This is a genomic window from Lysinibacillus sp. RU7, assembly GCF_057837305.1.
Window position 1 is genome coordinate 57,672 of record NZ_JBYQFK010000014.1, and the last position, 57,671, is coordinate 115,342.

At 37.5% G+C, this 57,671-nt stretch carries 49 protein-coding genes and 1 riboswitch (2 of these 50 cut by a window edge); of the genes, 14 read left to right on the forward strand and 35 right to left on the reverse strand.

The window, feature by feature from the left end; all coding sequences use genetic code 11:
• A protein-coding gene (locus AC3II9_RS11795) for an LAGLIDADG family homing endonuclease (protein ID WP_489155650.1) crosses the window boundary here: on the forward strand, nt 1-671 show its 3' portion. 442 nt of this gene lie to the left of the window's left edge; the window shows 671 of its 1,113 coding nt (coding positions 443-1,113); its start codon lies beyond the left edge, outside the window; its stop codon occupies nt 669-671.
• 368 nt (nt 672-1,039) lie between these two features.
• Here the strand turns inward: AC3II9_RS11795 and AC3II9_RS11800 are convergent, their stop codons facing one another.
• From AC3II9_RS11800 to kdpA, 4 genes are all read right to left on the reverse strand, one after another.
• On the reverse strand, nt 1,040-1,408 hold the full coding sequence (locus tag AC3II9_RS11800; protein WP_489155652.1) for a hypothetical protein: 369 nt from the start codon (nt 1,406-1,408) through the stop codon (nt 1,040-1,042).
• Between the two features lie 569 nt (nt 1,409-1,977).
• On the reverse strand, nt 1,978-2,625 hold the full coding sequence (kdpC, locus tag AC3II9_RS11805) for a potassium-transporting ATPase subunit KdpC (RefSeq protein WP_489155654.1): 648 nt from the start codon (nt 2,623-2,625) through the stop codon (nt 1,978-1,980).
• Nucleotides 2,626-2,642: 17 nt separating this feature from the next.
• Entirely contained in the window at nt 2,643-4,706 is a 2,064-nt protein-coding gene (kdpB, locus tag AC3II9_RS11810) for a potassium-transporting ATPase subunit KdpB (protein WP_489155656.1), read from the reverse strand.
• Between the two features lie 15 nt (nt 4,707-4,721).
• On the reverse strand, nt 4,722-6,416 hold the full coding sequence (gene kdpA, locus AC3II9_RS11815; protein WP_489155658.1) for a potassium-transporting ATPase subunit KdpA: 1,695 nt from the start codon (nt 6,414-6,416) through the stop codon (nt 4,722-4,724).
• Between the two features lie 371 nt (nt 6,417-6,787).
• Here kdpA and AC3II9_RS11820 point away from each other — a divergent pair, with 371 nt between their 5' ends.
• On the forward strand, nt 6,788-9,490 hold the full coding sequence (locus tag AC3II9_RS11820) for an ATP-binding protein (RefSeq protein WP_489155660.1): 2,703 nt from the start codon (nt 6,788-6,790) through the stop codon (nt 9,488-9,490).
• Nucleotides 9,483-10,187: a response regulator transcription factor gene (locus tag AC3II9_RS11825; protein ID WP_489155662.1), complete on the forward strand. Its 705-nt coding sequence runs from the start codon at nt 9,483-9,485 to the stop codon at nt 10,185-10,187. Before AC3II9_RS11820 ends, AC3II9_RS11825 begins: the two co-directional genes overlap by 8 nt.
• A gap of 396 nt (nt 10,188-10,583) precedes the next feature.
• On the opposite strand, the gene AC3II9_RS11830 is transcribed toward AC3II9_RS11825, so the two are convergent.
• From AC3II9_RS11830 to AC3II9_RS11900, 15 genes are all read right to left on the reverse strand, one after another.
• A complete protein-coding gene (locus AC3II9_RS11830) occupies nt 10,584-11,879 on the reverse strand; it encodes an NAD(P)-binding domain-containing protein (protein WP_489155664.1) in 1,296 nt (431 codons plus the stop codon).
• A 72-nt stretch (nt 11,880-11,951) separates the two neighbouring features.
• A complete protein-coding gene (gene arsC, locus AC3II9_RS11835; protein ID WP_489155666.1) occupies nt 11,952-12,371 on the reverse strand; it encodes an arsenate reductase (thioredoxin) in 420 nt (139 codons plus the stop codon).
• Between the two features lie 16 nt (nt 12,372-12,387).
• Nucleotides 12,388-13,677, reverse strand: coding sequence for an arsenic transporter (locus AC3II9_RS11840; RefSeq protein WP_489155667.1), 1,290 nt, complete (start codon nt 13,675-13,677; stop codon nt 12,388-12,390).
• The gene (locus AC3II9_RS11845; protein WP_489155669.1) at nt 13,665-13,982 is read right to left on the reverse strand and encodes an ArsR/SmtB family transcription factor; all 318 of its coding nucleotides are present in this window, start codon (nt 13,980-13,982) and stop codon (nt 13,665-13,667) included. Before AC3II9_RS11845 ends, AC3II9_RS11840 begins: the two co-directional genes overlap by 13 nt.
• A 95-nt stretch (nt 13,983-14,077) precedes the next feature.
• Nucleotides 14,078-14,224 carry a hypothetical protein gene (locus AC3II9_RS11850; protein ID WP_489155671.1) on the reverse strand — a complete coding sequence of 49 codons (147 nt, stop codon included), beginning with the start codon at nt 14,222-14,224 and terminating at the stop codon, nt 14,078-14,080.
• Nucleotides 14,225-14,238: 14 nt separating this feature from the next.
• On the reverse strand, nt 14,239-15,417 hold the full coding sequence (locus tag AC3II9_RS11855; RefSeq protein ID WP_489155673.1) for a Ger(x)C family spore germination protein: 1,179 nt from the start codon (nt 15,415-15,417) through the stop codon (nt 14,239-14,241).
• Entirely contained in the window at nt 15,407-16,513 is a 1,107-nt protein-coding gene (locus AC3II9_RS11860) for a GerAB/ArcD/ProY family transporter (RefSeq protein WP_489155675.1), read from the reverse strand. The genes AC3II9_RS11855 and AC3II9_RS11860 overlap by 11 nt, the downstream gene beginning before the upstream one ends.
• A complete protein-coding gene (locus AC3II9_RS11865; RefSeq protein ID WP_489155677.1) occupies nt 16,510-18,069 on the reverse strand; it encodes a spore germination protein in 1,560 nt (519 codons plus the stop codon). Before AC3II9_RS11865 ends, AC3II9_RS11860 begins: the two co-directional genes overlap by 4 nt.
• Nucleotides 18,070-18,264: 195 nt before the next feature.
• Nucleotides 18,265-19,533, reverse strand: coding sequence for an MFS transporter (locus tag AC3II9_RS11870; RefSeq protein WP_489155678.1), 1,269 nt, complete (start codon nt 19,531-19,533; stop codon nt 18,265-18,267).
• A 279-nt stretch (nt 19,534-19,812) separates the two neighbouring features.
• A complete protein-coding gene (locus AC3II9_RS11875; protein ID WP_489155680.1) occupies nt 19,813-21,846 on the reverse strand; it encodes a methyl-accepting chemotaxis protein in 2,034 nt (677 codons plus the stop codon).
• A gap of 176 nt (nt 21,847-22,022) precedes the next feature.
• Nucleotides 22,023-22,643, reverse strand: coding sequence for an HAD hydrolase-like protein (locus tag AC3II9_RS11880; RefSeq protein WP_489155682.1), 621 nt, complete (start codon nt 22,641-22,643; stop codon nt 22,023-22,025).
• Between the two features lie 237 nt (nt 22,644-22,880).
• Nucleotides 22,881-24,992: a choice-of-anchor I family protein gene (locus AC3II9_RS11885; protein ID WP_489155684.1), complete on the reverse strand. Its 2,112-nt coding sequence runs from the start codon at nt 24,990-24,992 to the stop codon at nt 22,881-22,883.
• Nucleotides 24,993-25,136: 144 nt separating this feature from the next.
• On the reverse strand, nt 25,137-25,418 hold the full coding sequence (locus AC3II9_RS11890) for a hypothetical protein (protein ID WP_489155685.1): 282 nt from the start codon (nt 25,416-25,418) through the stop codon (nt 25,137-25,139).
• Nucleotides 25,415-26,083, reverse strand: a complete 669-nt coding sequence (locus AC3II9_RS11895) for a hypothetical protein (RefSeq protein WP_489155686.1) — start codon at nt 26,081-26,083, stop codon at nt 25,415-25,417. Before AC3II9_RS11895 ends, AC3II9_RS11890 begins: the two co-directional genes overlap by 4 nt.
• 145 nt (nt 26,084-26,228) lie before the next feature.
• The gene (locus AC3II9_RS11900; protein ID WP_489155688.1) at nt 26,229-26,642 is read right to left on the reverse strand and encodes a MarR family winged helix-turn-helix transcriptional regulator; all 414 of its coding nucleotides are present in this window, start codon (nt 26,640-26,642) and stop codon (nt 26,229-26,231) included.
• 949 nt (nt 26,643-27,591) lie between these two features.
• Here AC3II9_RS11900 and AC3II9_RS11905 point away from each other — a divergent pair.
• The 5 genes from AC3II9_RS11905 to AC3II9_RS11925 all read left to right on the forward strand — a co-directional run bounded on the left by AC3II9_RS11905 (nt 27,592) and on the right by AC3II9_RS11925 (nt 32,102).
• Nucleotides 27,592-27,921 carry a DUF485 domain-containing protein gene (locus AC3II9_RS11905; protein ID WP_489155690.1) on the forward strand — a complete coding sequence of 110 codons (330 nt, stop codon included), beginning with the start codon at nt 27,592-27,594 and terminating at the stop codon, nt 27,919-27,921.
• A 3-nt stretch (nt 27,922-27,924) separates the two neighbouring features.
• Complete coding sequence (locus tag AC3II9_RS11910; RefSeq protein ID WP_489155692.1) at nt 27,925-29,481, forward strand: solute symporter family protein; 1,557 nt, start codon at nt 27,925-27,927, stop codon at nt 29,479-29,481.
• Between the two features lie 417 nt (nt 29,482-29,898).
• Nucleotides 29,899-30,222, forward strand: a complete 324-nt coding sequence (locus AC3II9_RS11915; RefSeq protein WP_489155694.1) for a DUF485 domain-containing protein — start codon at nt 29,899-29,901, stop codon at nt 30,220-30,222.
• A complete protein-coding gene (locus AC3II9_RS11920) occupies nt 30,222-31,766 on the forward strand; it encodes a solute symporter family protein (RefSeq protein WP_489155695.1) in 1,545 nt (514 codons plus the stop codon). Before AC3II9_RS11915 ends, AC3II9_RS11920 begins: the two co-directional genes overlap by 1 nt.
• Nucleotides 31,767-31,925: 159 nt before the next feature.
• Nucleotides 31,926-32,102, forward strand: a complete 177-nt coding sequence (locus AC3II9_RS11925) for a hypothetical protein (RefSeq protein WP_489155697.1) — start codon at nt 31,926-31,928, stop codon at nt 32,100-32,102.
• A 325-nt stretch (nt 32,103-32,427) separates the two neighbouring features.
• Here AC3II9_RS11925 and AC3II9_RS11930 read toward each other — a convergent pair whose 3' ends face one another.
• From AC3II9_RS11930 to parE, 6 genes are all read right to left on the reverse strand, one after another.
• Entirely contained in the window at nt 32,428-33,288 is an 861-nt protein-coding gene (locus AC3II9_RS11930; RefSeq protein ID WP_489155699.1) for a hypothetical protein, read from the reverse strand.
• Nucleotides 33,289-33,503: 215 nt separating this feature from the next.
• Nucleotides 33,504-35,915 (reverse strand): heavy metal translocating P-type ATPase, encoded by a 2,412-nt coding sequence (locus AC3II9_RS11935; protein WP_489155700.1) that lies wholly within the window; start codon nt 35,913-35,915, stop codon nt 33,504-33,506.
• A gap of 87 nt (nt 35,916-36,002) precedes the next feature.
• Nucleotides 36,003-36,212: a copper chaperone CopZ gene (gene copZ / locus AC3II9_RS11940; RefSeq protein WP_489155702.1), complete on the reverse strand. Its 210-nt coding sequence runs from the start codon at nt 36,210-36,212 to the stop codon at nt 36,003-36,005.
• An 18-nt stretch (nt 36,213-36,230) separates the two neighbouring features.
• Nucleotides 36,231-36,533 (reverse strand): metal-sensitive transcriptional regulator, encoded by a 303-nt coding sequence (locus AC3II9_RS11945; protein WP_489155704.1) that lies wholly within the window; start codon nt 36,531-36,533, stop codon nt 36,231-36,233.
• Between the two features lie 196 nt (nt 36,534-36,729).
• A complete protein-coding gene (parC, locus tag AC3II9_RS11950; RefSeq protein ID WP_489155746.1) occupies nt 36,730-39,153 on the reverse strand; it encodes a DNA topoisomerase IV subunit A in 2,424 nt (807 codons plus the stop codon).
• On the reverse strand, nt 39,150-41,120 hold the full coding sequence (gene parE, locus AC3II9_RS11955; protein WP_489155706.1) for a DNA topoisomerase IV subunit B: 1,971 nt from the start codon (nt 41,118-41,120) through the stop codon (nt 39,150-39,152). The genes parC and parE overlap by 4 nt, the downstream gene beginning before the upstream one ends.
• A gap of 379 nt (nt 41,121-41,499) precedes the next feature.
• Here parE and plsY point away from each other — a divergent pair, with 379 nt between their 5' ends.
• From plsY to AC3II9_RS11970, 3 genes are all read left to right on the forward strand, one after another.
• Nucleotides 41,500-42,102, forward strand: a complete 603-nt coding sequence (gene plsY, locus AC3II9_RS11960) for a glycerol-3-phosphate 1-O-acyltransferase PlsY (protein WP_391370827.1) — start codon at nt 41,500-41,502, stop codon at nt 42,100-42,102.
• Between the two features lie 72 nt (nt 42,103-42,174).
• Nucleotides 42,175-42,477 (forward strand): HesB/YadR/YfhF family protein, encoded by a 303-nt coding sequence (locus AC3II9_RS11965; protein WP_489155708.1) that lies wholly within the window; start codon nt 42,175-42,177, stop codon nt 42,475-42,477.
• 101 nt (nt 42,478-42,578) lie between these two features.
• Nucleotides 42,579-44,549 (forward strand): methyl-accepting chemotaxis protein, encoded by a 1,971-nt coding sequence (locus AC3II9_RS11970; RefSeq protein ID WP_489155710.1) that lies wholly within the window; start codon nt 42,579-42,581, stop codon nt 44,547-44,549.
• 87 nt (nt 44,550-44,636) lie between these two features.
• On the opposite strand, the gene AC3II9_RS11975 is transcribed toward AC3II9_RS11970, so the two are convergent.
• Both AC3II9_RS11975 and AC3II9_RS11980 read right to left on the reverse strand, forming a co-directional pair.
• Complete coding sequence (locus AC3II9_RS11975; protein WP_489155712.1) at nt 44,637-46,364, reverse strand: methyl-accepting chemotaxis protein; 1,728 nt, start codon at nt 46,362-46,364, stop codon at nt 44,637-44,639.
• Between the two features lie 706 nt (nt 46,365-47,070).
• Complete coding sequence (locus tag AC3II9_RS11980) at nt 47,071-47,310, reverse strand: hypothetical protein (protein ID WP_489155714.1); 240 nt, start codon at nt 47,308-47,310, stop codon at nt 47,071-47,073.
• Between the two features lie 985 nt (nt 47,311-48,295).
• On the opposite strand from AC3II9_RS11980, the gene AC3II9_RS11985 reads away from it, so the two are divergent.
• From AC3II9_RS11985 to AC3II9_RS11995, 3 genes are all read left to right on the forward strand, one after another.
• Nucleotides 48,296-48,925 carry a YczE/YyaS/YitT family protein gene (locus tag AC3II9_RS11985; RefSeq protein WP_489155716.1) on the forward strand — a complete coding sequence of 210 codons (630 nt, stop codon included), beginning with the start codon at nt 48,296-48,298 and terminating at the stop codon, nt 48,923-48,925.
• A gap of 61 nt (nt 48,926-48,986) precedes the next feature.
• Complete coding sequence (locus AC3II9_RS11990; RefSeq protein WP_489155718.1) at nt 48,987-49,337, forward strand: hypothetical protein; 351 nt, start codon at nt 48,987-48,989, stop codon at nt 49,335-49,337.
• A gap of 569 nt (nt 49,338-49,906) precedes the next feature.
• On the forward strand, nt 49,907-50,650 hold the full coding sequence (locus AC3II9_RS11995) for an amidohydrolase family protein (RefSeq protein WP_489155720.1): 744 nt from the start codon (nt 49,907-49,909) through the stop codon (nt 50,648-50,650).
• 67 nt (nt 50,651-50,717) lie between these two features.
• On the opposite strand, the gene metA is transcribed toward AC3II9_RS11995, so the two are convergent.
• From metA to chrA, 8 genes are all read right to left on the reverse strand, one after another.
• Nucleotides 50,718-51,656, reverse strand: coding sequence for a homoserine O-acetyltransferase MetA (gene metA / locus AC3II9_RS12000; protein WP_489155722.1), 939 nt, complete (start codon nt 51,654-51,656; stop codon nt 50,718-50,720).
• A gap of 144 nt (nt 51,657-51,800) precedes the next feature.
• Nucleotides 51,801-51,907, reverse strand: a riboswitch (SAM riboswitch).
• 48 nt (nt 51,908-51,955) lie between these two features.
• The gene (locus AC3II9_RS12005; RefSeq protein ID WP_489155724.1) at nt 51,956-52,945 is read right to left on the reverse strand and encodes an LLM class flavin-dependent oxidoreductase; all 990 of its coding nucleotides are present in this window, start codon (nt 52,943-52,945) and stop codon (nt 51,956-51,958) included.
• Between the two features lie 4 nt (nt 52,946-52,949).
• A complete protein-coding gene (locus tag AC3II9_RS12010) occupies nt 52,950-53,096 on the reverse strand; it encodes a hypothetical protein (protein ID WP_489155726.1) in 147 nt (48 codons plus the stop codon).
• A gap of 248 nt (nt 53,097-53,344) precedes the next feature.
• Nucleotides 53,345-53,902, reverse strand: a complete 558-nt coding sequence (locus AC3II9_RS12015) for a 3D domain-containing protein (RefSeq protein WP_489155728.1) — start codon at nt 53,900-53,902, stop codon at nt 53,345-53,347.
• Nucleotides 53,903-54,061: 159 nt separating this feature from the next.
• Nucleotides 54,062-54,916 carry a patatin-like phospholipase family protein gene (locus AC3II9_RS12020; RefSeq protein WP_489155730.1) on the reverse strand — a complete coding sequence of 285 codons (855 nt, stop codon included), beginning with the start codon at nt 54,914-54,916 and terminating at the stop codon, nt 54,062-54,064.
• 12 nt (nt 54,917-54,928) lie between these two features.
• Nucleotides 54,929-56,458 carry an aminotransferase class V-fold PLP-dependent enzyme gene (locus AC3II9_RS12025; protein WP_489155732.1) on the reverse strand — a complete coding sequence of 510 codons (1,530 nt, stop codon included), beginning with the start codon at nt 56,456-56,458 and terminating at the stop codon, nt 54,929-54,931.
• Nucleotide 56,459: 1 nt separating this feature from the next.
• Complete coding sequence (locus tag AC3II9_RS12030) at nt 56,460-57,011, reverse strand: glycerol-3-phosphate acyltransferase (protein ID WP_489155734.1); 552 nt, start codon at nt 57,009-57,011, stop codon at nt 56,460-56,462.
• Nucleotides 57,012-57,200: 189 nt separating this feature from the next.
• Nucleotides 57,201-57,671 carry the end of a chromate efflux transporter gene (gene chrA, locus AC3II9_RS12035; protein ID WP_489155736.1) on the reverse strand. 681 nt of this gene lie beyond the right edge of the window, so the window shows 471 of its 1,152 coding nt (coding positions 682-1,152); its start codon lies off the right edge, out of view; its stop codon occupies nt 57,201-57,203.

Genomic DNA, 57,671 nt, shown 5'->3' on the forward strand with positions numbered 1-57,671 from the left:
CGCTAAAATTTCCACATGTGCCAGAACAGTATTTACCATCATTTATTAGAGGTGTCATTGATGGAGATGGAACAGTAGACAAAAAAGGGTATAGGATGAATATTACAACTGCGAGTAAATGGTTTGCAGAAGGTCTACATGAAGTTTTTCAAACGTGGGAGCTAAAAAGTGAAGTCAGTAGTATCATAACAAAGAATAATACCGAAATATTCCGAGTTTGGGTAAAAAGTAAACCAAGTATAATCAAATTAGCTGAACTAATTTATAAAGACTGTATGGATGATTGCGTTTTTACTAAAAGAGACAGGTTAACACAATGGACGGAAGGAAATAGTATACATGTGGTTGAAAAAGCACTAAGAACTGAATATAAAATACGTATTAGTAAAGCGATTTTAGATGATTTAAAACAACTGGCTGCTGAAAATAAGATACACGTTGGTCATTTATTAGAAAATGGTTTCAAGAACTTATTAATCGAAAACAGTATGCAATTAAATAAGTATAATCGACCAAAAGATCGGATAGAATTTCGAACAACATGTGAAACTAACACTTTACAACAATTACGTAAATTTGCCCACGAACATGAATTGAAATTGAATGAAGTAATCGAACAAAGCATTACGTACATTAAGTTAACAAATGAACAAAAGTATGCTGGTGGATAAAAAAATCATACAAAAAATGCAATAGGGTGTAAATTGAGACTGAAAAAACAGTCTTATTTTTATTTAAAATTTCTAGTTAACATAATATAAATTAGAGGAAGTAAATTTCGTCTCAAAAGTATACTTTAAATAGTGAGACGAAATAGTGAATTTTACAAAGAGACCATGCGTTTTAGACACTAACCAGTACGGTATGGAATTTTATGCTGCTAAAAATGATGTATTTTCCTTGCTATTATAAATCATAAAAAAACCAATCGTTTTTAACTGATTACGACTGGTTGTTAACAAATCATAAAAATATCTATCTATTTATCTTTTAAACATCGTCAATCACATTATCGCATTATATCTCAGCTTCCGATAAGTTATTTGTTAGCAACCTGATCATCAATGGCGTGCACAGCTAGTTCCAACGCTTTCATTCGCCTTGTTAACAACGTTCTTTGGGCACTACCAGCCTTTAACTTAGCATAAACCTTCTCAATGGATGGAAATAAACCCGTAAGCACAGTGCGAGCTTCTGCTAAATCTTCTAAGGTGTAGTGATGTGGCTTTTGATTCCACACGTTTTCTAGCACGTCTAGCCCGATGCAAACAGCTTTGAGTCGTTTCTTTACTAAAGTAATATTTGCACCTTTCTGAGTCATCTGGGACAAGGCATTTTGGAGCTTACTGATTGTCGATTGTAAAGATTTTAATGATTCTAATTTCACTATATCTGATACGTTTTCCATGTTGTTACTGTCCCTTTTTCTTTTTTGCTTACTACTTGATCAAATCAGTCAAAAACTATTTCACTCGCAATATTGTAACATAAATCACTAACTCTCTTTAAGTGGAATAATCCATTATCAGGTCATTGTGTTGAGCAATAATAAAGTTGTTTAATTCTTATTGAATCACAGCCATATTACTTGAATAAAGAAATTGCTTAAATTATTTAAGTAATACCGTTCTCTGAAGAATGAACCATCTTAGGAATACATTTGGTAATCCAAAACGATTTGTCTTTTTGCAAATTTCCACTAAAGTCCGCGCTAGCTTACTAAGGAACAAAACTTACACACAGGCCTGGTTTAATGTATTCTCGTGTTGAAGCATTAAAGCCCGTTGTGAACGAGCAATTGGTTTAAATACCTTTTTTCACAAAGTTCTATATTACTAAAAAAGATTTAGCACATCGGTATGTAGATTCCATAGAAAATAAACACTAATGCGCTAAATCCTAAATAGCATATTTTATTGAAAAATCATTTTTTCAGTCACTTGTGGTTTTTATCCCCGTTTTTCTTAATGGGCTCCTTCAGCTATCTTTATTTTCCTTCATTTTTCTCATTATATCCAGATTTGCCAGCAGAAAGTTTACTTTATCTTGCCCAAATACTCCGAACGCGCGTCTTTCTATGTTAGTCTCTACAATCTCTTGGACCTGGCTTAATGATAGTCCGCTAGCTCGAGCAATGCGCTCTATTTGAATTTCTGCCGCCTTCACACTGATATGTGGATCTAGTCCAGAGCCTGAAGCTGTCAGTAAATCAGCAGGAATTTCTTCTCGTTTCACTGTCGGATTCGCCTGTAGAAATACTGCTATATCTGCTTCTATTCGCTTCTTTAGTTCAGGATTGGATGGCGCATAGTTAAACGTCCCTGAACTAACACCACCATAGTTTAATTCTCCGTTTTCATTTAGTATCGTGTCTTCTTTCGTATATACATTATAGTTAACGGATGAAACACGTCCCCAGAAATATTCCGGTGCTGTAAAGGCTTGACCTAACAGTTCTGATCCAACAACTTTATCATCCACTTCTATTAAACTGCCATTCGCTTGATGATGAAATAACCCTTGTGCAATTCCAGTTACTGCAAATGGATAAATAAAACCACATAAAACGAACATAGTAATAGTCATTAACAGCGCTTGTTTTGAGCTTTCAAAAAATTTATGCATATGTCTTCCCTCCCCTCCTATAGCCCTAATGTGTGGAATAGTGGCCCAACCAGTAAATCAATCAATTTTATACCAATAAAAGGAGCAATTATGCCGCCTAATCCATAAATAAGCAAGTTTTTATTTAATAATTTTGAGGCACTCATCGGCGTATACTTTACTCCCTTCATAGCAATAGGGATTAATAAAGGTATTATTACCGCATTAAAAATCAATGCAGAGATAATGGCGCTTGCTGGTGAAGAGAGTTTCATAATATTCAAAGTGCTCATCTCTGGTACAGCAACCATTAACATTGCTGGAATAATAGCGAAATATTTAGCTATATCATTTGCAATACTAAAGGTAGTTAATGCACCGCGCGTCATGAGTAGTTGTTTCCCTATTTCTACAACTTCAATGATTTTAGTTGGATTTGAATCTAAATCGACCATATTAGCAGCTTCTTTGGCTGCATTTGTTCCTGAATTCATAGCAAGACCAACATTTGCCTGGGCTAGTGCAGGTGCATCATTTGTACCGTCACCGGTCATTGCTACGACTTTCCCAAGTGCCTGCTCATCTTTAATAACCTGAATTTTGTCTTCGGGTTTACTTTCTGCAATAAAGCTATCCACACCAGCCTCTTTGGCAATAGCTGCTGCCGTAAGAGGATTATCTCCCGTACACATAATCGTTTTAATCCCCATTGCGCGAAGCTGCTCAAAGCGTTCTTTTAAACCAGCTTTTACGACATCCTTTAAGTAAATAACACCTAAAATTTTATTGTTCACTGATACAACAAGAGGTGTACCGCCTACAGAAGATACTCGATGGACTAGCTGTTCTAAGTTGGATGGTATAGCATTCCCTGCTTCGAGACTTTCTTTTTTTATAGTATCGTAAGCGCCTTTTCGAATTTTTGTACCGTCCTTCAGATTCAAACCACTCATTCGTGTTTGTGCAGTAAACGGGATATGTTTACTTGATTTGCTAATGCTCTCTTCATTTTCTGTCTTTACACCTAATTCCTTAGCTAATGATAGAATCGACTTTCCTTCAGGTGTATCATCTGTAAGAGAGCTAAGCCATGCAGCTCGTATTAATTCTTCCCTTTTTACTCCGTTTGTCGGTAAAAACTCAGATGCCATACGATTTCCATAAGTGATAGTCCCTGTCTTATCCAAGATTAACGTATCTACATCTCCACAAGCTTCTACAGCTCTTCCAGACATCGCAATGACATTAAATTGTGTTACCCTATCCATTCCTGCAATACCAATGGCAGACAATAATCCGCCAATTGTTGTCGGAATTAAACAAACTGTAAGAGCTATTAACGTTGCTATAGATATCGGTACATTCAAATAAGCAGTCATCGGATAGAGTGTAACAACGACTAATAAAAAAATAATGGTTAAACTTACTAAAAGCGTATTTAGCGCTATTTCATTTGGCGTTTTTTTGCGACTTGCTCCTTCAATGAGCGTTATCATTTTATCTAAAAACGACTCACCAGGCATTGAAGTAATTTCAATCATTAGCCAATCACTAGTAACCGTAGTACCACCAGTTACAGAAGCGAAGTCACCACCACGTTCTTTTACAACAGGTGCTGATTCCCCTGTTATGGCAGATTCATCTACCGTTGCTATACCATCAATGACTTCTCCATCATTTGGGATGACCTCTCCTGCCTGAACTAAGACAATCTCGCCCTTCTTTAATTCATGTGCCTGCTTCATAATTTCAGAACCATCTGCAAGAAGGACACGTGCCTGAGTAATTGTTTTTGTCTTTTTCAAGGATTGTACCTGTGCTTTCCCTCGTCCTTCCGCAATTGACTCAGCAAAATTAGCAAATAAAATTGTAACAAAAAGAATCATAGCGACAATGGCATTATAGATTCTCTCATTCTCTCCTTCTCCGTTTCCAAAAATAGTTGGAAAAAAAGCTAATAACAGTACAAAGATGAATCCTATCTCCACGACAAACATGACAGGGTTTTTAATCATATAGACAGGATTGAATTTCTTTAAAGCATCGATCATTGAACTCTTTAGCAAATTGCCCGTAATAAAACTTTTTTTTGCAGTTTCCATAAATGTCCCCCCTCATTACGAATATAGTTGTAAATGCTCTGTAATTGGCCCAAGTGCTAATGCAGGTAAAAATGTTAAAGCCCCAATCATCAAGACAATGGCCACAAGTAAGAATGTAAACATCGTATTGTCAGTTTTCAATGTCCCTACTGAATCACTGTGCCACATCTTTTTAGCAAGATGTGAAGCGATTGCTAACTGTATAATAATAGTTAAATAGCGACCAAAGAACATAGCCAGACCTGTCGTCACATTCCAAAATGTCGAGTTGTCGGATAATCCTTCAAAGCCTGAACCATTATTCGCTGAAGCAGATGCAAATTCATACAAAACCTGTGATAAACCGTGCGCACCAGGATTCGTAATACCAGCCACTCCAGCAGTTGTTGCAACAGCAAGTGCTGAAAATAGTAAGATAATTGCTGGATGGATCAGGATACAAAGAGCGATTAGCTTCATTTCCTTTTCTTCAATTTTCTTTCCTAAAAACTGTGGTGTTCGGCCAATCATTAGGCAGGCAATAAAAATTGTCAGTAGCACATACATCATCATGTTCATGAGACCGACACCTTTTCCTCCAAATACAACATTCAACATCATATTAAACATCGGTACAAGACCGCCGAGTGGTGTTAATGTATCGTGCATATTATTGATAGATCCTGTTGTGAAAGCAGTTGTAACTGTTGTAAATAATGCGGATTGAGCGATTCCAAAGCGCATCTCTTTACCTTCCATACTACCAAGTTCCTGGTTGATACCGAGTTCACTAATCATTGGGTTTCCAGCCCGCTCAGCCATATACACAGTCACTAGCCCAATTAAAAACAGTAGACTCATTGCAACAAAAATAGAGAGCCCTTGCTTTCCAAACAGCGTTTTCTTTTTTCTGTAAGCAACCATTAAACTAAAGGCTACAACACAAGCCCCAGGTAATAGCATCATAGATAATATTTCCACTATATTAGAAATAACTGTAGGGTTTTCAAATGGCGTTGTTGAATTCGCTCCAAAGAAACCACCACCATTTGTCCCGATATGCTTGATCGATTCGAGAGACGCTACAGGTCCAAGTGCAATATCTTGTAGCTTCCCTTCTATTGTTTGTACAATGTGATTTCCATTAAAGGTTTGCGGTGAGCCTTGAGATACTAAAATAATGGCAACGATAATTGATAAAGGCATTAATACACGTGTAATAATACGTACAAAATCGACATAAAAATTGCCGAGTGTATCTGTTTTAGCTACAAGACGACGACAAAATGCCATACAAGCTACATAACCTGTCGCTGAAGATGTAAACATCATAAATATGATGACTAACATCTGTGATAAATAACTAAGCCCTGATTCACCACTATAGTGTTGAAGATTTGTATTGGTCATAAATGAAATAATAGTATTAAAGGAAAGAGATGCTTCCATATTTTCAATATCATTTGGGTTTAAAAACAACGTAAATTGGATGCGTAATAAAATATATCCTATGAATACCATAAAGCCATTTGATAGAATTAAGGAAAGGACGTATTGTTTCCCTGTCATCTCGGCTTGCTTAATACCGGATAGCTTAAAAATAATAGCATCTACCCTATCCATTATTGGATCCAGCCATGTTTTTTGTTGCATGGCCACTTTAAATAAATAGTGACCCATAATAATGACAATCGGTAAATAAATGATTAATACAATGGCTATTTGCCACATACTTCATACCTCCTCCATACCTATTAATAGTTTTCTGGATATAATAATGCATGCCCCAGATAACCAAAAAGTAATACTAGTACAATTCCCATGAAAATCCACATAATGATTCCCCCTACTCTTTGTTAACTAGCTTGAAGCACCAAGCTGTTAATGCATAAAGACTTGCAAAACATATGATTAGCAAGCCAATCATATAAATGTCCATCAATTGAAACACCCTTTCTTTATTTTGATTGCTTTCATCATACTGATTTTCAAATTAATGAAGTGTTAGGAATTAGCGTTTTGTATTAAGGAACCATAAAGGTGACAATCTTAACACTTTCTTAATGAAAGATAGCGCTATAATATAAATGAGGTGAAGGGTAATGGAAGATATACGTCCAACTCCAGAGACGTTTTTAGCAAGGCTTCAAAATGAAAACCCATCGGTAGGACAGCTGAAGATCTTTCTTGGTTATGCCGCTGGTGTAGGAAAAACTTATGCCATGTTAGATGCAGCACACCAGGCAAAAAAAATCGGTAAAGACGTAGTAGTTGGCTATGTAGAGCAGCACCCTCGTCCAGATACGTTAGCTTTACTTGAAGGACTTGAGCAAATACCCACAAAAAAAATAATTTATAAGGGAAAGAAATTTCAAGAATTAGATATCGATGCTGTGGTAAAACGTAAACCTGAAATTGTCTTAATTGATGAGCTAGCACACTCCAATGTACCAACTATGCGGCATAAAAAGCGTTTTGGAGATGTAGAGGAATTACTTGCAAAAGGTATCCATGTGTATACAACTGTAAATATTCAACATATTGAAAGTCTCCACGATTTAGTTGAAGAAATTACAGGCGTACAGGTACGAGAACGTATTCCAGACTATTTAATTGATCAAGCAGCACAAATAAAGATTGTTGACATTGAACCAGATGAGTTAACCCAACGTTTACAAGAAGGTAAAATTTATCGAAAACATCAAGCCGAAAAAGCAATGGAATCTTTTTTTCGTAAACAAAATTTAGTGGCACTTCGAGAAATCGCTCTTCGAAGAGCTGCTGATACGATTAATTATAAGCAGGTAAACAGCAGTGACTGTTTTAAACAAAGTGTACAAATAGAAGAGCATTTACTAGTGGGTATTAGTAGTTCCCCTACAAACGCTAAAGTTATTCGAACTACTGCACGGCTTGCACAAGCTTTACATGGGAAATTTACTGCTCTTTATGTACAAAATATAGATAATAATAAAAATCAAGCTAATACTGAAAGGTTACAACAGCATATCAAGCTTGTAGAACAACTTGGTGGGCATGTGGTCATTGTTCAGGAAGATGATGTAGCTGTAGCCCTAGCAAACTATGCACAAATTAGTGGCGTAACTAAATTAGTTATTGGAAGAACTGCTATGAAAAAAAAATGGTGGCAACCAAATACTAAAATTAGTGATCGGCTCAATGAATATGTACCGAATTTAGCAATACATATTGTGCCCGATCAAGAAAATGAACAATTTTATTTTCCTAGAGTAAGAAATCACCTTTTATTTGAATGGCAAGATTTATTCAAAATGCTAGTTGTATTCGGTATTATTTCCCTGATTGGTTTATACTTTTTTAGTGTTGGTGTAAGTGAATGGAATATTATCACCATCTATATTTTAGGTGTATTAATACTTGCTATTTGGTCATCGGGATGGATAAGTAGCATCATTAGTTCAATTACTGCGGTTCTCCTATTCAATTTTCTTTTTACTGAACCGAGGTTTTCATTCGAAGCTTATGATCGTGGTTATCCTATAACGTTTTTCATCATGTTCCTGTCAGGCGTTATCACCAGTAGTTTAACGAAGAAATTAAAGGAAAAGAAAACCAGTGCGGTTCTCAAATCTTATCGAATGGAAGTATTACTTGAAACAAATCGCAGATTACAATATGCCAAATCAATAGAAGAAATTATTACTGAAGGCATGTCACAAATAGTTAAACTAGTAGATAAACCAGTACAATTTTTTGAAATAGAACATAACGTTATCGTAAATTCAAATTTTTTTCATTCACAGAGCATTTCAAGCATTGAAAATAAAAAAATAGCAGCGCTTTTTGAAAATACGAACGAGCTTGGTGCAGTAAGTTGGGTAATAATCAATAAACAAGTAGCAGGCGTTTCAACAGATACATTTCCAGAAGTGAATGCATATTATTTACCCGTGATTTCCAGTGGGCATGTTAAGGGAGTAATTGGTGTTGCACTGTCAAAACATTCCCCGTTACCTGCTTTTGAACGAAATATTTTACACGCCATCGTTAATGATTTTTCATTTGCCCTAGATAAATGGTATTTGCAGAAACTAAATGAAGAAGTAGCTAGAGAAGCTGAACTTGAACAAATGAGGGCAAATCTATTACGTGCAATCTCCCATGATTTACGAACGCCACTTACCGCTATTTCTGGAAATGCCGATATATTATTGAGCAATGCAAATCAAATACCAGATATTGAAAAAGACAGATTGTACCAAGATATTTATAAAAATTCAAAATGGCTTGTTCAAATGGTTGAGAACTTACTGGCTGTTTCTAAGCTAGAAGATGGTCAATTTGCTTTAGAGATGCAATTAGAGCTTGTGGAGGATATTATTCGAGAGGCACTATTACATGTAGTTCATATAAATAATACGCATAACATATCTTACCATGTGGAACCAGAACTTTCGTTTGCTTTAATGGATGCACGCCTCATTATACAAGTATTGATTAATATTATTGATAATGCATTGACATATACACCGGCAGGTAGTGAAATTAATGTAATTGTAAAAGAAGATGAAGAACTTGTACATTTTAGTATTATTGATGATGGACCAGGCATCGATAATTCTTTAAAAGAGAAACTTTTTATACCATTTACAAGCGGCCAAATACAACGTAGTGATAGCCGAAGAGGTCTAGGGTTAGGATTAGCATTGTGTCAAACGATATTAAAACTACATGGCAGTGAATTAACTGTTTTAGATAATAAACCAAAAGGGACGATTTTCAATTTTTCACTGAAAAAAGGAGTAATGAATATCGATGGATAAACGAATTCTGGTAGTAGAAGATGATGTAGCTATTGGTAATTTGATAAAAATGACTCTAACTACTCAGCATTATGAATTCGATATTGCTAGAGATGGGAATAGCGCGCTACAAAAGGTTCTTTCAATAAAGCCAGATGTTATTATTTTAGATTTAGGGTTACCAGATATGGATGGTATAGATATTATTATCAAAATTAGAAGTTGGACACAAACACCTATCATTGTAGTCAGTGCCCGAGGGGAAGAGCGTGATAAAATTAATGCACTTGATGCTGGTGCAGATGATTATGTGACAAAGCCGTTCAGTGTTGATGAACTATTGGCTCGGATTCGAGTGGCATTAAGAAGAACGACATACGAACATCATTTAGAAAGTGAGCCATCTGTTTTTGTGAACGGTAATTTACAAATTAACTATTTGGCAAATACGGTGATGGTGAATGAAAAAGAAGTACACTTGACGCCGATTGAATATAAGCTACTGGTTGTTTTATCAAAGCATGTGGGTAAAGTGCTAACACATAATTTTTTATTAAAGGAAATTTGGCATAATGTGCTTCAATCAGATGTCCCTAGCCTACGAGTTTTTATGGCCACACTTCGAAAGAAAATAGAAGACAACCCATCTGATCCAAAAATTATTCAGACCCATGTGCGAGTTGGATATAGAATGCTTCGTTGTTATGATAACGAATAATTCTGTATAAGTTTCCGAATTTTAATTAAACTAATGTATCTAGTAATTTCAAAGAAAATGAATCCATTTCACTTGATTTCCTGCAGTGCAATTTCTCATTCCTTGTAGCATTCTACAAAGAGGTATGTGTGTAAACACCCTAGATGTAGTGACTCTTTTAAAAAAGGTATTTATTATTTTTACAGGTAATCACATCATAAAGAAGCATGTCAAACACTTTGGATTACGATATATTTTTCGAAAAAAAGCGCATTTAAGGTGCTTGTTCGCGAAGATTTTCAACCTCCACGCAAGCACCTTTTTTAGTAAATTTCTTTCTTTTTTATTACAACAGCTATTCGTAAAGCGTCCTTTTTAAATAAAAACATTCATTTTCCAGCTAAATTGTTAGCTTTTTTAACAACACCCACCTGCTCCACTATGACAAACGCCTGTCTCGGGTAAATAGAGTTGCACATTTCTTGCAGCCTCTACATCCCCTGCCAAATAAGCTACGACTGAGCGGACTTGCTCGTAACCTGTTGCCATTAAAAATGTTGGCGCTCGCCCATATGATTTGGAACCGACAATATAAAAGTTCTTCTCAGATTGGCGTAATTCCTTTTCACCGTGTGCAGGTACACTACCACAGCTATGTTCATTTGGATCAATCAGTGGTGCAAGTGCAGGTACAGCTTCTGTAATAGCATCTGCCTGGAATCGTAATTCACGATGGATCTCGAAGCTCGGACGACTTCCTGTATTAACGATTAGTCGGTCAAATGGCCCGATTGTTTTGTTTTCATCTTTTAATACAATCCCTTCCTGTTCACGAATGGATTGAATATGGAAAGGTGTTTCTACTTGAATAAAGCCCTTTTTTACTAGCTCTGCTATGCGTATACCTAACTCTCCACGAGCTGCTAGTTCATCATTAGAGCCACCACCGAAAGCATCCTCTACTCGCGGCTTACGTAAAATCCATGTAATCGCTGTGTTTGGGAACTTTTCTTTCAATGTTGCTAAATTTAGTAAAGAATTGATCGCTGAATGCCCACCGCCAACAACCGCAATACGCTTATTTGCATAGACTTCTTCATTGTTATTAACATCTGGGATAAGATACTCGATTCGGTCAGCTAACTTTTGCTCTGCCGGTAGCCATAAGCCGTTACTTAGTGCTGGATTCGGATTACCCCAAGTGCCTGTAGCATCGATAATCGCACTTGCCTTCATCGTTTTAGTGCCACAGCATGTATCCACATAAATGATAAACGGCTTGTTTTCACGCTTCACCGACTTCATACGATCTGTTCCTTCACGTGTAATGGCAACAACACGGTGGTTTGTATGAATTTGCTTCTCGAACAACCTTGCCAGTGGTGCTAAATAAAGTTCAATCAGCTCCTTACCTGTAGGAATGACATCATCTTGTGGAGATTGCCAATTCGTTTGTTCTAGTAATGCACGTGCGGCAGAATCAATATTGTATTGCCAAGGCGAAAAAAGCGTCACATGCTGCCAAGAGCGAACATTCGCTGCAAGCTCCCCTGCTTCTAACACGAAAAATGGGATATTGCGTTGTTTTAAATGTGCTGCAGCTGCTAATCCAATCGGACCCGCACCGATAATCGCTACAGGCAGTTTTGTATCGCAACAAGCATGACTTGGCCCGCAGCAAGTTGAAGATTGGTTAATGATTTTGAATTCCATATGATTTCCCTCACCTTACATAAGTATTTTGTTATATATAAAGGATGAAAAAATCAAGAGACATGCCCTTGATTATTCACCTGTTTCACTAAAACGTTGAATGCGTTCACTGATTTCATCGCGTACACGCTGGAACACGATCCATTTCTTTTCATCTGATCCCGTTGCTTTTGCTGGGTCATCAAAGCCCCAGTGCTCACGACGGATATGTGGTGGTGTCATTGGACATTTATCAGCTGCATCTCCACATAAAGTGACGATGAAATCTGCGCTATTTAGTGTTTCTACATCGATGATATCGGATGTTTGATTCGATATATCGATACCTACCTCAGCCATTGCCTTTACTGCATTAGGATTTAAGCCATGTGCTTCTACACCAGCACTTTTTACTTCCCACTTATCACCTAAATACTTTTTTCCAAAGCCTTCTGCCATATGAGAACGACATGAGTTACCTGTACATAAGAAATAGATCAACTTTTTAGACATATTCTTTTAGCTCCTGTTAAATGATTAGCAGTGTAATATATAAGCCCGCTAATGTAATAAATAGTATTGGAATCGTCAGCACGATGCCTGTTTTAAAGTAAGTGCCCCATGATATTTTCACACCTTTTTGACTTAACACATGCAGCCATACAAGTGTAGCAAGCGAACCGATTGGAGTGATTTTTGGACCTAAGTCAGAACCGATGACATTCGCATAAATCAGTGCTTCGCGCATTACACCGGTTGTATTCGTTTCAGCAATGGCTAACGCATTGACCATGACAGTCGGCATATTGTTCATCACGGAAGATAAAAAGGCAGCAATAAAGCCCATTGCAATTGTACCGATAAACAGTCCTTGGTCAGCTGTGTATTCAATAGCACCAGCTAGTGCTTCTGTGAATCCTGCATTTCCTAATCCATAAACAACTACATACATACCAATGGAGAAGAACACGATATTCCACGGGGCGCCTTTTATAACGGTTGTTGTATTGACAACAGAACTTTTTCTAGCCATTAGTAAGAAGAAAATGGCGCTAATTCCTGCGATGAAAGATACAGGAATCGCTGTCCATTCACTTGAAAAGTAACCAATGACAAGTATCGTTAGCACATACCAAGATAAACGAAACATTTTTTTATCTTTGATGGCTTCCTCAGGTTTCTTTAACATCGTCAAATGATAAGTACGTGGGATCGATTTATTAAAATACAGTAGCAATACCGTAATTGTTGCGATTAATGAGAAAATGTTTGGTAAAAACATGCGTACGGCATATTCAACAAAACCAATGTCAAAAAAGTCTGCAGATACGATATTCACTAAATTACTGACGACAAACGGCAAAGATGTAGTGTCTGCAATAAAACCACTTGCCATAATAAACGGAAAAATCATTTTATCTTTAAATTGTAGATTACGAACCATGGCAAGAACGATTGGTGTTAAGATTAATGCCGCGCCATCGTTGGCAAAAAGTGCTGCAACGATCGCCCCAAGTAAGCTTACATAGACAAACATTTTGATGCCACGCCCTTTTGCCGCGCGTGCCATATGTAAAGCAGCCCATTCAAATAAACCAATTTCATCTAAAATGAGCGAGATGATGATAATTGCGATAAAGCTTAATGTGGCATTCCATGTAATATCAACAACATCGAGTACATCGTTAAAATCAACCACACCTACAGCGAGTGCAATAAGCGCACCTGCACAGGCAGACCAGCCAATATTCAGTCCTTTCGGCTGCCAAATAACAAAAATTAACGTTACAATAAAAATTAAACTTGCTAAGATGAACATGAACGATCCTCCGTACTTTTACATGCACAAATAGAAACAGCTTTTAGCTCATCAATCACACGTTGAACAATAGGCGATGGATTTTCAGCTAAACGATAATGCTTCCAAGTACCAACTTTTCTTTCTGCAATGATGCCGGCATCTTTTAATTTTCGTAAATGCTGACTAACAGCAGGTTGTGAGATATTTAACACATCCACAAATTCACATACACACACTTCCCCATTTTTTAGACAGGAAAGCAACTTCAGCCGATTTTGATCTGCCAATGCTTTTAACTGCTTTTCCATCAGTTCGATTTGCATATTTATCACTCCTTATATAAGAATACACTTATATATTAACGATAGCTTATGTATTTGTAAATAACTATTTACTTATATATGTTATTTCAGAACTTCTATTTCTCTTCATTCTTCCACGGTGGATTATTATGTTTATGCAGTCTTTGATTGATTTTATATATAGAAAAAGGAATAGCATATGCAAGTATCGTACAAATAACAGTGAGCATTACTGGAAAACGCTCCATAACTATATTCCACATACTATTCCTCCTTTTTATTGGACTTTGTTAATATTTCCAGGCTGATCAATGATGACATTGACGTTTACATTAATTTTGCTTTTAGCAAAGTAGTTTGCACCAGACTCCCAGTCGTCTTTAATCGAATCCCAAAGCTTATAATGATATTGATATAAATAATGATTAAGCCCTATAACATCGGCATTCATTTCATTTTGTAGTGTATCAATTGTTTGCTTAGTGAACTTCTTCATCTCATCTTCTAACGTTTTTTGTATTCGTCCATAATTCTTCTCATTTAGTAAATTTTCTGCGCCTAATATTTCTGCAATACCTGACCGTACAGTAAGAGTTATATCAAATTGTAAATTATTTTTATTCTTATTCTTATTCTTATTCGTAAGAGCAATCTCACTTTTCATATCAAGAATTTCGTTAGCGATTCTAATATCATCTATAGTTGTATCTATACTACCTGATCGTACTTCTCCTCTCAGCAGTACGACCCCTTTTGCTTCATCTCCGTGAAAAGTACCTACAACCTTATTACTTGCACCTTGAAAAACAGCTATCCCTTCATATTCAACGCTTCTTGGATTAAATACTCTAATTTGAGGAAGAATAAAACTCGTTTTAGACAAAAGATTCTCTTGAATTTCACCAAATTTAACTGGTTTTATGGCAATGAGGCTTTCGTCATTTTCCAACAGTCCATTAATATAGATTGCTGGAACTTTTTCGTGTTCAGGTTCTACATTCAGCAAATTGCTTGCTTCTCCACTTGCAATGGCTACCTTAATCGTTCTGCGCATTTCCATTTCTCGAAGAAATACGTCCATTAAATTAGCAAATAGATTCGGTTCCTTGACCACTTCTTCTGAAAAAAGGACTACCTCTAAGTTTGTTGCGCTGATTTTACGACTAGCCAGATTGGTTGTATTTCGGTTAGCCTCAAAAATGGTTTTTCCACTTCCAACTAAGTTACGAAAAGCTTGCCCCTCTCCGCTAGCTTGGGCTGAATTGAATACAGACGGTACAATCACCTGCTGTGTCATTTGTAGCGTAGTGTGTTGATCAGTATTCTGTTCCTCATTTAAATCAATGGCAATGCCAACCGTAAAGGCCCTTTGTTCAATTTCTACTCGGTCCCAGCAGCCAGTAAGAAATAATAATGCAACTATATTAAAAATGATTCGTACAAACTTATTCAACATGTTTCATGCCCTTCATTTTATACGCAACGGCCAATAAAACGAACACGATAAATAAATAAGTTGGTATAAAGTAATTAAAAACAGCGGTAATTTTCATTAACTCAAGATAATCTTTAGGTATCATACTTAAGAAATAAATAATCGGAGAAAGCATGAGTACAATATTTATTTTTTTCATCTTGGTAAAGATAAATTGAAATAACATAACCGAAATGTCGAATGCGATTAAACATATAATAAATACCGTCATTACCCATACGGAAAAAAATACCGAATCAAAACGTTCGAAAAAGCCTCCTGGAATTTGGATAGATTTCGCTACTTCTAATGTAGGATAGATGATGTTTGAAGTAGTGATATTACCAAAAACAGCGATGCAAATAATATAAGTTAACAGATAAAGAAGCATTGCCCAAAACACACCTAATGTTGTTATTTTAGGTGTGTTTTTTGGCTTCTCTACAAGGGAGATATAAAAAAGAATAACTCCAAATCCTATAAATGCTTGAAAACTAATAGTAGTCGCTTGCAAATAACCTTGAATGTCCGTCTGGAAGACCGGAAATAGATTTTTTAGCTCAGCGGATCCTAAAGATAAAATCAAAATCAGCGTTGTAATGCCTATAATAATAGGCAGAAATAATACATTTAAACGAAAAATACCTACCTGAGATCCAGAAACACCGTATACAACAACGAGTAAAAAGGCCAAACATATAATCTGGACAGGTGTTTGATCAAATAAATATTGTCGTGAAATTTCTGTAAGTACCCTAGCATGATAGCTAGATGTCATTACATACTGCAAGATGAATAAAAACGTAATGATGATAGTGAGTGGCTTGGTGAGTAACTCAGTTGAAAAAGAAAAAAAGGATTGTCCTGGGAATTTGGATACTAGTTTCGCAATCATCCAACTAAATAAACAGGCTACTGCCCCACCTAATATAATGCCAATCCATCCATCTGAAGAGACAGTTTCATTAGCAATTAACCTAGGTAAGGACAATATTAATAAGCCTAGCGTATTTGTCGTTACTAAAAGCATTAACTCGTAGTCACTTATATGTTTGTCAACACTTTTAAACGGGATCATGACTCGTCTTGACCTCCATTATTTATTTTTTCTTTATCCGCTGGTTGAAGATAAGAAGGTCGCTCTTTTAATGCCATAATAGGTGGACGAATAAACAGATTTTTAAAATCACTAGGAAACTTAGAAGAAAATGGTGCCGAATAAGGAATCCCCATGCTTTTGAGGTTGACCATGTGAATATTTAGCATGATATAGCCTAAAATGATTCCATAAATCCCTAATATCCCTGCGATTGTTATAAAGGCTAGACGTAAAGCTCTAAGTCCGATGGCAACACTGTAATTAGGGATGGTGAACGAAGCAACAGCAGTAAGAGCTGTTACAACGACCATTACAGGGCTTACAATTCCTGCACTAACTGCTGCCTCTCCAATGACAATTCCCCCAACAATCCCAATCGTTTGACCGATGAGTTTCGGGAGACGTATTCCAGCCTCTTGAAGAATTTCAAATGTGACAGCCATTAACAGTGCTTCTACAATGGCTGGAAAAGGAACGTTTTCTCTTGTTCCTGCAATAGAGAAAGCAAGTTGTGACGGTATTAGACCTGGATGATAGGATACCAAGGCTACATAAATAGCTGGCAGAAAAACAGCGATAAAAACAGATAAGTATCGGATTAATCTTAGGAATGTACCAATTAACCAACGTTGTGTATAATCTTCAAGACTTTCCAGTGCATCTCTAAATACAACCGGTGTGATTAGTGCAAAAGGACTCCCTTCTACAAGGATGCCTACTTTCCCTTGTAACATGGAGTAAACCAATCGATCCGGTCTTTCCGTATCCAATAGCTGTGGAAATGGAGACAGAAAACTATCTTCAATCCATTGCTCCACGAATCCAGAGCCAGTTGAAAAATCAATGTCTATTGTTTTTAACCTACGATTAATTTCATCTACAATTTCAGGATTGACAATGCCGGCTACATAGCAAACCATTAGCTTTTGTTTGGAACGTCTACCTACCTCATACGTTTCAATCCTTAAATTGGGGTCCTTTAATTCTCTGCGAATCAAAGTAATATTCGTTTGTATGCTCTCGACAAAACCTGATCGTGGACCACGAACTACCGATTCAGTCTGTGGTTCTTCAATTGAACGTTTCTCTGCCCCTTCTGTTCCCATAATTAATACCGTATCACTACCATCTAGGTAAAGCACAGTACTTCCAGATAAGATAGCATTAGAAACTTGATCTAATGTTCGAGCCTTTGTAATATCAGTTATAGCAATTACGTCTTGATAAATTTGTTCTAAAATATTTGAATTAACTTGTTTGCTGTTCTCTTGTATATTTTTAAGAATATTATTATTAACAAGATTGTTGTCGGTCAATCCACTAATATAACAAATGGCACCTTTAAGTTTCGTTTCACCTATATTCACTTCACGCATAATTAAATCACTTGGCTTCCCTAGCATTGTTTGTAAGCTATCCAAATTTTCTTCTAGCTTTGTGCCAATTTCGATTTGAAATTCATTTTGTTTTTCTGCTATATGACTCTCGTTTTTCTGCTTGTCACTTTTTTTCATCCTCTTTAGAAAATGTCTCACTATTGAATCCCTCATATCAAATAGAATGAAACTCATTGAATAATTTGCCCAATCCGTTTTTTTCTATACTTAGAAAACAAACTTCAGAGCGTGGATAAAAGGCAGCGAGTGGATAAAAAAAGACTGTAGGCAGACTCGAATTTTTTCGAGTTTTCCTACAGTCTGAAATGAGCAGTTAGCAATCACTTCTCACTATTATTCATGCCACAATCCTGCTTGTTCTAATTTCTTTTTCCCTTTAAATGCGAAAATAATCGCTCCGACATTTAAGATAAACATAATAAAAATACCGTATAGCACATACGTGTAACTACCTGTGACTTCAAAAATAAAACCATATCCAGGTAATGCTACAATCCCTGCAATGGCTAAGCCCGTTATTGCAAGTCCGTAAATTTGACTGAACTCTTTATTGCCAAATAGAGCTGTCGTTAAAAGAGGTCCTAATGTTCCAAGAGAGGAAACAACAAATCCATATAAGCCTGTAGCCATCGTAAACATCAATGGGTTTTCAGGAGTTGTTAAGAGAATGCTTACTGGTACTAATCCTATCAGCATCGCGGCAATCGTTGTATTTTTCACGCCAATTTTATCACTGAGGAAACCGAAAAATAATGCACCGATCACAACACCGACCGACCAAGTACCCATCGCATTCCCTGCAAACTTAATATCGTAGCCTAAACTCATTGCAAACGGTGCAACATGTTGATTAAATGCACCGATGGAAGTGTCGAATAAGAAGAAAATGACTAAAAAATAAAAAGCACTTGATTTTTTGGCTATTTTAAAACTTACACCGCTATTTGTAGTAGTTGATACTTGATTCTCTTGATTTGGCTTCATTTCAGCCATACCATATGGCTGTAGCCCTTTTTGTTGTGGTGCCATTCGTATCGTTAAGAGCACGACCGGGATTACGACCGCCATTACGCCGACCCCTAAAATAATATACGTATTTCGCCAGCCTTCACTCGCGATTAAATTACCTGCTACGGGTTGAAGGAAAGCACCGATTAAACCACCAGCTCCGACCATAATGCCGATTGCCAAACCTCTGTGCTTTTTAAACCAATTATTAATGAGTACAGGACCTGCCAATTGCGTTACTAATACAGACCCCATTGCCATTGGAATAGCAAATAAATACCAACCCCATACGGAGTTCATGAAACCAAACATCGCAAAGGAGCCTGCCTCTAAAATAACCGCTACTACTAAAAGTACTCTAATATTGTATTTTGTTATCAACTTACCTGCAATTGGTAAGGAAATCATTGTGACGATGGATGATATACTAAAGTATAATGTTAAACTGCCCATGCCAATGCCTAACTCTTCAGTAACAGGAGTTAAAAATAATCCCCCTGTAGTCATAATGCCACCTTTAGCAGCTCCGACCATTACAACTAATCCTAATAATACCCACCACGCATAGTGGATTTTTTTCGTTGACTGACTCATGATGTTATCCTCGATTCACTTAATTGATTACTAGTGTGTTTAGTAAAATGGGTATATTTTTATATTCTAGTAGTTGCACCCTTTATTATATAGGTAACACTTAATATCCTGGTTACTTTACGTAACAACAATAGCCTGATATCGAGAATGTGTCAATATTATGAACTACATTATTTAGTTGAAAGAATGATGAGATAAGTTAGAATAGTACATATTTATCTATCAGACAAAAAAACAGGAACCAAATGAAAGGTTGGTTCCTGTGAAAAGTAATTTTGATTAAAACATATTTTCTAAATTCCGTGTGTTGTTTGTTACGTTTTCTAATAAGAGATTTAAGTGATCCATAGCATGTGAGACTTCTTCAATCATAGACAGTAATTCTTCACTGTTTCCGGCATTCGATTGAATATGCTCATACAATGCATCGAATACTTGGTTTTCAACTTGACTATCTTGCTGTAATTCAGCGATGAGCTCGCTGAATTGCTGTATTTTCTCCCTTGATTGTACAGTGCTTTCAATAAGACTTTCAATCGAGACTTTTGCTTCAACCATTTTCTCTTTACTTGTTTCAATGGCATCAATTTGCTGATCTGTACTCTCTTTGTTATATTGGATTTCTTGTTGTAAATCGGTTAAAATACTGCTAATTTTGCCTGTTGCTTCACCACTTTGTTCAGCTAACTTTCTTACTTCATCCGCTACAACGGCAAAGCCCTTTCCTGCTTCCCCAGCACGAGCTGCCTCGATAGATGCATTCAGTGCGAGTAAATTTGTATTATCTGCAATGCCCTTAATTAAATGAATGATTTCCCCAATTTGCGCGGAGCTTTCTAATAGTACATGTACACGTTCTTTATTATCGTTTACTTCACGGGCAATATTATCAATGGCTGCATGGAGTGTTTCAATTCCTTTGACACTTAATTCAGCTGAGATTTTAGACTTATCAGATAATTCATCTAAGTCACTTGCCTCAGTTGAAATACTTTGTAACGTGACCGCTTTCCGCTCTACGATTTTTTCGGCTTCCGCTACTTGTTCTGCTTGCGCTTGACTATTTTTAGCTGTAGCTTGTACAGCTGTTGTCACTTCTTTTAATGTAGCCGCTGTTGTCAGCATAGCCTCGCTGTATTCCCGTTGAACACTCGATACAGCCGTTGTATTTTCGTGAACAGATTGTAAAATCGTCTGATAATGTGTTGTCACATCATTGATAGCGTCTTGAATGGCTAGTAGTTCAGCCTCTTTTACTACAATCTCTGTGTCTTGCTGATCTTTACCGAGTGAGCGCAGTCTATTGGCGAATAACGCTAAAGGCTGTAGTATCTTTTGTGTCGCCATAGATAAAATGATTAATAATACAATCGTCACAATAATACTGCTAATGATGACTGTCACAATAGAACGGTTAATCGAATCAGTTGTACTCGCTAATGCTTCACTTGTATAATGCACGGATTCAAAATATGGTGCTGCATCAATGGAAGCGTAGAGGACATAGCGAATTTCATTATCAAAATAAACGGGTGCATAAATTTCAGCCACGTTTTCGGTAATTGTAATAGACCCCTCTTCACCCGTAAAAATCGACGTAATCGTTGCGTTGTTTACCGTGTCTCCTTTTGTAAATGGTGAAGTGGCCCCTTCCGTAATATTCTCCGTTAACACTAAATTGCTGCTATCGAATAAGTGTAAGCTTTGTAAGCCGTAGTCTTGCTGAAAATAGTTCGTTAAGGCATTTTCAATGGTATCTACAGCAAGGGCCGATTGAATAATACCATCCCCGTTTGCACGTGGAATTGCCGTAAACTTAAAAATCTCGCCCGTTTCGACTTTCATTTTCATAGCCGATGGCAGGATATCCGCTTCTCCTGTTAGAAGCATGCGATACCCCTCCCAAATATCAAATAAGCTAATCCCTACTGCTGCTGTTTCTGTTGTCGTTGTAAAAATACCATTATTATCTGTTATGTAAAAATCACTCATTTCTGTACTTTGTTTTAAACGCTCTAAATCCTGAATAGTTAGTGTGCTATTGGTGTCCATTTCTTTTATAATCAGTGCTGCATTTAGCATAGAGGCATCGATTTCTTTTTCCAATGTTACAACTTGATTCGCAATCGTCTCCGTTAACCTTTCAAGTGTTCCCGTTACTTGTTGTTGGGCTTGTTGCTCTAATTTTGTGTTTGTTTCCTCTGATTGTTTCCCTAAATTGTTCTTTTCAACTAAAAGTAACGCGATTATTGTAAGCACTAAAAGTGTAGCAAAAACGAAGAAAAAGCTCATAAGTTTACTTTTAATGGACAATACAATCCCCCCTATTTTATATTTCTGTTAATAATATACAATTAGAAGGGTGTACTCTACAAGGTCAAATGTATTGTTTTTGAGTTAATAATTGTAAATAAATTCGAATTTAGAGAAGGTACAGTTACAAAGATAAAAACTCAGCAAAGAAAAACACCTTCACTGAGTTTGGCTAACTATTTTAATGTATCAATAAGCTGCGCTGGTGTATGTACGACGTATTTAGGATTTTCCTTCTCGATAAGCTCAAACCCGTCTAACCCCCAGCTCACCCACATAAATGGTACCTTCACTTTATTGCATGCAATAATGTCTCGCACTTCATCTCCGACATATAGTACATCGTCTGGTGTTGCTTGCTGTTGTTTCATAAATTTTTTAATAACCACATCTTTACCAAATAATTTACTGGATGTTAATACTTGCGATACACTCGTCACTTGCTCTTGCTGTAACAGCAGTTCGATATTTTCTTTCGCATTGGATGACAAAATAATAATCGTGTAGCCTTTTTGTGCTAATGTATCGAGCATTTCTTTTATTCCTTCAAATAGCTTTACTTCTTCAATATGCTCTTTAAAATACCGATAAATCTTCGGTAAAATAATCGGCAGCTTATGCATAGGAAAACGGTATTTCTTCGCTCTTTGTGGAATGGTCAAATTTCTTGATGTAATGAGATCATCCGCATTCACCTGTTCATAGTTGTATTGCTCCGCAAATAGATTCCAAGCTTTCATAAACAGTTCGTTTGAATCCGCTAAGGTGCCATCAAAATCAAAAATGATATATTTCACTACTTTTTCCTCTTTTCAATCGCGATTATATTTTTTCACTCTATCAATATACAAAAGAATGTATTGTTCTAACAATGAATCTTTTCTTTTGTCAGCGGCTATTGTTTCAATGTTAGCCACAGTATCCGCTTTATGATTAATAAATAGTATCTAACTTCCACTGTTTTTCGTAAATAAAAAACCTTGAAACAAGGAAATCATCCCCTGCTTCAAGGTTTTAGGTTCAGCTACATTACATTAAAATAACTTCGCAAATACAGTCGCAGCTTGCGCCCGTGTGAGCGGTTGTTGAGGTTCAAAATTGTGATCGTTTCCATTCATAATGCCTACTGATTGCAACACATAAATGGCGTTTTTTGCTTCCGCGCTGATTTTGGCCTCATCAAGGTATACTTCTTGTTCCCCATTCTCGAATAAATAGTCAGTACTTCTTAAGTACTCATACATCGCTACCGCAAATTGCTCACGAGTAATTGGTTTATTTGGATTAAAGCTCTGGTTATTTAATGATGTTATCAACTTATTGTCTACCGCCCAACTGATTGCTTGTGCATAATGATCCGACGACTGTACATCTTTAAATGATAACATCTTGTCACTTGTTACAGGCTCACCAGCTAGTCGGTACAAGACAGTCGCAGCTTGACCGCGCGTGAAATTTTTATTTGGCGCAAAAGTCGTTGCATTTATACCTTTAAATAAATTCGCTTCCGTTACTTTTATAATCGCGTCTTTTGCTGAATGATTTTCGATATCTTGATAAAGTGCTTCTTCTTTCGCGAGTAAATTTAGTACCGTCACCGTTCCACTTACTTCATGTCCAACAATTAATTGAGGGGAATCACCCGGCACAAAAGCCAGTCCTTCAGGTGATACATCGCCTGCGATATCTTCGCTAAAATCACGTAAATTTAAATAATCGACGAATGTCGCATTGGCTGGGTCGGTAATATTGTACATCATTACGCCACCAATTCGTTCTAAGCCAACAAATGCAAATACTTCATCACCAATCTTCCCTACTTTTACATCTTCTGGTTCAGGCCCTTTTTTGCCGCTTCGATTATCTAATTTTACCTTATCATTACTAGAGTTGAAATATTCAGGGAAAGCTTGTGCAGTAATGCGTTCAAAATCACTGCCGCTATCATAAACAAGCTCCATTGTATCGGCATCAAAAATAGAGAATGAACGCGCACCAAAAATATACTCTTTCTCTTTTTCAAAGCCGTCATAGTTTGTTGTATCGTAAAAGACAATTTCGTTACCATCTACTTCAATTTCTTTTTCGTTTAAGTGGAAACTTGGTGAATCTTCCGCTCCCCATTCACGACTGTCTCCTTCATTTGCTGTGACGATATAGTTCTTTCCGTTTACACTATATGTCGCCATTCCATCTGGCATATAGATGCCGAAGTAGTTTTCATTTTGAAGCTGCGCTTGGCCGTCTTTACGTACATCGATTTCATTGCCTTTTATACTGAAATCTTTAAAGCCTAAGCCATCAATCGATACAACCTCATTTGATGTAAGATTGATTGTTGCGATGGCGTTATTTTCTTGCATTGCTACATAAGCGAACTGACTGTCTTCACTTACTGAAATATATTCTGGCTCAAGATCAACAGATGGCGCTGTCTCCTTCTTTAATAGCACATTGTTCTTCACTAGCTCCATACGCTTTTCTGCTTGATCAAAACTTTCGAATGTCACAGGCTGTGCTTGTAAATTTTCAACACCATTTGATAAATCGATAATTGAAATAGAGCCTTGAGGGTCGATGATATGTTCCCCGTACCCTTCACGCGGTTCCCCTTCATTCGCTACGAGCACCTTTTTCCCGTCTGGTGAGAAGGTAATGTTATCTGGTTGCTTCCCAACTTTCACTACCTTTAGTAGCTTCCCTTCCCCCGTTAAAAATACAGCATAGCCATCCTCGTTATAGCCTTCAGCCTGGACAGACACAACGATCACATTTTCATTTGGGTGTACAGCGATGCTTGTTAAATCGCCATATTGAAAACTTGCATCCACTGTTTGCATTAATTGAGCAATATCAATCGATAAAAACGGCTTTAATGTGAAAGCTTCATCATTTTGATCGTTTAATGAAACTGCTTCTACCTTTTTCGTCTCCCCATTTACTAAATACGTAGCATGATTATGTTTGTTGTATGTAACAATTTCCGTTGTGCCGCCATCTTCGTTTTGTACACCCGAATCATAGCGAGCATCTAGTGATAACTTATATGTTGGTTCTGCTGCTTCAGCCCCTACTGTCGGTACAATAATCGCTGCTCCAGTTAAACTAAGTGCAAATGCTGCTTTTGAAAAAACATATTTCCCCATGAATTGACCACCTTTTTAGTTAGTTAGCTCTAGCGTACAAGCGATTTGTAAAGATGGTATTAAATGCATTTCGTTTTTTGTAAATAAGACATTAAGAACAACAGAATAATTATTTAAAAACATTAACAAATACTTATGAACATATTAAAATCTAAGCTTAAGAAGGAAAAATTTAATCAATCGTTTTATATAAAAGGAACAGAAAAACAGTAGAAAAGCTACAAGGAGTGATAAAGGAATACTTAAAGCAGTAGGGAGATCAATACCATACCCAATACTCATCTTTATTTGTTCAAAGCCAAACGTTCGTAAAATGCCAGCTAGTATTAACAATAATGCACTCAAAGCTAGCCCCGCAAGTAGGACGGATAAAACGCAGATTGCGAGTGAGTAAAAGAAAGCAGTCGTTATTTTGATTAATTTCATTCCTGTTCCCTCCGAATGATTTGCTGCACTTTGGCATTTGGACTAATTGAATAACTTTCTGTGTAGTAAAGTGTTCGTATATTACAGTTATTCCCTACTACTACAACATCGCCTTCAACAACGTCTGCAGCTGTAAAGGCAAGCGTTAAATTTTTTCCCTTTATACATTTACAATTTAGCTTTTTCTTTAAGAAAGAAAAGGTTAACTTATCTTTCTCTACGTATACTTCATCTGCAAACAGCCGCTCAATTGTACTTTCTCCAGATAATTTTAAAGAAAAGGACTTTGCTTGTATTTCTAAGGCTTTCACAATACCGATTGCTTCCATATTTTCTGTTTGTAAGTTTTGTTCAATTGTGAGCTTCCCTGAGCTATTCAGTGTTTTTACTTGCCCGTTTCGTATCTTTAAATTTCCTGCATTCATCACTTCATTAATTTCACAAACTCCTTTTATTTTACATGATCCTGAACTTTTTAACGTACGTGCTTCAACACGAAAATAAAAAGAACTATATCCATGCGTAGAAATTTTTTGCAAGCGTACTTCTTGATGTAAGGAAACCGAACCGCGGATATTTAGTTGTTCAATATCTGAAGCCAAGTCCTTTATATTGCCATTTGTCAGGGTTATACTACGTAAACTTTGCACAGGTTTGTTTAGCATCCATACTCACTCCCTATAAATTTCAACTTGTATATATTTTAGTTATTAAAATATATATTCATTAAATTATATGTTCTATTACTTTGTCAAGAACAACAAGGATGTATTTGAGCAATAAAAAAAGGATTTCATTTTTTATGAAATCCTAAAAAATTTTATTCATTAACTGATTCACATTCATTAATGTTTTTGCTATGTCTGTAAGTTTGTCTGGAGGAAACTTTAAAAATATTTCTTGGACCTTAAGTTCCCCACTATTCGTTAAAGTCATTTTTACTACTCGGCGATCTTCGTTGTCTCTAACCCGTTGTATTAAATTTAATTTTTCTAGCTTATCGCACATCGAGGTTACAGCACCAGGTGTCACACTAAAGGTATCTGCAATTTCAGTTGCTTTCATTCCCCCCATAATCTTCAGCTGAATAAGAAGGATAAGCTGATTTTGAGATAATGAATCTCCTTCAGAGAGCAGATTAACAAACATCTTTGACTTTTGTTGTATTTCCAGCATCTCTCTCATAACAACTTCTATATTATTTAGTTGATTACTTTCCGCCATCTAATCACAACCCATTAAAATATTTACAATTTAAATTATATAGTAAGTATATAATTAATTTAGCTTAATGCCAATATTCATAAAGAAGGTATGAATTGAAAGGTTCCATACTTTATCGATTAAGGACACTCGTTTACAATTTGGCCATAACATTATAGAATCCCTACAATTAAACAACTTACAATAACCTTTCCCCAAAACTCCTCTTTTCTCCACAAGGTTGCACTCCCAACATATAGGATTTGCTAATCTTTTGAGTTAATCACATCTTTAAACGATGCTCGCATATAAGTAAATATCATATTGCTTTCATAAAACATTTATTGGTAAACATCTGACTACAATACCAATCAACTATTCGTACTTTTACCCCCTTTGAATTATATTCCGTAATTTTTCATGATAAGTAACTCACTTTATTATGAACATCGCATTCATCCCTAACCCATTACTCTATTTTTCGACAAGGAATTTATTCCATACAGGGCAGGTTTCAATTTGATTATGTCAGATTTTAGCGGAAATTTATTTGTCAAGAAATTTATTTTCTAATTTTAAAAAGAGCAAAAAAATACAAAAACATACTTTGTTATATAACAAAGCAGTAGTTAGACCTCTTTTGGCGCGTAATTATTATTTTAGACAAGCGAAACATTAATTTCTGTATCGTGCATTTTTTCTTCTGTATTGCGCCGCGAATTTGCTAATTAATTATATTAGGAATATTATTCTTTCCTATGTTACGTTTCTACTTTATACATATATTTTCTACTTAACACTTGATAATTCTATACAATTTGATTTGTCTGAATTTAATATTCTTCTCTTCAATTCTGAAAATTTAGTATTGCATTATAAAGATTTCTCTCCTACAATAAGGACTTATAACGGGAGGCAAACAGAAATAAACCGTTTAAAACAGAATAATAATTCATTAGGGGGAATTATAATGGCTCAAGAGAAAAAGAGTAATCATTCTATCGATTACACAAAGATTGACCAAATGGAGTCGTTCAATCGATTTGTTAAGAAGAAAAACACGTTTCTTTTTGGCGTTGCAGCAGCATTTTTAACATTTTATATCCTTTTACCAATCCTAGCCTTCACGTCTGTATTACAACAGAAATGGTTTGGTAACATTACAGGTGTTTGGGTTTATTCGGCTGCACTATTTATTATGACAGTCATATTAGCAATGGTTTATGTACGTATGGCTGCAAAGTTCGACAAAGCAGCGGCAGCTGTTATTGCTGAACATTCTTCGAAAGGCGGTAATTAATCGATGGATAATTTAGTAACAATTGGATTTTTCGTTGGGATCGTGGGTTTAACACTTTTTGTAACGTATTTAGCAGCAAAAAGAACTTCTTCTGCAGCTGATTTCTACACTGCTGGTGGCGGGTTAACAGGTTGGCAAAATGGTTTCGCAATTGCGGGTGACTACTTATCAGCAGCAGCATTTTTAGGGGTATCCGGTGCCATTGCCCTTACAGGTTTTGATGGATTCTTCTTCTCTGTAGGATATGTAGTAGCAAACTTAGTTCTTCTTTACATTATTGCGGAGCCAATGCGTAACATTGGTCGATATACATTAGCGGATATGTTAACGGCTCGTTTTAACGAAAAGCGTGTACGTGGTGTAGCTGCGGCAAGTACAATTACAATCGTAATTCTTTACATGATCGCACAATTAGTAGGTGCGGGTGCACTTATTAAACTTTTATTTGGTATTGAATATGAAATTGCCGTATTAATCGTAGGTGTCATGATGACAACTTATGTATTAGTTGGTGGTATGACAGCAACTTCTTGGGTACAAATCATTAAAGCTGGTTTATTATTATTTGGTACAGCATTACTTGCACTTTTAGTATTTATGAAATTCGATTTCAATCTAATGAAGATGTTTGATACGATCGCTTCAGAGCACGGTGAACAATATTTAAACCCTGGTATTAAATATACAAGTTCTCTTGATTCGGTTTCGATGATGATGGCATTAGTTCTTGGTACATCTGGTTTACCACATATTTTAATGCGTTTCTTCACGGTGAAAGATGCTCGTACAGCGCGTCAATCTATTAACTGGACAACTTGGATTACAGCAATTTTCTTCTCGTTAACAATTTTCTTAGGCTTCGGTGCTATGCATTTTGTAGGAATTGATGACATCGTTGCACAAAGTCCAGCAGGTAACACAGCTGCCCCACTTTTAGCTGAAATGTTAGGTGGCAATATTTTATTATCATTTATCGGTGCAGTAGCATTCGCAACAATTTTAGCGGTAGTATCTGGTTTAGTATTAACAGGTGCGTCTGCCATTTCTCATGATATTTACGGTGAGATTATTAAAGATGGTAAATTAACTGAAAAGCAACAAGTTATTGCTGCTCGTATCGGTTCTATTTCAATCGCCATTCTTTCTATTATCTTAGCGTTATTTGCACAAAGCTTAAACGTATCGTTCTTAGTATCCTTTGCATTCTGTATCGGTGCATCCGCAAACTTACCAGTAATCCTTTACACAATTTACTGGAAAAAATTCAATGCAAATGGTGCCATTGCAGCAATGGTAGTTGGTTTAGTTTCATGTTTAGTATTAGGTGCTATGGGTCCAAACGTATGGAATCCAGTGGAAGGAAAAGCTATTTTCGTTGGTGATCCATTACTTCCACTTGCAGTACCAGCAATTATTACAATTCCACTTGGCTTCTTGGCAGGCTGGTTAGCATCTGTGTTGACAGCTAGCAAAGTGGATCAAAAACAAGCGGCAGAAATCTACAAAGAAATCCGCGTTAAAGCCAATACAGGTGTGTCAGTTTCTGACGTATCTCACTAATGTTTTTGAAGCATCAGGATACAAATCCTGGTGCTTTTTATATATAAGAAAAACAATATCTTATAAGACTATATTAAAATCTCCAGAAATGTTTTAGTATAAGAAACATTATCTCTCCCCTTTTTTTTATAACAGAATACATTTTTTCTCCTTTATGCATCCTTTTTGTTTGTCAACCCCTCTACAAACGTTGTTATATCAATGTTCTCGATTCTTGTCGAACGTTATTCTTCTATAAAAAACATATAATTATCTCGGTAAAACTAATATTCTATAAATTTTTTTCAGAAAATTTGCAGAATAACTATTGCATTCTTGTAAGCACTGCCATAAAATGAAAAATGTAAAGGTTCTCAAGCAGAATTTTACAAACACAAAGCAGTAAAATGTTTCTTAATTTAAAAAGGGGGTATGGTTATGTCGGAAAAACACAAACCAATTGTCGATTATGACAAAATCGCACAGCAAGAGTCGTTCAAACAATTATCAAAGAAAAAGAACGCATTTCTTTGGACGCTCACAGTAATCTTTTTAGGAGCCTATATGTTGCTACCAGTTCTAACTTCTTACACTGATATTTTGCATCAGAAAGCAGTTGGAGATGTTACGTTGGTTTGGTTCTATTCTTTCGGTCTGTTTATCATGACTTGGTGTCTTTGCCATCTATATGTAGCGAGAGCAAACAAGTTTGACCGCCAAGCAAAAGAAATTATTGAAGAATATGAAAGGGGTGTTAGCTAATGAGCTTCATAGCGATTTTCTTCTTCGTAGGAATTGTAGGTGCAACATTAGTCGTAACTTGGTGGGCATCTAGACGTACATCAAGTGCAAGTGACTTCTATACAGCTGGTGGCGGTTTAACGGGCTGGCAAAATGGTTTAGCAATCGCTGGTGACTACTTATCAGCTGCATCATTCCTAGGGATCGCGGGATCGATTGCATTATTCGGTTTCGATGGTTTCTTCTTCTCTGTAGGATACTTAGTAGCATACTTAGTTGTACTTTACATCGTAGCAGAACCTTTACGTAACTTAGGTAAATTCACGTTAGCGGATATGATTACAGCTCGTTTCGACAAAGCAAAAGTACGTGGGGCAGCGGCATTATCTACTATTACTATTGTATTCTTCTATATGATCGCACAACTTGTTGGTGCGGGTGCACTTATTCAATTATTATTAGGTATCGAGTACAAATGGGCTGTTATTCTTGTAGGTATCATGATGACAACTTACGTATTATTCGGTGGTATGACAGCCACTTCTTGGGTTCAAATCATTAAAGCTTGTTTATTAATGATTGGTACAATCATTATTTCATTCTTAGTATTACTAAAGTTCAACTTCAACATCGGTACAATGTTTACAGAAATGAAAATGGCTACTGAATATGGTGAAGCATACTTAAATCCTGGATTAAAGTATAAAAACGGGATTGATACAATCTCAATGTTAATCGCGTTAGTACTTGGTACAGCGGGCCTTCCACATATCTTAATGCGTTTCTTCACAGTAAAAGACGCAAAAACGGCTCGTTCTTCAGTTATTTGGGCTACTTGGATTGTAGGTATTTTCTATGTATTAACAATTTTCTTAGGCTTCGGTGCAGCAGCATTCGTAGGCATTGACAACATTATCGCAGCCAACCCAGCTGGTAACTTAGCAGCGCCATTATTAGCAGAAGCGCTTGGTGGGGAAATCTTATTCTCATTCGTATCTGCTGTAGCGTTCGCAACAATCTTAGCCGTAGTAGCAGGTCTTGTACTTTCTGGTGCATCTGCTCTATCACACGATATTTACGGTCAAATTATTAAAAAAGGACAAGTGTCAGAGAAAGAGCAAGTTTTGGCTGCTCGTATCGGTTCAATCACAATCTCTGTTATCTCTATCCTTTTAGCATTAGGTGCTCAAACATTAAACGTAGCATTCTTAGTATCATTCGCATTCTGTATCGCAGCATCTGCAAACTTACCAGTAATCATTTACACAATTTACTGGAAGCGTTTCAACACTACAGGTGCAGTAACAGCGATTATCGTAGGTTTAGTATCATGTTTAATATTAGTAGCATTGTCTCCAAACGTATGGAACCCAGAACCAGGTAAAGCAATCTTTGTTGGTGAAGCAATCTTCAAATTAACAAACCCAGCAATTATTACAGTACCGCTTGGCTTCTTAGCTGGTTGGATAGGTAGTTACTTAACACCTGCTGAAAATCCAGCAATCTACCGCGAAGTAGAAGTTAAAGCACAAACTGGTATTTCTGTACAAGACGTATCACACTAATCGTTTTATTCACAAGGGGATGGGCTCTCGGCTTCGGTCGAGAGTCTTTTTATTTGGAACAACTAGATTCGCGAAGGATTCAAACACGTATCTCCCCTTCCCGTTTTTGTAATAGGCACTTTTTTCAGAAAATGATAAAATATAAATAGAGGTGATCCGATGTCTAAGTCTGAAGCAAAAAAGAAACGCATTAAGCTACTCCGTCAGCAAGGGAAAGATGTAACAGAACAGCGTGGCACAGCCCATTTTTCTACACATGTCCGGCTGACAAAAACGAAAAAAGAAGTCATGGAAAAGAATGTACGCAAACATAAAAACCGTTACGAAGATGCCTAGTCATTCGTAACGGTTTTTATGTTTTGTCCAGGTTTATAAAGGAATTAGCGGGTTTTCATTCAAAAATTATGCGCAAATGTCCAGGTTATTGAAAAACTTATGTGCACAAAATAGTCATCTATCCAACAAAAATCTTCATTGTTCATAAATAATTTCGGTTTTACAAAAAAACACGCAATATACCGAGTAGGCGTGCTGCGTGTTTCGCTAGTATTCCTTTTATTGTCTTAAATAACTGCTATACTAATTTATTTGACATCTTTCACCAAGCTTAAATTAAAGGTTACATTTTAAGAGGTTCCCTAGATCCTATTATTCTAGCTATTTAATATTCATATTTGAAACCTGTAACATTCATATATCGACCGACTGCAAATTTACGACCTTTCTCCGTAACAATGACATGTGTATATTCAAAGTATTTAGTAGCGGTTGCTACATTATACACTTCATATGGGATAAAATGAGCAACCTTTTCTTTTTCAATAGAACCATTCGGGCGCGTAATTGTGACGATACTTCCTTTTTTCACCGGATATTGGATTTGTACTTTTGTTTCTTCCTCATCAATCTTTAAAGCATAAGAAAATGCTGATTTAGTTTCATTAAATTTTATTTCAGCTTTAACACCAGTCCAACCGTCCTCCTCCCCATACGTGCAGCGGTAACATCCTTTAAAGGATTGGATTTCTTCATCATAATGCATGTAAAAAGCAATATCCATTATCGGTGGATAATACCAATACTCAAAACCAAATCGAGTTGATTTCGGAGGTACTAAAGACTTTACCGGATACCCATACAATTCAATGGCTTGTTCATAAATGTTTTGTGGTAGTTGTTCATATTTAATAATTTCATTTCCTTGAACAGTGACTCCACTACCAAGGTAGTATTTTGTCGCTCTTACATCAATTTCACGTCCGATTGTAGGAGAGTAAGAATAATTTATAATTTTCTCAATGTCATATACACGATATGCTTGTCCTTTTTTACCAATTATAACCGATGTCGATCCATTGGCATTTTGTTTATACATTTTTACATTGGTAGAAAATTTCACAACCCCAATTTGACCAGAATTAATTGAATAACCTTTCCATTTTATTGTCCTTGCCTCCGCATCCTCTATCATTAATAAATGACAGCTTAGAAAGAATAAAAATAAACATATAATTTTCTTCATCTTTCACCTTCTCCTTTTCTTCAATATATTCCATAAATAACAAAGATTCATTACCTTCTATTATATTAGAATATTGATATTATTCAAAGATATCATTAAAAAGGTTAAAGTTACAAAAATACCACGAATTGATCCTCGCATGGAATGAATCTGATTTTGTACATGTTTACAAAAAAAGCTATAAAACCCGTTAAGATTTTATAGCTTTTGAACCGTTATTTGGTTAATTTCACTCGTTGAAGGCGGAGTGCATTGAGTACAACGGAAACAGAGCTAAACGCCATCGCAGCCCCAGCTACCCAAGGTGCCAACAGTCCAATCGCTGCAATGGGAATACCTAATGTATTGTAAGCAAATGCCCAGAAAAGATTTTGTTTAATATTCGTCATCGTTTTATGACTCATTAAAATGGCATCTGCAATACTATTTAAGTCGCCACGAATTAACGTAATATCAGCAGCTTCCATCGCGACATCCGTTCCTGTACCGATTGCCATCCCAATATCCGCAACGGCTAAAGCTGGTGCATCATTTACCCCGTCGCCAACCATCGCTACTTTTTTCCCTGCCGCTTGCAATTTCTTAATTTCAGCGGCTTTTCCTTCTGGTAATACTTCTGCAATAACCTGTGTAATCCCGACTTGCCTTGCAATGGCTTGTGCTGTTCGTTCATTATCCCCTGTCATCATGATGACATTGACATTCATGTCAAGCAGTCGCTGAATCGCTGCTGCAGAAGTCGTTTTCACTGTATCCGCCACCGCTACCATTCCAGCATATTGCCCGTTAAATGCCGCAAGCATCACCGTTTTTCCTTCTGCTTCTAACGATTTCATATAAGATAAAACCGGCACAATGTCGATATGATGTTGTGCCATTAGTTTGCGTGTTCCTACCAAAACTTCTGTCTCGTTTACTGTTGCACGAATGCCGTACCCTGGAATTGCCTCAAACTGTTCCACAGCAACAAGTGATATATTTCGCTCCTTCGCCCCATGTACAATCGCTTCCGCTAACGGATGCTCGGATTGCTTCTCCGCTGATGCGATGAGTGTCAGGAAAGTCATTTCATCTAAAGTGCTAGCTACTATCACATCGGTTAATGCGGGTTTGCCGTTTGTTACGGTCCCTGTTTTATCTACGACAACTGTGTCAATATGATGCGTCCGTTCTAAATGTTCACCACCTTTAAATAAGATTCCTAACTCCGCAGCACGGCCTGAACCAGCCATAATGGAAGTTGGTGTGGCTAAACCTAATGCACAAGGGCAAGCAATGACTAGTACGGAAATGAGTGCTTCAAGTGCGGGTGTAAATTCACCTGGTGTTACAAACATAAACCAAACTAAAAATGTAATGAGCGCAATACCGATCACAATCGGTACAAAAATCCCTGAGATTTTATCGGCTAAACGTTGAATAGGCGCTTTTGAACCTTGCGCGTCTTCTACTACCTTAATAATTTGTGCTAACGCCGTATCTCGCCCAACTTTTGTTGCTTTCATTTGAATGAAGCCATTTTTATTGATTGTGGAACCAAATAATTGATCTCCTTTTTGTTTATCCACAGGGATGCTCTCCCCTGTTAGCATCGATTCATCGATTGTTGTATAGCCTTCGATTAGTTCTCCATCAACAGGGATTTTTTCCCCTGGTTTTACGAGAATGACATCGCCAACGATCACTTCTTCAAGTAGTATTTCAAGTTCCTGACCATTACGAACTACGACCGCTGTTTTCGCCTGTAAGCCCATTAGTTTTTTGATCGCTTCTGACGAACGTCCTTTCGCTTTGGCTTCGAATAATTTCCCTAGCAAAATAAGCGTAATTAAAACCGCACTCGTCTCAAAGTATAACTGGGCATGATGATCCGAGAATTTAATCGTCTGATAAACGCTATAAAAATAAGCCGCAGATGTGCCCATTACGACGAGGACATCCATATTGGCACTTTTATTGCGTAATGCTTTGTAGGCACTTACATAAAAATGGCGACCGATAATAAATTGAACGGGTGTTGCAAGCGCAAATTGTACCCAAGGATTCATTAAAATGTCCGGCACATAGAGGAATGAAGTAAAGGAAAAATGCCCGACCATCGTCCATAAAAGCGGTAAAGATAGGATAGCCGAAAAAATAAATTTTCGTGTTTGCTTCTGAATGGCCTGTTCCCGATGATCCGCTGTTTCTTGTTCATCTACCTTCAGTTGTGCACCGTATCCTATTTTTTCGACTCGTTGAATAATATCTGAAGCGGTAAGTTCAGAAGGATTAAATTCAACGGTCGCTTGTTCAAGTGCTAAGTTTACATTGGCAACAGTGACACCTGCTAGTTTATTTAATCCTTTTTCAATTCTTGCAGAACAGGCTGCACAGGTCATACCTGTAATCGTAAATTCTTTTCTTTCTTTCACAACCTCATAACCGAGTGCTTGAATTTTTTCTTCGAATGCCTTTTCGTCTATCTGTTGTGAATTGTATTGAATAACGGATTTTTCAAGTGCTAAATTGACACTCGCCTTTTCCACACCCGGAAGTTTATTCAACCCTTTCTCAATTCGCGTTGCACAAGCGGCACAGGTCATACCGGAAATTTGAAGTGTTTTTTCTTTTTTTTGCTCACTCAATACATGTCACACCTCTCACTCATACCTGCATAGGGTATGTTTGTTTGTAAAGAGAAGAGTGCGTAAATACGCACTCTCTCCCATTTATTATTCCACTACATCATAGCCTTGATCATCGATTGTTTCTTTAATTTGATCCAGTGTAACGGTTGCTTCGTCAAATGTAACATCTACTTTCTTATCTTCTAGATGTACTTTTACTTCTGTTACTCCTGCTAATTCTCCTACGCTATTTTCCACTGCTTTTACACAATGGCCACAAGACATGCCGTTTACGTTTAATGTAACTGTTTGCATATTTCTTAACTCCTTTTGCTATTTTCTCATTAATTTTTGGATGGTTACTAATAACTCATCCATAATTTCATCGTCCCCATCCGCTAAGCGGTCGACCACACAGCCTTTTAAATGACCTTCGAGTAGCACTTTCGCTACGCTATTTAAAGCGGATTGCGTGGCGGAAAGTTGTGTAATGATATCATCACAATACACATCTTTTTCAATCATCCCTTTTATGCCGCGAATTTGCCCTTCCACACGGTTGAGACGATTCATTAAATCTTTTTTCACATGCTCAGGATGATGACTTTTTCGACAAGTGTCTTCACAATGATCCATGCAATACCTCCTTTTGTGTTTACAAGGTACCTATATGGGGTATGTAAATCATAGCTCTTTGTTTTTGGATTGTCAACTTTTTGGATTGTTTTTCAAAAGTGAAAAAAGATAAGTTACCCCCATTTGTTCGGCTGTTATACCCTTTTAATCAGCTCGAAAATAAAAAGCACCCTATTTCTAGGATGCTTCATACACTTTATTGTTTGACGACAGCTACACGAACTAGTTTGCCGTCTCCTACCGTATCTATACGGAGTGAACCGTTTGAATAGCGGTCTGTACGTGAAAGATTGACGATTTGGATTTCCTCTTGCACGCCCTTTTCCGTTTCGAGGACAATTGTATCTGATACTTTTACCACGACAATCGCATATACACGGTGCGGGTTCGTTTTTAGTTCCTTCAGCGTCACAACGCCGCGCTTTGCTCGATTGCTCAGTTCAATTTCTGAGACATTCATACGTTTAACAGCTCCACGCTGCGTTACGATGACGATATCTTGCTCTGCACCAGGACTTAATACATTTGCTGCAGCAAGGTATTCCCCTTCTTTTAGCTGCATGCCTTTTACACCCGCCGTTCTTACGCCGGTTACAGGCAATTCTTCCATTACAAAGCGAATGCTATAGCTTGTATTCGATGTGAGTAATAGCTCTTGAGTTGATGTCACAAGCTCGGCAGTAATGACTTCATCGTCCCCTTTTAAGTTCATCGTCTTAATCGGTTTCGAATAACGTGTAACAGCATAATCTGCAAGCGACGAACGTTTAATTTGCCCTTCCTTTGTCGCTGTAAATACAAACATATCTTCCTGTTCAAACTTCTCAATCCCGATCACAGACACAATATGTTCTTCCGTATCAACTGGTACGATACTTGAAATATGCTGACCAAGATCCTTCCACCGGATATCTGGTAATTCATGAACAGGTTGATAAATATAGTTCCCTTTACTTGTGAATAACAGTAAATGATGCTGTGTATTCAGCGTTTGTTCGTATAGCAAGAAATCCGATTCCTTCATCGCAAAATCTTTACCGTTAGATGCCGCATAGGAACGTTGGCTTGTTCGCTTAACATAGCCGTCCTTTGTCACTGTCACGACGACTTCTTCACTTGGTACAAGCACATCAAGCGTTACTTTAATCTCTTCAATTTCCGCTTGAATTTGTGAACGACGTGGCTCATTAAAACGCTTTTTAATATCATTTAGTTCGGCCTTAATCACTCGTATTAGCTTTTTCTCGTCATTTAAAATGGCGGTTAATTGATCAATCAGCTTCGTGAGCTCACTTTGTTCTTTTTGCAGCTCGGTAATATCGGTATTCGTTAAACGGTAAAGTTGCAAGCTGACAATCGCTTCCGCTTGTACTTCCGTAAAGTCAAACTTTGCAATTAAATTATTTTTCGCATCTCGTTTATCAAGAGAGCCACGAATTGTGGCGATGACTTCATCTAAAATCGATAGCGCCTTCATGAGACCTTCTACAATATGTAAACGGTCCTTCGCCTTGAGTAACTCGTATTCCGAACGCTTTGTCACCACTTCTTTTTGGTGTGCAATATACGCATCTAACATGAGTGGTAATGTCATCATCGTTGGGCGACGATTATGAATAGCAATCATATTAAAATTATATGTGACTTGTAAATCCGTTGTTTTATATAAGTAATTTAAAATCCCTTGTGATGGAATATCTTTTTTCATTTCGATGACGATACGTAGTCCATTACGATCTGATTCATCACGCACTTCAGAGATGCCCTCTAAACGCTTGTCCATCCGTTGTTCGTCGATTTTTTTGATTAAATTCGCTTTGTTAACGTCATACGGAAGCTCTGTTACAACAATTTGTTCTTTACTTCCTTTAATGGACTCAATGTCGGCTTTCGCACGAACGATAATTTTCCCGCGCCCTGTTTCATATGCCTTTTTAATGCCGTCTACCCCTTGGATAATACCACCTGTTGGGAAATCTGGCCCTTTAATGACCGTCATTAATTCATCTACAGTAGCAGTTGGATGATCCAGGCGCATTAATACCGCATCTAAGCTTTCCGTTAAGTTATGTGGTGGAATATCCGTTGCATAACCAGCCGAAATCCCCGTCGAACCATTTACTAATAAATTCGGGAAACGTGCTGGTAACACAGTTGGTTCTACATCTTGATCATCAAAGTTTGGCACGAACTCTACTGTTCGCTTACCAATATCACGTAGCATTTCCCCGGCAATCGCTGACAGACGTGCTTCCGTATAACGCATGGCTGCTGCTGGGTCTCCATCGACAGAACCGTTATTTCCGTGCATTTCAATGAGCATATGACGCGCTTTCCACTCTTGGCTCATACGCACCATCGCTTCATAAACAGATGAGTCACCGTGCGGATGGTAGTTACCAATAACGTTCCCGACTGTTTTAGCTGATTTACGGAACGGCTTATCATGTGTGTTGTTATCGTTATACATCGCATACAAAATACGGCGTTGTACTGGTTTTAGACCGTCGCGTGCATCAGGCAACGCGCGGTCTTGAATAATATATTTCGAATAGCGACCAAAACGGTCACCCATAATTTCTTCTAACGGTAAATCTTGAAAACGTTCTGTTGCCATTATACTTCCTCCTCGTGAATGAACTCGTTATCTAGGATATTGAGGTCTTCTTCCATACCGAAGTTCACATTCGTCTCTATCCATTTACGACGAGGCTCTACTTTATCGCCCATTAATGTGGAAACACGACGTTCCGCACGCGCAGCATCGTCAATGGTTACCCGGATTAATGTACGTGTTTCAGGGTTCATCGTTGTATCCCATAACTGATCGGCATTCATCTCACCAAGCCCTTTATAGCGCTGAATGACATAGCCTTTGCCGACTTTTTTCATCGCTTGCTGTAACCCACTTTCTGTCCAAGCGTATTCAATGACTTCTTTCTTGCCTGCTCCTTTGGATACTTTGTACAGTGGCGGCAGTGCAATAAATACTTTCCCTGCTTCAACGAGTGGACGCATGTAACGATAGAAAAACGTCAGTAGTAAGACTTGAATATGTGCACCGTCTGTATCGGCATCGGTCATAATGACTACTTTATCGTATGCAGTATCCGCCACATTAAAGTCCGATCCAACACCTGCACCGATTGCATGAATAATCGTTGCAATTTCTTCATTTTTCATAATATCTTGTAGCTTCGCTTTTTCCGTATTAATCACTTTCCCGCGCAGTGGCAAAATCGCTTGGAAGCTGCGGTCACGCCCTTGTTTGGCTGAACCACCTGCAGAATCTCCCTCTACAAGGTATAATTCATTTTTGGCCGCATTTTTGGACTGAGCCGGTGTTAATTTACCTGACAACAGCGTACTACTCTTTTTATTTTTCTTGCCGTTTCGCGCATCCTCACGTGCCTTTCGTGCAGCTTCACGTGCTTGTTGCGCGCGAATCGCTTTACGGACTAAAGAAGAGGATAATTCAGCATTTTCCTCTAGCACATATAAAAGCTGCTCCGATACAACCGTATCCACAGCAGAACGCGCCTCACTTGTACCGAGCTTCCCTTTTGTTTGTCCTTCAAACTGCAGTAAATGCTCCGGGATACGAACAGAGACGATAGCAGATAAGCCTTCGCGGATATCGGTCCCTTCCAAGTTTTTATCCTTTTCTTTGAGTAACCCAATTTTCCGTGCATATTCATTAAACACACGTGTCATAGCGGCTTTTGCACCTGTTTCATGTGTGCCGCCGTCTCGTGTGCGTACATTGTTAACGAATGAAAGAATTGTTTCAGAGTAGCCATCATTAAACTGGAAGGCAAACTCTACTTCAATTTCTTGCTGTGCCCCTTCCACATATTGAACCGGGTGTAGCACGTCTTTTTCTTCATTTAAATAAGCGACAAATGCTTCAATACCACTTTCATAATGGAAAGTATCAGACGTACCCTCACCGCGCTCATCAATCAGCTCAATTTTAAGCCCTTTTAACAAGAAAGCGGATTCACGAAGACGCTCAGCTAATGTATCATAGTTAAACTTCGTTACGGAGAAGATTTCTTTATCTGGTAAGAAATGAACAAGTGTGCCTGTCTCTTTCGTTTTTCCGATTGTTTCAAGCGATGTAGCAGGCTTTCCTCCTTGCTCAAAACGTTGACGGTGAATGACACCATCACGATAAATTGTGACTTCTAAAAATGATGAAAGGGCATTGACAACGGATGAACCTACACCATGTAAGCCGCCACTTGTTTTATAGCCACCTTGGCCAAACTTCCCTCCAGCATGTAATACTGTAAAGATGATTTCTGGCGTAGGTTTACCCATTTTATGCATTCCCGTAGGCATACCTCGTCCGAAGTCACGTACACTCATACTATTATCTTCATGAATTTTGACGATGATATGTGAACCAAACCCAGCAAGTGCTTCATCAACCGCATTATCCACTATCTCATACACTAGATGATGAAGACCGCGCCCGTCTGTAGAACCGATATACATCCCTGGTCGTTTACGAACAGCTTCCAATCCTTCTAATACTTGAATGGCATCGTCATTATAGGCGATGCCTTGTTGCTTATTTACCAAATCAATTCCCCTCCAAAACCAAACAAACGTTCTACCACTACTAATCGTACTTGGAATAGTAGGCGCTGTCAATATTTCCAACAAGCGCAATTAGACATTTATTGTATCATCATCTCTGTCCCAATAAAAGTTCATGCACTATTGAAATTCATGAAATAGGGGCATATTTCCTTCTTTTTTTCAAAAATAACGACAAAAATATACCCTTTTTCCTATATGAAATGGATTTCTTTCTACTAATGATACATCATTCCATGGTAGGATATCTTGATATATGATAAATTCCACTTTCTAATTGAATGAAAAACGTGTAAAATACTTGATACAACCTATTAGTACCAACTAATAATTTTTTTACTATTGAAAGGAGCACAACCGCATGCTAAATGCACTTATTATTCTTTGTGCTTATTTAATTGGTTCCATTCCATCTGGATTATGGGTCGGAAAAGCTTTTTATAAAACAGACATTCGTGAACACGGTAGCGGAAATTTAGGAGCGACGAATACATTCCGCACACTTGGGAAAAAAGCCGGCATTGCTGTCACTATTATCGATGTGTTAAAAGGAACAGCAGCCGTACTATTGCCACTTCTCCCATATTTTCAGGAGACAAGCATTCATCCACTTATTTTAGGTGTTGTGGCGGTAATTGGTCATATGTTCCCCATTTTTGCAAGCTTCCGTGGTGGAAAAGCAGTGGCGACAAGTGCAGGCTTATTATTAGGCTATACTTGGCCGTTATTTATCGTTTTATTCTGCACCTTCTTGTTGGCATTAAAATTAACAAAAATGGTCAGCCTCACATCCATCATCGCAGCGACTGTCGCACTTATTTATAGTATTGTTTACGGATTTGTCAGTGGTGAATGGGAATTAAGCATTTTAATCGCTTGTTTATTTACGTTTATTGTTTACCGTCACCGTGAAAATATTAAACGAATCAAAAATGGCACAGAACCAAAAGTGAAATGGATTTAAGCTCTCTGCTCGAGAGCTTTTTTATTTTCATTCACTCAAATTGCTTGCATAATAGACAACGAGGTGATGAAATTGAAAATTGTTATAACAGACGAGGCATTTGCATGGTTTCAAGAAGAAATGGAAGTCGAACAAGGTGACTATATTCGCTTTTATGCACGGTATGGTGGTTCCTCGCCGTTCCATGAAGGATTTTCACTTGGCATGAATCGTGAGTTACCACATGAAATCGGTGTGGAAACAGACGTAAGCGGTGTCCATTTTTATATTGAAAAAGCTGATGAATGGTTCTTTAATGAGCATGATTTATATGTATCATTGAATAAACAGTTAGATGAATTGGCCTATGAATACAAACTTGCTACGAATTTGTAGCAAGTTTTTTTATACTGATTTTTCGCTTTCAAACAAAACCTATAGACGAAATGGACTATATTTATGTTATATTGGAAAGGATTGTTTAGAAAGGAGTACTTATGCAATTTAATACATTAAACAAAAAGTTAGTCGCTGTATTTTTATCTGTCACTCTCATTGCATTAGGAATGACCGTTGCCATTTTATTTTTTACTTCTGCAAATAGCTTAAATGCCATGAGCGAAAGTCAGCAAATAGAAGTGGAACAGACAGTGAAAACACATTTTGAAGCGACAGCAAATGAACTTTTAACCCTTTCCGCACTCTACGCAGAAGATGAAGCGGTATTAAAGGCTTTTGCTTCAGGGGATCGCACACAAATTCAACAGACGTTAATCCCTATGTATGAGCGATTACAAACGGAACATGGCGTAACGGTTTTTGAAGTGGGCGATCAAAACGGAATCGTGATGCTACGTGGGCATAATCCAGAGAAATACGGTGACGATAAAAGTAATTTACCTGCGATTCAGTCTACATTAACGGGTCAATCGACTGCTGGCTTTGAATTTGGTAGTAGTGGATTATCCGTTCGAGCATTTATGCCACTTGTTCACAATGATCAAATCATCGGGACGCTCCAAACAGGCTTGGATGATACTTTTGTAAAAGAACTGCAACAATTATTACCCAATATTACGATTAATTTATATAACGAAGAACAGACAATTGTTGTATCTTCCGAAGAACAAAATCTCGGTCAAACATTACAAAACAACACAATGCTTCCTTCTATTCAAAACGGTGAACTTGTACGTATGCACAATGACTCGATGATTGAAACGTATATGCCGATGTACGATCCAACAAATACGAAAATTATTGGTATGATACATATTAGTCAAGACACTTCAGTGATTGCAGGTACGAAAAAACAAATTTTTATCGTAGCAACCATCGTATTAGTTGTTACGACGATTGTCGTTGTGTTTATTTCTATTTTATTTAGTCGCTCGATTTCAAATCCGGTGAAAGCCATTTCAAAACAAATGACTGTATTAGCAACAGGTGACTTACGTAACCATTTAGTGCTCAAAAAGCAAAAGGATGAAGTAGGCGACTTAATCGAAAGCATACAACACTTCCAACATAGCTTAAAACAGACACTTACCCAGGTAGCAACAACGGCAACAGAAGTATCCTCTTATAGCGACGAATTATCTTCCGCATCAAAAGAAGTAGCTACAGGTGCTACACAAATAGCCAACACGATGGAAGAGCTTGCAGCGGGAACAGAAAGCCAAATTCATGCAACAACGGAATTATCGACGATTATGAATGACTATGCTTGGAAACTACAAGATACAAGTAACCATGCAAGTGAATTGCAGCAAGGGACAGCTGAAGTTGTGGCTTTATCGAATGAAGGACGAACACTCATCACCCATTCGAACGAACAAATGCAGTCCATTTATCAAATTGTTGAAGATTCGATGGAGAAAATGAAAAAATTAGACGACCAGGCTCAAGATATTTCTTCCTTTGTCTCTATCATTAAAGCTGTAGCTGACCAAACGAATTTGTTGGCGCTCAATGCATCGATCGAAGCGGCGCGAGCTGGTGAACACGGAAAAGGCTTTGCTGTCGTAGCAGAAGAAGTGCGGAAATTAGCAGAACAAGTGGCAAGTTCCGTAGATGAAATTACAACGATTGTCCAAACGATTCAACAAGATTCAAAAAACGTCAATATGTCCTTAGCTACTGGATTTAGCAAAGTACAAGAAGGCTCCGCTCAATTACAACAAACGACAGAAACATTTATATCTATTAACGAAGCGATGCAACAAGTAGCGAATCATGTAGTGCGTATGATGCAAAATGTTCAGGGGATGGCAGAAGAAGGACAAGAAATCAATGCATCTATCGAAGAAATCAATGCTATTACACAAGAGGCTTCAGCTGGTGTTCAAGAAACAGCGGCAACTGCAGTCCAATCAAGCGCATTAATTAAAGAAGTATCAAGAGGAACAGAGCAACTAGCTACTCTCGCTACAGAACTAGATGCATTAGTCAAACAATATAAACTATAGCAACTATCCTTGAACATACAAATACGATAGCATTATGAAAGCGCAATAATCCTAACCTTACAAGGATTATTGCGCTTCTATTTGTTACTAAAGTTCCTTCTCTAAATCCGTTAATAAATTCAAAACAATTTCGGAATATTTCTCTAGTTCCTCAAAAGCTTTCTCTATTCCTATAGGGTCATTCATTTCAAAACATTTCACTGCCAGTTGAGCACTTTGATGTACTTGCATATGCGGTTGTTCCAAGTCTTTAAATGCTTTTTTGCTTTTCACATGATTAGGTAAATCTCCGTAATACCATTTCCCTAGTCTACATTCTTTATGAGAAATCGTTTCTTTTGCGTCGATTGTCCCTATGCCTAAAATTAAGTTATATACTCGCCATTTCCACAGTAAATGGTCCGTTTTCGCCACTTTTAAAATATCTTTTGACGTTAGTTTCACATTAATATTTAAGAATTTCTTTCGATACGTATCCATTTTATTGCTAATTTCAAAAAATGTTTTTGCCGTTTGCTTTGATATTTCTTGCGACTCTACACTATTATCGTAAATACTCGCATTTCTCGAAGCGATGTCCACAATCGTAGAGGTTTGTTCTTCACTCATCGCTGCTATTTGAGTAGTTGATTCATTAATTCCTTTCATCATTTCAACGATACTGATTAATGCTTCACTTGCACTTTCCGCCCCTACAACACTCTTTTCAACTAATTTTTCCGTTTGGCCAATCCCTTCAATGACTTCCAAAGATACATTTTGCAATGACTCCATATTAGCAATAATCTTCACAATTTGTTCCTTTGTATGCTCCGATAATTTTCTCACCTCTGAAGCAACTACTGAAAAACCACGCCCATGCTCTCCTGCGCGAGCCGCTTCAATCGATGCGTTTAGCGCTAATAAATTGGTTTGATCAGCGATTTCTTTAATGATTCTCACAATATCCTGTGTATAGTCAATTTCTTGATTCAGTTGTTCCACATTCTTTACAATTTTTCCATATACATGACCGACTCGCCTTATATCTTCCATCGTTTCATCTACGACTTTTCCGCTTTCTTCCGCTGAATGAACCGCCTCATCTGTTCCTTTTGCTACTTCAACTGCATAATTTGCTACCCCCTGTATAGAAGCACTCATTTCTTCAGTTGCGGCAGTTACACTATGGGTCTCGTCTATCTTTTTCTGCATGTTCGAAAGCAGTTGTTTGATTGTATCTAAACTCATCATCTCATTTAACATATCAGATACTTCGTTTAAAAAGTATTTAAACGTATTTTCCATATATACTTCAACGATCAATTGTTTGTCATAGGCTGCTAGCTTTTGTACAGCAACCACGCATTCTATCATACGTTGAGGATGACGATGTAGTTTTTCCATTAAAATTGTAGTCATTATCTGAATCAACAAATCATGTGCCGCAACAAAATTTTCTGCTGTCAAATTAATTTGACTATTGTACTCCCCTATTTTTATTCGCGTCACGATATAATGCTGATCTACTTCCGCTTCTAAAAATTGATCGATATATTGTTCGATCTTCTCTCTTAAACGATCGACTGTGGAGTGTTGCGCAATAAGTTGATTAAATATATGTTCAGATTGTATTCTTCCGTAAAATTTATTGATTATTTCCTTCTTAAAAGGAGCTAATATATCCGCTGATTGTTTGACCCTGTTAAGCGTTTCTTGGTCGACACCTAAGAACGATAAGCGCTCCTTCGCTCGCTCCCCCACTTTAGGTAAGTCTGTTTCTGAAGCATTTATATATTGATCCCATTTGTTAGATTTATTTATGAAAAAGACCATCTTTTCCCCTCAACTTTACATAGTATTATTTTTCATTTGAATACATACATTCCATTTCGTATTTCTATTCGGTTAGTAGACTTGAAGCTATTCTGAAATTAGGTGTTTTTAACTATACATAGTTAGAAGTTTCGAGGGTCTTTTCGTATAATAATAAGGCGGGCAAAAAAACCAATAAAATCCCCTATAGTAGTGATACGAAGGTATTTCACTACTAGCTTACATCCATTCAACCACCTACATAAATGGTGTTCATTACTTCAACTATTTTACTCTATTATAATTATATATAACTAAAAATCAACATTTATTCTTATTTTTATAAAAAATAAAGAGGATAAAGAATCAATGTATGAGGATTTCATTTAGGAATATAGATTTTTAATGAGATAACATCTTTCTTATCAGTGTGATTTTTTTAATGGAATAATTGATAAAAGGGGCTTGCTCTTTGATTGAAATGTATTTCCAATAGGGGGAAATGCGGATTGACAACGCTAAGAAATATACATGATTTTATGCATACCAAAAGGGAAGTCATAATCGTGTATATATTGATATATCCAGTGTTTGCGCTTCTTACATAAAAAGCTGTATAAATAATGTTCATAGGAAAAGCCACGAAAACGTTGATCGTTTTGTGGCTTTTTGGTGTACGCCCAAACTTTGATTTGGGAACTTTTTTTGTATGGACATGAATACTTATCTATCGCTTTTTCATTGTGAATTCTTCATATTCACCCCAAGCTATGTACGCTAGACCTAATAATAAAGCAATAATGCTACATATGCTCAAAGGGTTGCCAATATAGCTTAACATTGCGTTAAATAAATCCTCGTCCCAACTTGCTACACCTGAACCGAAGATGGCGGCACTTATATATTTTGCTGAAAATAAAAATGCAGCTATGGCTATAAAAGCAACTCCTGTTCCACGTTTGTTCATATATTCACCCCTTTGATTCCCTTAATATTCTACAAAACTCTAGTTATCCCCTTTAAAAACGCCCCCAAATCGCTTTCATTTGGGAATAATTTTTTATTTAGCGTTGTAAATCCGCATAAATCTCACGTAATCCCGTATAGAAAATATATTCAGAAGGAATGGGTCTTCACCAAAATGAGATGTAAAAAAATATAATCGGGTAAAAATTTTTAAATAGACTATAAACTAATAAGAGGATAATATGTTCAATATATGAGCATATATCCTCTTTTTGTTGCTTTGAAATAAAATTTGATCAAAAAATCACACAAAAAACCGGAAATTTACAATAAATATAAAGAATCCAGTTTGAAAAAAGATCGATCATTTCGTAATGGTGTTGCTTAACAATCGCACCCTATTGTTGAAGATAACAAAATATAAAAAGTAACGACTGCATACATACGTTGTAATGAAATAAAATAAACTAATAAAGAACAAATGACTTTGTGCTTTATTAGTTTGACTCTTCAATAGGAGTTGGATAATTACTGAATATAAGGTAAGAATTATTAAGAAAGGAAGGAGAGATACGATGTTCGATCAAGTTGCGTATTTTATTTTTCAAGCCCTATTAGTTCTAACGGTTGTGGCTGTTGTGTTTGGAATCCCTCTTGGGGATACACTGCTTAGAAAAAAATAAAACTGCATCCAAATTGGATGTAGTTTTTTATTTTATAACTTGCTTTGTTTCTATAATAGATTTAGGGATTGGTGAAAATAGTGAACCATATTGAAGTAAAGCGCCCAAAGCGTCGTTCGGGGATATTTCTTTCCTTACCATTGTAAATTCGCATAAATCTGACGGGTCCCCCAACATGGCGTGTTGAAGAATAAAGTCTTTATTTTGGGAATTAGCAGAAAAAAGCAGTTTTCACCCTTCTTTCGTTATAATAATGTGTGGCATCTTAGAAGCATTTGTACAACAGAGAGATAGAGGGATACGATGGAAAGACATATTTATTGGCGAAGTACATTCTTTTTACTAGGAATACTCATATTATCATTTGGTATAACATTAACGATTAAAGCGAAATCGCTAGGGGTTGGTTCTTGGGATGTACTCCACATCGGGCTGGCAGATACTTTCGGTTTAACGATTGGGACATGGTCGATTATCATTGGTTTAATCATTTTAACGATTGACTCGGTGTTTATGAAACGATTACCGAAAATCGGGACATTTTTAGATATGTTTTTAGCTGGGATTTTCATTGATATTTTCAATGCTATGTTACCGACGCTAAACGGGTTCTTCCCGCAATTAATTGCTTTTTGTATAGGCCTATTACTGCTTGGCTTCGGTTGTGGCATGTATATTGTAGCAAACTTAGGAATCGGACCACGTGATGCATTAATGCTACTCCTCTCACATAAGCTTGGCTGGAGTGTCGGTCGAGCTCGTACGACGATGGAAATCATAGTGGCGATTACAGGCTTCTTACTTGGTGGCCCTATCGGAATCGGCACGATCATTATGTCTTTTGGACTCGGTCCGATTGTGCAATGGGCACTGAAAGTAAACGAAAAGTTATTCTACGCCGCAACAGGTACGGAAAGCTCTGTTTATAACTAATTAGTTAAACTAGGTTAAAATCTACATCCCCTGTTATAATGCAAACAGAGGAGTTGAAGAAATGATTACGATTACAACAACATCGGCTTATGAGCACTTAGAAGAACAATTACTGGACGATGAAGATTTTTATGAGGAAGTGGTAGCGGAAGGAACCGCTGAAAGCTTTTTACTGACTTGCTCTGTAGGTATTGATGATGACGGCGAGTACATCACGTGGAATTTATTTTACGAGGATGGATTTAGTGAATCCGATACAATCCCTCTTCATAAATGCAAGTTTGATGTGTTTGATAAGGACGCACTAACAGCAGAGATGAAAAATCAGTTCCGTAAATTGCTAATGAAAGCAGCAAACAATGGCGAAGCAGACGCTGCACCCGCCCAAGCTTTGCTCACAAAACTAATATAAAAAGAAGGTAGCCTCAAAAGTGAGTGCTACCTTCTTTTATTGTTCACGGGAGAAAAAGTGGCGGAATTTATAAAATGCAAATGCGGACGCAATAACAAAAATTGCAAATGCAATTGGGAAAATAATTAAAAATGAAGTCGTCATATGTATCCCCCTTCTGTACTACTTGAGTATAGCATAGATTGTATCGTTTTTTTGAAATAGCCCCAACCTCTTTGAAAGAGAGAGACTGCTCGCCTCCCTCTTTAGCTCAAGCTCTCCTATATTTTTCAGTCACGACCGCGGCTATACCTTGTCCTCGAACAGCTACCGCCATCATTCTCCCAGCGATCAATGTCTAAGTAATCATCCAAGCTGTCATGCATTCTTCCTTGATGAAGAGACAAAACTGTGCTCACTACCGAAATATTCATCATCCTTTTTTAAAATTTTTCATGCTTATCTCTATATTATGAAATGAATATGTTTCAGTTCATTCGATAAGATATATTAATGCACTTGCATTAATAACCCGTAATTTTCTTTATACACCTTTTTTGATATGTTAAGGAAAAGAAAGGGGTATTGTTATGCGAATTTTTGATGCACATTTTCATATTATTGATTTTGACTTTCCGATTACCGAAAACCAAGGCTATTTGCCCCCTAGTTATGTTGTCGAAGATTATCAGGGTGAAACAGCTCATTTCAATGTATTAGGTGGCGCTATTGTGTCGGGTTCATTCCAAGGATTTGACCAAAAGTATTTATTAGCAGCGCTCAAAAAAATGGGACCAACATTTTGCGGCGTCACACAATTACCGTTTTCAGTGACGGATCAAGAAATACTCCATTTACATGCAAACGGGGTAAAAGCATTACGCTTTAACATTAAAAGAGGTGGTTCAGAAGACTTATCGAAGTTAGATTACTTCGCTAGAAGGGTTTATGATTTAGTGGGATGGCATAGTGAACTTTATATGGATGCAAAAGAGTTACCTGAAATTGCAGCAAAGATTGAAAAATTACCAGCAATATCCATCGACCATTTAGGATTATCTGAGGAAGGACTACCACATTTATTAAAGCTAGTGGATAAAGGGGTGTACGTCAAAGCTACTGGTTTTGGTCGCGTAGATTTGAATGTTAAGAATGCCTTAAAATCAATTTATGAAATCAATCCAGAAGCGCTGATGTTCGGAACAGATTTACCATCTACACGAGCAAAAAGACCTTTTGAATACGCAGATATTGAACTGATTCAACAGCTATTTGATGAACAAGCTGCCAATAAAATTTTATACTCGAATGCGGTTAAATGGTATTTCGATTAAAGTGCAGATTCTTTCTACTAAACGTAAAAAACCGCATGTCGAGTAATTCCCGATCATGCGGCTTGTGTTAAATATGAAACTCAATATTTTCTTCAACGAAATCCCATTTGTATGGTGTTTCTTGGTATACGTAGTAGTTAAGCCAGTTGTAGAACAATAAGTGTGAGTGTGCACGCCATGTGTTTTTAGGCTCTTTTAGCGGATCGTTCTCTGGGAAATAATTCACCGGCATCTCAACATTATCGTCCTTGGCGATGTCACGTACATATTCATCGCGTAATGTCGTCGCATCGTACTCTAAGTGTCCCGTAATCATAATGTGTTTATTATCTTTTGATTGGACAATAAATACACCCGCATCATCAGAATAACTTAACAGTTTTAAATCACTATGATTGCGCACTTCATCAATCGAAACAGATGTATGGCGGGAATGTGGTGCTACGTATTCGTCGCTAAACCCACGCACTAAGTCGACCGTTAAATCTGTAATAACGTGCGAATAAACACCTGAGCATTTTTTCGGCAGCTCAAACTTCCCAATTCCAAAGTGATGATACAACGCTGCTTGTGCTCCCCAACAAATGTACATAATCGATGTCACATTGACTTTTGCCCAGTTCATAATTGTTGCAATTTCCCGCCAATAAATGACTTCTTCAAATTCCATCCGCTCTACAGGTGCACCTGTAATAATCATGCCATCAAATCGACGGTGTTTCACTTCATCAAATGTTTTATAAAAAAGCTGTAAATGCGATTTCGATACATTTTTAGATTCATATGTCGCTGTATTTAAAAATGTCACATTCACTTGAAGTGGTGTATTACCTAGTAAACGTAGTAATTGCAATTCTGTTTTCTCTTTTTCTGGCATTAAATTGCAAACTAAAATGTTTAGTGGTCGAATTTGTTGCGTGCGGGCGCGATCTTCCTCCATGATGAAGATTTTCTCTTCTCGTAGTAAATCTCCAGCTGGTAATTTTTTCGGTATGTTAATCGGCATACTCGTATCCCCCATTTCTATGAAATTAGAAAAAACATATCTATACTACAATAGATATAGATGATGTCCTTTCTTAAAACTTTCCTATCTACGCAAAAAACCTCTCATTCCAGCAAATAAGAATGAGAGGGTATTAGACGCTCGCTCTTATCTTTCAAGGAAAGTCCTTGCTGGAAGTAGCACCTTTCTAGTATGACTAGAGGTTGCTGAAGCTTCATCGGGCCATGTCCCTCTGCTTCTCTTGATAAGATTATTAAATTAGATAAATTGTATCACGCGAATTAGAATATTTCAACAATTCAATCAAAAATTTCTCGTAAGCATGTAAACGAGTGTTTCCGCGCTTCGTTATCAAAAATAGAGGTGCTAAACATGATTTCATCTACGCCTGTTTCTTCAATAAACACCTTTAACTGCTCCGCTACCGTTTCTTGACTACCAATATATGTGTATTGTCGTTGTTGCATCACTGCGTCACGTTCAAAAGGTGACCAATTCGCGTCCATATTTTCGACTGGTGGCTTTAATAGCTGATGATCGCGTCGAATAATGGATAAAAAGAATTGATAGAAAGTTGTCGCTAAGTAGTGTGCTTCTTCATCGGTATCCGCTACAATCGCATTCACACATGCTAATACATATGGTTTTTCACAGTATTCACTCGGTGTAAATTGCTCCCGGTAAAGCTTGATGGCACGTGTCAAGAAATCTGGTGCAAAATGAGAAGCAAATGCATAGGGCAATCCGCGTCGAGCAGCGAGCTCCGCACTGAACAGACTAGATCCTAAAATCCACATCGGAATATTGTCACCAAATCCTGGGTAAGCGCGAATTGGATCTGTCTCTTTAGCGTCACTTAAATAATGCTGTAGTTCTAATAAATTTTCTTCAAAATCCTCCCCAGCTATATTCCGACGAAGTGCTCGAGCGGTAAATGGATCTGTTCCAGGTGCGCGACCAAGACCTAAGTCGATGCGTCCTGGATACATTGCATTCAATGTACCAAACTGTTCTGCTACGATAAGGGGTACATGGTTTGGTAGCATTACACCACCTGAGCCGACACGAATATGCTTTGTTGCTTCTGCAATATAGCCAATACCTACCGCTGTAGCGGAGCTTGCGATAGCGCGGCTATTATGATGCTCCGCTAGCCAATAACGGGTATAGCCTAACGCATCTACATGCTGTGCCAAATCTCGCGCCCGCACGAAGGCTTCATGTGCGGTTTGTCCTTCTAGTACGGGTACTAAATCTAATACCGAAATAGGCAGCTTTAGTTTTTTCATGTCCTCACCCTTTTTCTTGTTCCATTTCTTTTCGTTTTTTCGTTACAAATAACATGAGCCAGCCGATGACACCCGCAAAAATAAGATAAAAAATAGATTTCGGTAAACTTTCATTCCAATAATTCACCGCTTGTAAAAGGCTCACAATCATTAAGCCAATACCTACTACATTATGTATTAAAGAACCCGCTTTCAGTTCTACTCAGCTCCTTTCTAATATTTCTATTGTTACGGATTTCAAATACGATAGCAAATGAAAAAACCGCTCTCTTTAAGAGAACGGCGCCACCTGTAGATTTTGTTGTTTTTAAGTTTTACCTATAAATATAGATAGACAAAATCAAACTTCGAATTTATTTATACTCTAATCCCCTCTCTTTAAGAGAATGGCCTATTTCATCATTCTAAAATTTTCACGGTGACGGTGCGCCGTCCCCAACTATACGCTTTATCATTTGTTGGCATAAAGACATCGATTTTATTGCCTTTAATCGCGCCACCTGTATCCCCTGCAACGGCTTCACCGTAGCCTTCCACCCACACTTTTGTCCCGAGTGGAATGACCTTTGGATCAACTGCAATGACTTTTGCATCCGGGTTTTTCTTCAAATTAATACCTGTACTAGTAATACCTGAACAGCCACGACAACTTGCTGTAAATGCTGTTGCTGTTACCTCCAATGTTTTCACTTCTTTTTCATCCTGTACATCTGTTTTTGCTGTTGTATCTGATTTCGATTCTTCAGAAACCGTTAGTACTTCATCTACTCTGATTATATCGCTCGATAAATTATTTAAGGATTTTAGTTTGTTTACTGTTGTGTCGTATTTTTTCGCTAAACCGTATAACGTATCGCCCTTTTGTACTGTGTGTGTTGCCGCATCTGCCGATGTAACAAACATTGTCATACTTAAAAGTAAGACCCCTAGTAAAGACAAGATACTTTGTTTGCGCATAAATTACCTCCACTATGATTAAAGTTTTTCCCTACAATATAATCTTAACCATTTTAGATTTCATGCTTGTTACAAATCAAAGCCGTTTCCGTTACAGAAATATTACTGAAAACAAACAAAAATGCCCGTTTGTAACGAAACGGACATCAAAATGTTAGGTTATTTTTGCATAAATTTGGTTAACTCTTCATAACGCTTCATTGTTTGCTCGTAACCCATTTGATACGTTTTATTCATCACCGAAATATCTTTTTCAAAGCTATTTAGTGCATAATCAGGTCGAAATATAAATGCTTGTCCTGTTGCTTCGAGTGACTCCACATATTCTAAAGTTGCATTATACCGTTCTGCGCGACTTGCCATTGCTTGAGCTAGCGCTGGATACTTCCTAGCAAATAATTTCATCACCCATTTACTTTTACGATCCATTTCTTTTCGGTAGCCTTTAGGACGGGTAAGCACAAAAATATGCTTGTCGAAACCATGCGCCTCTGCTCGCTTCACAGGAATCGGGTCAGCTAAACCACCATCATAATAAGGGACATCATTCAATTTAATCTCTGGAAATAAAATCGGAAGCGCACATGTAGCCCGTAGCATCGTACACTGTGTATCCATTGTAAGTGCGTCCATGTACTCGACTTCTCCTGTGTAAGCATTTGTTACCCCGAACTCAAGCTGACCGTCAAAAGTGCGATACGTCTCCCAATCAAATAGATCAAGCTGATTCGGTAACACATTATACGCAAAATCGAGCCCAAAATAACTACGCTCTTTCAGGAAATTACCAATGCCCATATAGCGCTTATCATGTCTATACGTAGAAAGAACACGCAATGTACGCTCCTTTTGCTCTGCTACGTAGGAACAGGCGTTAATCGCACCAGCTGAAATAGCAACAATGTATGGTAATTTCATTTTTTCATCGATAAACGCATCGAGTACGCCTGCTGTAAACAATGTTCGAAATGTCCCGCCCTCTAAAATAAGGCTTGCATCTTGTACTTGAGACACAAAAGTCACCTTCTATCCTATTAGTTTCTTATAGTGCGAAAATAATTGTACTAGTGCCGCAAAATCTTTTTCAAATGTTGGCTGAATGATACTTAATTGGACAAGTCCTCGCTGTTTTAAGTAACGACTCGCACCGTGCAAAGCAAAATCATTTAACTGTGTACACGTATACAAATCTTCCATCCCTACAAATGTAACAATAATTGGATAGTGCCATGTTTGCAAACCGTATTGCATATAAATAGGAGAAGTAAGTACCGATTCAAGACGATTTTTCAGTAACTCAAAACGTTCGGGATATTGTTCAAGTGCTGCAAATGTATTTGCTAATAAGTATGCTGGAACTGTAAACGGCATTTTTTCATGGTACGTAGAAAGATTGACATAGCAAGGGATATGATCGCTAGCAATAGGCACTTCATTATAAAAGACAAACGCAAGACCGCTCAGTGCCCCAATGGCCTTCCCACTCACAGCTGTTGCACAAAAGACATCTTGTAATGAGAACGGATGTGTACCAAAGGAGCTGATACAATCTACACAAAGCTTTACATCGTATTTTTGGCAAAGTAAAGTGAGCTCATTGAAAGGATTTAATGTACCAGTAGATGTTTCGCCATGTACAAAGGCAAGCCATTTTATATCGTGTTCTTTTATAATGTGCTCAAGTTCTTCAAGATTAAATGCCTCTCCCCACTTGTAGTATTTCTCCGTAAAGGACAGTTGCCAGTTCCTCGCCTGTTGGATTAATCTTTCCCCAAATTCTCCGTTGCTCAGTACAAGTCCTGGCTGATTGGGACAATTTGCTTTTACAGCGCCTAGCATAACCTCGTTTGCTGCCGTGCCTGAACCGACAATCGTTGCCACAAAACGGCTATCGGCAAGCGCTAATAGCTGTCGTTGGACATCTTGATATAGCATCGTCGCATCCATACTGCGATGTGACAGTTCCGTGTGGGAAATAGCCGTTGTTTGTTTCACAGGACCAGGGTAAAATATTTTCAACTCTTTTAACATGCGGTGGCGGAATGTATCAATCGCCTCCTTTGTTAGTACCATTGGCAAGTACTGTGCTTCTTTTGGTCCAACAGCGGGTGCAAATTGTGTAAAGCCAATTTGCTTATACATTTTTTCTTCCCGTGTAGTGCCTGAAATCACACAAGCAGAAAAATCTTGTTCGTAAAAGTAGGCATATAGTGCTTTAAACAACTTAAGCATAACGCGACCGTTGCGATGCTCTTTTTTGACAGCTAGTAACCGTAACTCACATAGATGACGACAAAGTTCTTTTGGTAAATGATGCTCTATAGGCCCTAGTTTTTCATCGAGTGAAAATGGGCGGATAGCACGAAAGGCAACCATTCCTACAAGTTCCGCCTCTTTGTAAACAACGATGTATGTATTTTCATGATGAAAGCGATCGACAAGACGGCGCGTCACATTTTTCTTGTGCTGCGGAATTTCCTCAACGAACGTTTCGTAATTTAACTCTGCGATTTGCTCAAATTCTTTTTCTGTTGTCGCGATTTTTGTCCAGTACATATTATTTCACTCTTTCTATTAGGTTGTGACGATGCTCAAATGTCAGTAATGCTAGTATCGCAACGAGTATAAGAAGGTCAAACTTCCCCGTTGCTACTATATAGATGCTATATGTCATAAAACCAATTACCATGCTAATCGTTAAACTTTTTGTAAACGGTAATGAAATAACAAAACCAGCGATTAGCGCTAACAGGAGAATCGGTGAAAAGGTAAGTAAAGCGCCAATGCCCGTCGCAATTCCTTTTCCCCCTTTAAACTTTAACCAAAATGGGTATAGATGACCAAGTACAACAAACAACATCCCCGCTGTAATCCATACATCCTCAAAACCGAGATAGCGTCCTAAAAATACAACGAGAACGCCTTTTAATCCATCGCCAACAACAGTGAGAAAGAAGGCTGTTTTTCCTAATGTGCGCCCTGCATTACGAGCACCTAAATTGCCTGTATTCGCTTGTTGTAGGTTAATTCCTTTCCATTTACCAACGAAATAAGCGGTCATAAACGTACCGATTAGATAACTGATAACTAAATAATAAATAAGCAACATGTCACCTACCTCAAATCATTTTCCTAGACAAAATGGGAGATGCCGAAAGTTTTCGACAGTCCCCCATTTATTACCTTCTATACTATTATATACGTCATGATGACTTTATGAGTTCCCAAAGTTTACTCTACATACCGATTGAAAAACCACTCATACTAAAATAGCATGAATGGATAGCTTTACATACTTTTAATAAAATACAATTCCGATGACGATGCCAATGATTACAATAATATATGGCTTTACTTGCCATTTCATTAGTAATATGAAAAGAATGATGGCAAAGACTGCATCCCATACATTGCCGATTGTTCCGGATACAATCGGTGTAAAGAAGGCAGCTGTTAAAATACCTACTACCGCTGCATTCATCCCGGCGATGGCACCGCGCAGCTTTGGATGCTGACTTAACGATACCCAAAATGGATAGGCACCGAGTATAAGTAAAAATGCGGGTAAAAAGATCGCAAATATTGCCCAGAAAGCACCACCTACTCCGCCTAATACCATGCCGATATACGCCGCAAATGTAAATAGTGGACCTGGCACGGCTTGTGTTGCCCCGTAGCCTGTTAAAAATGACTCTAACGACATAAGTCCACTATGAACAAACTGCGTTTCTAACAAAGGAAGTACGACATGCCCCCCACCAAATACGAG

Excerpts from the sequence above, each read along its gene's own strand:
- AC3II9_RS11970 (WP_489155710.1), top strand. The coding sequence starts at position 42,579 with ATGCAATTTAATACATTAAACAAAAAGTTAGTCGCTGTATTTTTATCT.
- copZ (WP_489155702.1), bottom strand. The coding sequence starts at position 36,212 with ATGCAAACAGTTACATTAAACGTAAACGGCATGTCTTGTGGCCATTGT.
- AC3II9_RS11985 (WP_489155716.1), top strand. The coding sequence starts at position 48,296 with ATGGAAAGACATATTTATTGGCGAAGTACATTCTTTTTACTAGGAATA.
- AC3II9_RS11890 (WP_489155685.1), bottom strand. The coding sequence starts at position 25,418 with ATGAAATTAATCAAAATAACGACTGCTTTCTTTTACTCACTCGCAATC.
- AC3II9_RS12030 (WP_489155734.1), bottom strand. The coding sequence starts at position 57,011 with ATGTTGCTTATTTATTATTTAGTTATCAGTTATCTAATCGGTACGTTT.
- AC3II9_RS12005 (WP_489155724.1), bottom strand. The coding sequence starts at position 52,945 with ATGAAAAAACTAAAGCTGCCTATTTCGGTATTAGATTTAGTACCCGTA.
- AC3II9_RS11975 (WP_489155712.1), bottom strand. The coding sequence starts at position 46,364 with ATGGTCTTTTTCATAAATAAATCTAACAAATGGGATCAATATATAAAT.
- AC3II9_RS11820 (WP_489155660.1), top strand. The coding sequence starts at position 6,788 with ATGGAAGATATACGTCCAACTCCAGAGACGTTTTTAGCAAGGCTTCAA.
- AC3II9_RS11945 (WP_489155704.1), bottom strand. The coding sequence starts at position 36,533 with ATGGATCATTGTGAAGACACTTGTCGAAAAAGTCATCATCCTGAGCAT.
- AC3II9_RS11930 (WP_489155699.1), bottom strand. The coding sequence starts at position 33,288 with ATGAAGAAAATTATATGTTTATTTTTATTCTTTCTAAGCTGTCATTTA.
- AC3II9_RS11885 (WP_489155684.1), bottom strand. The coding sequence starts at position 24,992 with ATGGGGAAATATGTTTTTTCAAAAGCAGCATTTGCACTTAGTTTAACT.
- AC3II9_RS11995 (WP_489155720.1), top strand. The coding sequence starts at position 49,907 with ATGCGAATTTTTGATGCACATTTTCATATTATTGATTTTGACTTTCCG.
- AC3II9_RS12010 (WP_489155726.1), bottom strand. The coding sequence starts at position 53,096 with ATGATTGTGAGCCTTTTACAAGCGGTGAATTATTGGAATGAAAGTTTA.
- kdpB (WP_489155656.1), bottom strand. The coding sequence starts at position 4,706 with ATGGAAACTGCAAAAAAAAGTTTTATTACGGGCAATTTGCTAAAGAGT.
- AC3II9_RS11915 (WP_489155694.1), top strand. The coding sequence starts at position 29,899 with ATGTCGGAAAAACACAAACCAATTGTCGATTATGACAAAATCGCACAG.
- AC3II9_RS11825 (WP_489155662.1), top strand. The coding sequence starts at position 9,483 with ATGGATAAACGAATTCTGGTAGTAGAAGATGATGTAGCTATTGGTAAT.
- AC3II9_RS11990 (WP_489155718.1), top strand. The coding sequence starts at position 48,987 with ATGATTACGATTACAACAACATCGGCTTATGAGCACTTAGAAGAACAA.
- AC3II9_RS11900 (WP_489155688.1), bottom strand. The coding sequence starts at position 26,642 with ATGGCGGAAAGTAATCAACTAAATAATATAGAAGTTGTTATGAGAGAG.
- plsY (WP_391370827.1), top strand. The coding sequence starts at position 41,500 with ATGCTAAATGCACTTATTATTCTTTGTGCTTATTTAATTGGTTCCATT.
- kdpA (WP_489155658.1), bottom strand. The coding sequence starts at position 6,416 with ATGTGGCAAATAGCCATTGTATTAATCATTTATTTACCGATTGTCATT.
- AC3II9_RS12025 (WP_489155732.1), bottom strand. The coding sequence starts at position 56,458 with ATGTACTGGACAAAAATCGCGACAACAGAAAAAGAATTTGAGCAAATC.
- AC3II9_RS11860 (WP_489155675.1), bottom strand. The coding sequence starts at position 16,513 with ATGATCCCGTTTAAAAGTGTTGACAAACATATAAGTGACTACGAGTTA.
- AC3II9_RS11850 (WP_489155671.1), bottom strand. The coding sequence starts at position 14,224 with ATGTGGAATATAGTTATGGAGCGTTTTCCAGTAATGCTCACTGTTATT.
- AC3II9_RS11870 (WP_489155678.1), bottom strand. The coding sequence starts at position 19,533 with ATGAGTCAGTCAACGAAAAAAATCCACTATGCGTGGTGGGTATTATTA.
- AC3II9_RS11895 (WP_489155686.1), bottom strand. The coding sequence starts at position 26,083 with ATGCTAAACAAACCTGTGCAAAGTTTACGTAGTATAACCCTGACAAAT.
- AC3II9_RS11925 (WP_489155697.1), top strand. The coding sequence starts at position 31,926 with ATGTCTAAGTCTGAAGCAAAAAAGAAACGCATTAAGCTACTCCGTCAG.
- kdpC (WP_489155654.1), bottom strand. The coding sequence starts at position 2,625 with ATGCATAAATTTTTTGAAAGCTCAAAACAAGCGCTGTTAATGACTATT.
- AC3II9_RS11920 (WP_489155695.1), top strand. The coding sequence starts at position 30,222 with ATGAGCTTCATAGCGATTTTCTTCTTCGTAGGAATTGTAGGTGCAACA.
- arsC (WP_489155666.1), bottom strand. The coding sequence starts at position 12,371 with ATGTCTAAAAAGTTGATCTATTTCTTATGTACAGGTAACTCATGTCGT.
- AC3II9_RS11800 (WP_489155652.1), bottom strand. The coding sequence starts at position 1,408 with ATGGAAAACGTATCAGATATAGTGAAATTAGAATCATTAAAATCTTTA.
- metA (WP_489155722.1), bottom strand. The coding sequence starts at position 51,656 with ATGCCGATTAACATACCGAAAAAATTACCAGCTGGAGATTTACTACGA.
- AC3II9_RS11980 (WP_489155714.1), bottom strand. The coding sequence starts at position 47,310 with ATGAACAAACGTGGAACAGGAGTTGCTTTTATAGCCATAGCTGCATTT.
- AC3II9_RS12015 (WP_489155728.1), bottom strand. The coding sequence starts at position 53,902 with ATGCGCAAACAAAGTATCTTGTCTTTACTAGGGGTCTTACTTTTAAGT.
- AC3II9_RS11910 (WP_489155692.1), top strand. The coding sequence starts at position 27,925 with ATGGATAATTTAGTAACAATTGGATTTTTCGTTGGGATCGTGGGTTTA.
- AC3II9_RS11855 (WP_489155673.1), bottom strand. The coding sequence starts at position 15,417 with ATGTTGAATAAGTTTGTACGAATCATTTTTAATATAGTTGCATTATTA.
- AC3II9_RS11845 (WP_489155669.1), bottom strand. The coding sequence starts at position 13,982 with ATGCAAATCGAACTGATGGAAAAGCAGTTAAAAGCATTGGCAGATCAA.
- AC3II9_RS11905 (WP_489155690.1), top strand. The coding sequence starts at position 27,592 with ATGGCTCAAGAGAAAAAGAGTAATCATTCTATCGATTACACAAAGATT.
- AC3II9_RS11840 (WP_489155667.1), bottom strand. The coding sequence starts at position 13,677 with ATGTTCATCTTAGCAAGTTTAATTTTTATTGTAACGTTAATTTTTGTT.
- AC3II9_RS11830 (WP_489155664.1), bottom strand. The coding sequence starts at position 11,879 with ATGGAATTCAAAATCATTAACCAATCTTCAACTTGCTGCGGGCCAAGT.